Origin of the sequence: Roseateles sp. 22389 (genome assembly GCF_052044995.1) — a bacterium.
GTDB lineage: Bacteria > Pseudomonadota > Gammaproteobacteria > Burkholderiales > Burkholderiaceae_C > Roseateles.
This window is the reverse complement of sequence record NZ_JBQEOF010000014.1, coordinates 45,519-103,189: the sequence shown is the minus strand read 5'-3', so window position 1 is coordinate 103,189 and position 57,671 is coordinate 45,519. Positions and strand designations below refer to the sequence as shown.

Genomic DNA, 57,671 nt, shown 5'->3' with positions numbered 1-57,671 from the left:
CTCCAGCGGCGGCGCGTCGAGCAGCAGGTTGGCGACCAGCCACGGCGCGTAGCGCATGCCGCGCGCGGCCTCGGTCAGCGCGGCCGGCGGCTGCTCCACCAGCCGCGCGGCGATGAACAGCGGCATCGCCATCACGACCTGGTCGGCCTCCCACCGCTCCGCGTGTCGCGCCGCCTCGTTCCAGGCCAGCACCTGCACGCCGTGCCGTTCCTCGCGCACGCGCAGCGCGGTCCGGCCGCCGTGGAAGGCCTCGGCCAGCGGCGCGGCCAGGCGCTCCGACAACCAGCCGTTGCCTTGCGGCCAAGTCAGCACGGCCTCGCGCTCCTCGCCGCTCATGAAGCCATGGCGGCTGCCGAAGTAATGCAGGCCGGCCCAGGCCGACACCTGCGTGGCGTCCGCGCCGTAGTCGTCGCGGCAGCAGTAGTCGAGGTACCAGCGCAGCGGCGCCGCGGTCAGCTGGTGTTCGTCGAGCCACGTGGCGAAGGTCCTGGCATCCAGCGACTGGTGCGCCGCGGTCCAGGCGTGATGCGTACTGGGCATCGCGAAGCCGACCTCGCGCCGCGCCTGCTCGACCAGCTCGCCGAAGCGGCGGTACTGCGCCTGGACCTCGGGCGACTCCGCGGGTGGCAGCAGGCCGTCGACCCATTGGTCCCGCCACCACAGCCGCTCCTGCGGGCTGTGGCACAGCCAGCGCTCCTCATAGACCCAGCGGCCATGTTCCTCGCGCGCGAGGCCCAGATCCTCCAGCAGCGCCCGCACCTCGACGGCCTCGGGCCCGGGCGTGGGCAGGTAGTGCGCGCCGAGCGGGCAGCGCAGGCCCTCGCCGAGCGCCGGCCCGGCGGCGATGCGGTGGCCGCGGCTGTTGCCGCCGGGGACGTCCTCCACGTCCAGCAGCGCGACGTCGACACCGCGCAGTCGCAGCCGCCGCGCGCAGGCCAGGCCGGCGATGCCGGCGCCCAGCACCAGCACCTGCGCGCGCCGGGGCGGCGCGGTGGCGGTCGACCAGTCGGGCAGGGCGCCGCGCAGCCGATGACCGCGCTCCCAGTTCGCGCCGGTCCAGCCGCCGGGCAGCCCGGCCAGCCGCTCGGCCAGGCGGTCGGCGACGGGGCGCGCATCGCGCCCGCAGGCGGACAGCATCGGCAGCAGCGCGGCCGCCGTCGCGCGCACGAGCAGGTCGCGCCGCTTCAATGCAGCTTGCCCCATTCGCGTTCGAACTCGTGGACCAGCACCTGGTTGGACAGCCGGTTCACCTCCAGGCCCGAAGGGCGCGCCATGTCCGGCGGGAAGCTCATCAGCGCGGGCAGGCTCTCCAGGCTCAGGAAGCGCAGGCCCGGCGGCAGTTGCCGGGGCATGGACCAGGGCCGGCGGCTCGCCAGCACATAGCCCCATTCGCCAAAGCTCGGCACATGCGCGTGGTAGGGCGTCGCCGTCAGGCCCACCGACTCCACCGTGGTCACCACGGTCCAGTAGGCGCGCGGCGCCACCAGCGGCGAGGTCGCCTGGATCACCGCGTAGCCGGAGGCCGCCAGGTGCTGGTCCACCAACCTGTAGAAGCTGGCCGTGTACAGCTTGCCCAGCGCGAAATTGCTGGGGTCGGGGAAGTCGATGACGATGACGTCGAAGCTCGCCTGCGAGGCCTCGAGCCAGCCGAAGGCGTCGGCGTTGACGATCTCCAGCTTGGGGCTGCGCAGCGCGTCCTGGTTGAGCTGGCGCAGCAGCGGCATCGTCGAGAACAGCGTGGTCATGTGCGGGTCCAGTTCGACCAGCGTGACGTGCTCGACGCTCGGGTAGCGCAGGATCTCGCGCACCGCCATGCCGTCGCCGCCGCCCAGCACCAGCACGCGGCGGGGCGCGCCCTGCGCGGCCATCGCGGGATGGACCAGGGCCTCGTGATAGCGGTACTCGTCGCGCGAGTGGAACTGCAGGTTGCCGTTGAGGAACAGCCGCGTGCCGCCGGCGCCCTGCGTCACGACGATGCGCTGGTAGCTGCTGCTTTCCTTGAACACGATCTGCTCGCCGTAGAAGCGGTCCTCGGCCCAGGTGCTGAGGCGGTCGGCGCCGGCCATCGCGGCGGCCAGCAGCGCGATGGCCACGGCGCAGGTCAGCGCATGGGAGCGCCAGGCTCGCAGCTCGGCGCGGAACAGCCACAGCGCCCACACCGCCACGGCGACGTTGAGCAGCCCGAAGAACAGGCCGGTGCGCACCAGGCCCAGCTGCGGCACCAGCAGCAGTGGGAAGGCGACGGCCACCAGCAGCGCGCCGAGGTAGTCGAAAGTCAGCACCTGCGAGACCAGTTCCTTGAGCGCGTAGCGCTGGCGGAAGTGGCGCTTGAGGATGCGCATGACCAGCGGGATCTCCAGCCCGACCAGCGTGCCCACCAGCAGCACCAGGCCGTAGAGCAGCACGCGGAAGGCCAGCGCCTGCGAGGGCGGCAGCAGGCTGTGCACGGTGAACAGCGCCGCCGGCATCAGGCCGCCGATGACGCCCACCAGCAGCTCCAGGCGCAGGAAGTGCGCGACCAGCTGGCGGTCGATGTAGCGCGACAGCCAGGAGCCCAGGCCCATCGCGAAGAGGTAGGCGCCGATGATGGTGGAGAACTGCAGCACCGAGTCGCCGAGCAGGTAGCTGGCGAGCGCACCGGCGGCGAGCTCGTAGACCAGCCCGCAGGCGGCGATGACGAAGACGCTGGCCAGCAGCAGGACCTCGGCCATCGAGGCGCGGGCGCGCGTGCTGCCGGGGAACTCGGTGTCGCCGGCGGCGTCCGACGGGGACGCCGCGTCGGCGGTGGGGTCTTGGGACATGGGGCGCGAGGCTATCACGCGCCCGAGGTTCGCCCGGCCCCGGCTCCGGCCCGGGCATGGAGTGCCGGCCGGCGGGTTCCGCAGGGCCCGCGGGCTCAGGCGGCGGGAGGGATCTCGAAGAGATCGCGCCTCTCGCCATCGGGGAAGGCGCGTCGCTCGACCAGGCGTCCGCCCAGACGGGCCACCAGGGCGCGGGCGGGGTGGTTGTCGTCGCGCATGTAGGTCTGCACCGAAGGCCACTGCCAGACGCGATGGGCGTGGGCGACGACCAGCCGGGAAGCTTCCAGCGCGAGTCCTTGTCCACGCGCCTCGGGCAGCAACCACCAGGTGAGCTCGACCGGCCATCCCGGCCCCTGCCAGAAACCGCACATGCCGAGCACCGCGTCCTCGTCGCGGCGGCGGATCGCCCAGACGCCGAAGCCCTGCAGCGTCCAGACGCCGATGTCGAAGGCCAGCCGCGACCAGATGGCCGCCGGCGCCAGCGGGCCGCCATAGGCGCCCGACGCGTCGGCATCGGCATAGAAGCGCCGGTAGGCGTCCTCGCAGCGGCGGTCCGGGGGCGACAGGACCAGGCGTTCCGATTCGAGGGTGGGAATGTGCATCGTGAGTTTTCTCTTGGCGCTCCGTGGCCGCCGGCGCTCGGGACGGGACAGGGGCGGAAGCGGGGGAAGAAGAGGGCGGAAATGGACGGCGAACGGAGGCGAAAGGGTAACGCCCGTCGTGGATCGACCTACACGAGGTTCATCCGGTGCTGGATGGCGCGCCGATCGAGACGCCCGTACAACGGCGATACGGACCCGCCGGCCTGGATCGCCATGCCCGGGGCTCCGCCCCAAAGGACTCCCATGCTCAAGCGACGCACGATTGGAACGACTTCCCCGGCCCGGCTGCGCCGCTGGCTGGTGGCGGGCAACCTGGCGTTGGCGCTGACCCTGAGCGCGGCCGCCTGGCTGAGCCTGCGCAATGCCCGGGAAGGCGACGAAAGCGCGGCGCAGCTGACCGCGGAGAACCTGGCCGCGAGCATGAGCGGCGAGGTCGCCGCCGAGCTGCGCCTGATCGACAACGCGCTGGCCACGATGGCCGAGCGTTATGCGAAGACGGCGCACGCCGCCGACCGGACCCGCGTCCTGGCGCAGATGCTCGACGAGCAGCGCGAACTGCTCAGGCACGTCAGCGCCCTGCGGGTGGCGGATGCGACGGGCGAGGTGCTGGTCCACGGCGAGGCGCCGTCGGCGACGCCGATCCGCCTGGGCGACCGCAGCTACTTCGACCGGGCGCGCGCCCGCGACGCCACCGTCGTGTCCGAGCCGCTGCGCTGCCGCGTCACCGGCGAGTGGTGCATCGTGGCCGCCCGTCGCCTGATCAACGCGGACGGCCAGTTCGACGGCATCGTGCTGACCGAGCTGACCTCGGCTCACTTCGCCCAGCTCTTCTCCGGCATGGAGCTCGGCCGCTCGGGCGCGATGGCGATGCGCACGAACGACAGCTTCCTGCTGGTCGCGCGCCACTCCGTGTCCGAGCCCGGCTCGGTCAAGGGCCTGGGCGAGGCCATCGTCTCCGACGCCCTGCGCGTCAACCTCAAGCGCAATCCGGACCGCGGCTGGTACGTGACGCCCACCGCGCTGGATCGCGTCGAGCGCATCACCGCCTACCGCCGCGTGCCGGGCTACGCGTTCACGATGTACGCCGGCCTGAGCACCGGGGAGTACCTCGGCGCCTGGTACCGGCAATGCGCGGAACTCGCCGGGCTGGTCGCGCTGATGGTGGGCCTGATCGGCGGCGTCTCGGTGCAGCTCTACCGCGGGCAGAAGCGCGAGCACGACGGCCGGCTGGCCGCCGACCGCACCGCCCGCGAGCAGGCGCTGATGCTCGAGAACGACCTGATCGGCATGGCGCGGCTGAGGGACCGCGTGGTGCTCTGGGACAACCGGGCGCTGGGCCGGATCCTGGGGTATGCGCCCGGCGAGCTGCGCGGCCAGTCGATGCGCGAGCTCTACCTGGACGAGGCCACCTTCGACCACATCGGCCGGGTCGGCTACGCGGCGCTGCGGGCCGGCGGCCGCTTCCGCACGCAGGTGCAGATGCGCCGCAAGGACGGCACGCCGCTGTGGATCGACCTGAGCGGCAGCCTGGTCTCCGAGGACGAGAGCCTGTGGATGCTGGTCGACATCGACGCGCTCAAGCAGAGCGAGGAGAAGGCCTACGGCATGGCCTTCCGCGATGCGCTGACCGGGCTGCCGAACCGGCGGCTCTTCGAGGAGAAGCTGGTGGACGCCCAGGCCGCCGCGCTGCGGGCGGACCGGGGACTGGCGGTCTGCTACCTCGACCTGGACGGCTTCAAGCCGGTCAACGACCGCCATGGCCACGAGGCCGGCGACGAGGTGCTCCGGCAGGTGGCCGAGCGGCTGCAGCAGACGCTGCGCGCCAACGACATCGTGGCCCGCCTGGGCGGCGACGAGTTCGCGATCGTGCTGCCCGCCAGCGGCGACGCGGCCGGCGCGCGCGCGGTGCTGCAGCGTTGCCTGGCGGAGATCGAGCGGCCGATCGCGATCGGCGACGGACACCGGGTGACCATCAGCGCCAGCATCGGCGTCGTGCTGGCGCTCGGCACCTGCGACACGGCGACGGTGATGCGCGGCGCGGACGAGGCGATGTATGCCGCCAAGCGCGCCGGCAAGGGCCGTCTCCATTTCGGCGTGGCCGCAGGGCCGGCGGGCGGGCCGCCGCGCGGCGCGTCGGCATCAGCGCCGGCGCCGGCCGCCCGCGCGCTGTGGGTGGCATAGCGTCCCGTCGACGCGTGACGCGTCAACGCGCCTTCGCGCTGGTCGAGCTCATCGTGAACATCACCCACTCCGGCCGCACGTTGATGCGGATCGGGTAGATGCTCACGCCCAGGCCGCTGGTGATGTAGACCGGCTGCCGGCCGACGTCGACCCAGCCCCGCGTCTTGTCCTTCGGCCACCCGTGGGGCGCGACGACGGAGCCGTAGAACGGCACGCGCACCTGACCCCCATGCGTGTGGGCCGCGACCGTGAGGCCGGGAAGCGCCGGCAGGTCGAGCGCGCTGGCCGGGTCGTGCATCAGGACCAGGGCCTGCGCGCCGCGCGGCAGGCCGCGCACGGCGCGACGCGGGTCGCTGTGTCCGGACATGCGGTCGCCGATGCCCACCACCCACACCGCCGTACCCGGCAGCGGCACGGCCTCGTTGAGCAGCACCCGGATGCCGACGGCGCGCAGCGCGCGCGTGAAGCGCGGGCCGTCGGTCCACCAGTCGTGGTTGCCGAGCACCGCGTACACGCCATGCCGGGCGCGTAGCCGTCCGAGGATCGCGGCGATCTGCTCGGGCGTGGTGCCGTCCTCGCCGCGGCCATGGATGAAGTCGCCGGGCAGCAGCACGACGTCCGGCGCCGCGGCATTGATCGCGTCGACCACCGCCTGGGCGCGCGCCATCGTCATGACGTGGCGGAACTCGTGGGCGATGTGCCAGTCCGAGGCGACGGCGACCTTCAGTCCCGGAGGGCCTTGCCAATCGGGCACCGCGACCTGGACTTCCCGGGCGGCCACCCAGCGGGGTTCGATCAACAGGCCCCAGGCGGCCAGCAGCGCGGCGGCGAGAAGCAGGGACAGCAGCAAGGTCACGAACTGACGCAGCGCGGACAACAGCATCGAGGGGCTTGGGAGCGGCGGACGGTGGCGAGTATGCGGTGCAAACGACGGAAAGAATCGCAACGCGTCGCAACGCGTGGAACGTCCGCAGGCCCCGCGGCGGACGCCGGCGCGCCTGGGCGTGCCCGTGCGGAAGGTCACCCCTTTGGCGGCGCCGTCGCGCTGGCGTGCCGGCCGCTGGTGACTTTCGTCGCTTTACCCCCTCGGGGGGCGCTGCCTCTAATGCAGGCCCCACCGAGCACCGCGCGACATGACCGCTTCCCTCCGGCTTGAATCCCCCTTGCCCGACGGCACCTTCCGCGTGCACGAGTGCCACGCCACCGAGGCCTTGAGCGAGCTCGGCGAGATCCAGCTCCGCCTGCTCAGCGAGCGGCTGGACATCGCCGCCGGCGACCTGCTCGGCAAGCCGGTGGCCGTCGTCATCGCGCTGCGCGATGCGGCGCCACGCCGGCTGAGCGGGCATGTCGCGCGCTTCGCGCAGGGCGGCTTCGAGGGCCGCCACGCCGTCTACGAAATGACGCTCAGGCCCTGGCCGTGGCTGCTCACGCGCACCGCGGACTGCCGCATCTTCCAGGACATGAGCGTGCCCGACATCGTGGCCGCGGTGTTCCAGGACCATGCGGCGGCGCGCTTCGAGTTCAAGCTGATGCGGCCGTACCGCCCCTGGACCTATTGCGTGCAGTACCGCGAGACGGACTTCAACTTCGTCGCGCGGCTGCTGGAGCACGAAGGCATCTACTGGCACGTCGAGCACGACGAGCGCGGCCACAAGCTGGTGCTCTGCGACGCGGCCAGCGCGCACGACAGCGCGCCGGGGTGCGAGTCGCTGCCGTTCTACGGCAACGTGGAGCAGGCGCCGCCGCTGCTGGAGCACATCGGCCGCTGGACCAGCGAGCAGCGCATGCAGCCCGGCAAGGTCGTCCTCACCGACTACGACTTCGAGCGGCCCTCGACCTCGCTGCTGACCGAGCAGTCGCGGGCCCATGCGCACGACCTGGCCGACGGCGAGATCTTCGACTTCCCGGGCGGCTACCTGCAGTCCGCCGACGGCGCGCAGTACGCGGAAGACCGCCTGGACGAACTGCACAGCGCCTTCAGCCTGCTCGCGGGCAGCACCAATGCGCAGGGCGTGTGCGTCGGCCGGCTGCTGGCGATGACGCGGCATCCGCGCGATGACCAGAACGGCCAGTACCTGATCACGTCGACCCGCCTGATCGTCCGGCAGGCAGCGAGCGAATCGGGCAGTGGCGACACCGACCTGCGCTGCGAGTTCGCCGCGATCCCGGCGGCGCAGCAGTTCCGGCCGGCGCGCCGCACGCCCAAGCCGATCGTGCCGGGGCCGCAGACCGCCACCGTGACCGGGCCGGGCGGCGAGGAGATCCACACCGATGCCTATGGCCGGGTGAAGGTGCAGTTCCACTGGGACCGGCGCGGCCGCCGCGACGAGCGCAGCTCGTGCTGGATCCGCGTGTCGCAGCCCTGGGCCGGCAAGGGCTGGGGCGGCGTCTCCATCCCGCGCATCGGGCAGGAGGTCGTCGTCGACTTCCTCGAGGGCGACCCGGACCAGCCGCTCATCGTCGGCCGCCTCTACAACGCCGAGCAGATGCCGCCCTACAGCCTGCCCGAGGGCGCGGTGGTCAGCGGCATCAAGTCCAGGACGCACAAGGGCGCCGGCTACAACGAGCTGTCGATGAACGACACCGCCGGGCAGGAGCAGATGACCCTGCATGCGCAGTACGACATGTCCACAACGGTGCTGCACGACCAGACCAACACGGTCAACAACAACCGCACGACGACCGTGTCGGTCAACGACACCCTGACCGTCAATGCCGACCGCACGATGAGCGTGGTGGGCAAGCTGGCCGAGACGGTGAACGCCGGCCACGAGATGACGGTCACCGCAGGCGGCTACACCCAGACGATCACCGGCGTGACCGCGCGCACCGTGCATGGCGATGTCACCAACACCGTCAACGGCAAGCGCGAGAACACCGTCAACGGCCAGTTCGTCGAGACCGTCACCGCGGGCGAGGAAAAGACGGTGAGCGCGGGCAAGCGCCTGACCGTGACCGGCGGCTACACGCAGTCGGTCACCGGCGGCTACAGCCAGGCCGTCACCGGCCCGCTCGCGGTCCAGGCGAGCGGCCCGCTGACGCAGGGCGCCACCGAGACCATGGCCCTGCATGCGACCGGCGCGGGCAGCTACACCTCGGCCAGCGCGCTGACCCTGGGCGTGGGCTCGTCGACCGTCGTCATCGACGGCGGCAGCATCACGATCAGCGCCGGCGGCTCCGTCATCAAGGTCGACGCCAGTGGCGTGTCGGTCAACGGGACGGAAATCTCCCTGAACTGCTGAAGAAAGGATGGCCATGGCCATCAATCCGGTGCAGCGCCGGCTCGCCGAGTTGCTGCAGCACTGGCAGGCGTTCGTCGACCAGCCCGACAAGCGCCTGCTGCTGTGGCAGGTGCCGGACGGCGGCAGGCGCCTGCTCGACGCCTTCCTCGAGATGCAGCGGCATGCGCCCGCGGGCGACGCCACCGGCAGCGTCGGCGGCGACACCTTCGTCGTCTTCGATGCGCCGTTCGAGCAGTCCATCGCCTATTCGCGCGCGCTCAAGGAAGCGCTGGCCGGCCAGTACGCCGCGAGCCACGACGAGTTGCGCCAGGCCGGGCAGACGCCGGATTGGCGCTTCGAACCGGACGAGGTCCCCGACACCGCCGCGGCCTTCATGCGCGCGCTGGCCGCGCTGGCCGGGCATCACCCGGTGTTCGGGCAGCTCGTCGCCGTGCTCTCGCCCGCGAGCGTGACCGACGACGAGGCCTGGGCCGCCTGGGTGACCCGCGCGCTCGACGCCGGCGAGCCCGATGGCGTGCGCCTCCTGGTGCCCGATGCCGATGGCGCGCCGCGCCTGGAGCGGCTGGCGCGTGAGGATCGTCCCGAGGTGCTGGTGCAGCCGCTGGCGCTCGATGCCTGGGCGGTGGCGCAGGAGACCTTCGCGCAGGAGCCCGCGGTGGGGCCGGGCGGCGTGTTCCGCAGCCTGCTCACGGGACTGTTCGCGCTCGCGGAGAAGGGCTCCGCCGACCAGGTGCAGCTCAAGGCACGGGATGCGCTGGCCTTCGCGCGCCAGCAGGGTTGGCCCGACCAGGAGGTGGCGGTGCGGCTGCTCACCGCCGGCGTGATGCTCAAGGAGCGGCGCTGCGACGAGGCCGTCAACCATTACCGCCATGCGCGCTCTGCCGCCGAAGCCGCTCGCGAGGCGGGGCATCCGGCGGGCGGTCAGCTGGTGCTGCAGTCCTGGTTCGGCGAGGCCGCGGCGCTGATCGCGGCCGGCGAGCCGCGCGCGGCGGTGCCGTGCTACCAGGCCGCCGAGCAACTGGCCGCCGCGCTGCCCAATCCCTTGATGCGCCTGGAGGCGCTGCGCATGGGCAGCTTCTGCCTGGCGCGTGCCGGCGATGCTGACGCGGCGCTGGCCTTCGGGCGTCCGGCGCTGGCCGTCGGCGAGGGGCTGCGGCCCGCCTCGCGACCGATGACGACGCTGCCGCTGCATTGCTTCGAGCTGCTGCGGCTCGTCGATCCGGAGCGCGCCGGCCGCATCGAGGCGATCCGGCGCGACCTCGACCGCGAGCAGCTGAGCCGGCGAGGGCGTCTGGACCAGCAGGCCGCGGCGCTGGAGTCGTCCGCCGACGTGGCCGAGTTGCGCCGGGTCGAGCGCGAGCACCTCGACGAGGAGCAGGCGCTGCAGCATGCGGCGCAGGCGAGGGCGGACGGCGAGGCGGCTGGCGGCAGCGCCGCCTTCCTCGAGCTGTTCGAACAGGCACGAGGCCTGTTCGGTCCATCCTGGCCGATCGCGATGCCAGGCGCCATCGGCCCCGCCGCGGCGCCGTCGACCGCCCAAGGACCCGCCGCATGAATCTCTCCGCCAAGCACGGTGACCCGCAGCTGGGCATCGACATCCATCTGTGCACCACGCCGGCCGGCCCGGTGCCGCTGCCCACGCCGCATCTGTCGGTGGTGTTCGATCCCTTCGACTACCTGCCTTTCATCGGCGCGACCGTCAAGGTGATGGGCATGAAGCGCGCGACGGCCGGCACCTCGGCGATCGTGGTGCACATCCCGCCCGGCTTCCCGTTCGCGCCGATGATTCCGGACAAGGACGACGAGCTGTTCATGGGCAGCGCCACCGTGGTGGCCGACGGCGATCCGCTGTCCTACCTCGCGCTGCCGGTGCTGGGCTGCCAGATCGCGGGCATGCCCAGCCCGCCGCGGCCGAAGAAGAAAAAGCTCAAGCTGCCCAACCTGCTGCCCACCAGCTTCAACCTGGCGATCCCCAACACGGTGAAGGTGGGCGGCGCGCCGACGATCTCGATGGCCGGCATGATCGCGCGCGGCGCCTTCGCGGGCCTGGGCAAGCTGGCCAAGTCGCGGCTCGGCAAGGCGATGGGCGCGGGCTTCAAGAAGTTCCGGCAGAAGCTCTTCAAGAACATGGACCCCGGCTTCCTGAAGTGCAAGGTGCTGCGCGCGGAGCCGGTGAACATCCTGACCGGCGAGGTCAGTGTCGAGCAGGTGGACTTCAGCCTGCCCTGGCGTGTCCCGATGGACTGGGTGCGCAATTACGCCTCGGGGCGCGAGCGGGTGGGGGCGTGCGGCGTCGGCTGGGAGAGTCCGGCCGATGCGCGGCTGGAGATCGATGCGGCCGACGGCAGCGTGGTGTTCTTCCATCCGGATGCCGGGCCGGCACTCTTCCCCGCGCTGCCGGCCGCGCAGGGCGACGCGGCGGCGGTGCTGGAGCTGATGGATGGCGCGCGGCTCAGCGACCACGGTGACGAGTGGCGGGTGCGCACCAAGGGCGATCTGACCTATCACTTCCCGAAGTCGCTGACGGTCCCCGTGACCGGGCAGCTGCGGGAAGTGCCGCTGGGCCGCGTCAGCGACCTGTGCGGCAACTGGCTGCTCTACGAATGGGTGGAGGGCCGGCTGAGCGCGATCCGCGAATCGGGCGGACGACATCTGCTGGTCGAGTACGCCGGGCGCTTCATCCGGTCGCTCTCGCTGTACGTGGCCGAGGCCGAGTTCAGCCACACCTTCGTCAGCTACGAGCACGATGCGCAGGGCTGCCTGACGGCGGTCCGCGATGAACTGGACCACCCCTACCGATTCGCCTACGACGGCCGCCACATGGTGCGGCACACCAACCGGACGGGACTGTCCTTCCATTACGAGTACGACAAGCGCGGCGAAGGCGGCGAGGAGTGGCAGGTCGTGCGCGCGTGGGGCGACGGCGGGCTGTACGACTACCAATTCGCTTACTGGCCCGCGATCCGCGAGGTGCGGATCACCGATTCGCTGGGGCATGTGTCCACGGTCCAGTGCGACGAGCACGGCCTGCCGATCCTGGAGATCGACCCGCTGGGCGGTCGCACGATCTTCGAGTACGACGAGGTCGGACGCACGACGGCGGTGGTGGACGCGGCGAATCACCGGACCGAATACGCCTATGACGAGCGCGGCAACCTGCTGAAGCTCACGCGGCCGGACGGCAGCGCGATGTCGATCGAGGTCGACGCGCGCGACAAGCCGGTGGCGATCACCGATCCCAACGGCGCGAGCTGGCGTCAGCGATGGGATGAGCGCGGGCTGCTGGCCGAGCAGACGAGCCCGCTCGGCGCGGTGACCGTCTACGAATACAGCGGAGACGGACTGCTGCTGAGCGTGACGGACGCGCTCAAGGCCACGACGCGGTTGGGCTACAACACCGATGGCTATCTGACCAGCGTGACGAACGCGCTGGGACATGTGACGCGGTTTGAGCGAGACCTGCTGGGGAATGCGCTTGGCCGGCTGGATGCCTTGGGCCGTGGAACTCGCTACACCTACGACCGGAAGAGTCGGCTCATCGAGGCCGTCATGCCGGCCGGCGGTCGTGTCCGTTGCGTCTATGACGCTCAGGACAACTTGACGCATTACGAAGACGAGCGCGGCGTCCGGACGCGCTTCGAGTATTTCGGGCAAGGGCTCGTGGCCAAGCGCCACCAGAGCGATGGGCATGTGGTGGAGTACCACTACGACACCGAAGAGCAGATCGTCGGTGTGAGCAACCAGCGCGGCGAGATGTATGAGCTCAGGCGCGATGCGCTCGGGCGCGTGGTCGAGGAGGTCGACTACTGGGGCCAAGCGACGCGATACGTCTTCGACCTCACGGGGCATCTGAAGCAGAGCATCGACCCGCTGGGTCGGGCCATCGACTACACGACCGATCAACTCGGACGCATCCGGCGCAAGCGCTTCGAGCATCCCTTCGATGCGGGACGGCAATTCGAGGAGACCTTCGACTTCGACGCGAACGGCAATCTCATCGGCTGCGCGAACGAGCACGTGAAGGTGGAGCGGACGCTCGACGTCGAAGGCCGCTTGCTGGAGGAAAAGCAGGGCGACCTTGTCATCAGGAACTCGTTCGACGCGCTGGGTCGGCGCCTCCGTCGTCAGACCAGCACCGGCAACACCATTGCCTACGAGTACGACGCGCTCGGACAACCGACCTCGATCCGCATCAACGACGAACCGCCGATCACGATCGAGCGCGACGAAACCGGGCAGGTGGTGAAGGAGACATTGGCACCAGGTCTCGAGCGGCAGTACCACTACGACGCGGAAGGCCGGCTGACGGGGCAGGGCGTGCGGCGGGAGGCCGATTGGTTGTTCAGCACGCAGTACGCCTATGACTCCGCAGGCAACCTCACCCACCGCAAGGACAGCCAACATGGGCTCGATCAGTTCCGCTATGACCCGCTGGGGCAGGTCGTCGAGCACATTGATCCGCAGGGGAAGCTCCAGAAGTTCTTCCATGATCCGGCGGGGGACCGCCTGAGCACTGGTGTGAAGCAAGGCGATGGTCTGTGGCGACGCGAAGGCTGGTGCGAGGGAGTGCATTACGGCTTCGATGCCGCGGGGAACCTGGCGGAACGGCGCAACGAACGCCCACTCGATGACACCGGCGAGTCGACGACGCTTTCGCTGGAATGGGATGCGAATCAGCGGCTGGTTCGGAGCCGCGTGAGGCTCGTCACCAATGAATGCCAGACGGTCAGGGAAACCCTGTACGGCTATGACCCCCTGGGGCGGCGCATTTTCAAGCGAACTGGAGACAGTTCCACGCGATTTGGGTGGGATCGCGATGCGCTGGTGCTTGAGAATACCGACAATCCATCACAGGACTTGGCGCAGCGCGAGTATCTCTACTATCCCCGCACATTTGTACCGCTGGCTCTGATAGACAGTCGAAACAGCTACCGCTATAACACCGACCCCAACGGTTTTCCGACTCGGCTCATCGCCGACGACGGGGAGGTCGTATGGTCGGCGCAATATGATGTGTGGGGGCGAGTCCATGTCGCTATTGACAAAGTTGCGAATCCCATCCGCTTGCAAGGGCAGCAAGAGGACGAAGAGACAGGCCTCCACTACAACCGTTACCGCTATTTCGATCCCTTGGCTGGTATTTTCATCAGTCAAGACCCGATCGGTCTTACAGGGGGGCTCGGTTGCTATCAGTATGGGCCGAATGTTTTCACTTGGGTCGACCCGCTGGGGCTCGACCGGCACGAACTGGAAGCCTGGATAGAAAGAAATGGCGAAGAGGTGCCGGGTACTCGTGCGACCGTGCAAAGCGGAGGGCTCACCAAGGAAGAAGCGGGACGCTATGGCTTGAATTCACACACTGAACCAAAGTATCTTCGTGAAGTCAGTGGTGATCTTCAACGAGGTGATGTGGTGCATATGAAGGGGATTCTCGATCCGTGCAGTCCGGGTTGTCGTCCGCTGTTGCGCGATGTTGTGCATCAGGAAGGGGTGTCCGTGCGCTACGTCGCGTCCGATACTGGCCGAACGTGGGTGTTTCGTCCAGCCGTGGTGGGCGAATTCCCCCGGGCTTCAGCAGACGTTGTTCTAGAGGTGATAGAGGGCGATGGAAAGACCGTCCGGCGATACTATCAGTCCGCCACCGGGGTCTGGAAATCCAAACGCGTCAAAGGCGGGGGATGTGGATGATTTTGTATTGGAGTGAGAGATGATTGTCGAACCTCTTCAGCTGACGGTGTCGGCCGCGTTTGCGGGCCTGAATGCCGGCTCGGCTATTTCTGCGGATCAGATTGATGCGGCGGAGAAACGCCTCGGCTTGGCGTTGCCGGAGGCTTTGAAAGACTACTACTTGGTCGCAGGCGGCTACCCAGAAATGATGGAGAAGGATTTCCATCTGTTTTCGCCGGAAAAATTGCGCATCGAAGGCGACTACCTGGTGTTTTGCGAGGAGTCGCAGGGTGGCGCAGTGTGGGGTATCCACCGCAATAACCTTTTGACCTTGCCCAATCCCAGAGTCGAAGGGAGGGCCGGCAACGCCCAGAAGTGGTTCAGTGAGTCGTCCAAGCTGTCAGCCTTTTTGCTTGGGATAGGGGCATGGCAGGCCTTGTTGTCTCAGGAAGAAACGGCTCGGTGCGAACTGCCGGAGAAGCAACTGAAGAAGATTGAAGCGCAATTTGATTACATTGGTGAGCGTAGCTTGCGCTTGGGCGGGCATCGCGTGGGCTTGATATATCGGGACGCTGCGGCGCCGCTGATTGCTGCATATCTGTTCAATTCAGAGATGCTGTATGTAGGTACGCCAGAAGAAGGTCTGATTGAGCGTATTGAGGAGCTTTCCGGACTGGACTTTGAATGGCTGTAGTGGCGTTTCGGGAACGCTGAGCCATGATTCAGATTCGCGATGACTTCGTGCGTGCCGTGCAGTCGGTAATGGAGCGGCTCAAGACCGACCCGAGTGGTGCGATTGACAATGAAGGCATTCGCACTGCATTGCTGCGGCAGGCGTCAAGCACACCCGACAACATTGCATGCTCGGAACATGTCGAGTATTCGGTCTCTCCAGAAAAGAGACTGGAACTCAAGCGGACCTTCGGATTGAAGATCGTAGGGAAAGACGCACTCCTCTCCGACATTGCCTACGACCTGGAGTGCGAGGAGGTCGTGGACCTTCTGGCGGCACGTCGCCCCGAACTTTCGCGTGAGGAGATCGAAGCAGCGTTGCGCGTGAGCACACTACTGCTCTCGGGGCTCGAGATCCAGATGGTGAGTCAGGACCCCGTTCCGATTGCGGGAGAAGGCCAGACGACGATGCTGGGTGACGCCGGCAAATTTGCCATGGAGATCAGCCCGCTTGATCCGAGTCATCGATCGATGCGCGTCGTGAACACTTATGTCGGCGGGCGGAACATCAGCGAAACCGACAACACGGTCTACCTGCCGCAGTTCGTGACCTCGCTGCGCAGAGCGGCCGAGGCGCTGAAACGCAAGATGGATTACGCGAGTTTCGAGCCGCTGTTCCTCCATCATCACTGGATGAGGCCTATCGACAGCTCGTGGCGGACCAAAGCGAGGTGTTCAGCGCATGTCGTGTCCTGGACTTCGGCGCGACTACCGACGGCTGGCTCAGCTTTCTGATTCCGTATCGGGGCCGGCTTCATCTGGTCACGCGGTCAATCGATCCGGACGAGACGGATGCATTGCCGCTGGTCAAGGTGGAGGTGACCGCCTACGACGTCGTTCGCGTGCTGGAGTTGACGATTGAGATGCTGGAGAGCGCTTGATCCAGGTCGCGCCGATGGCAAATGCGCAAGATGTCTTCCAGTCGGACATCGCGGCTGCTAGAACTGGCTGGCGGTGCGCGAGGCAGGCGCGACCAGCGCCTCGGTCATGTAGGCCACGAGGTCGTCCGCTCTGACGGGACTCGCAAAAGCGGCATCGAAGTCGGTCAGCAGCATCACCTGCGCTGCTGCCTGCGTTCGAACCAGGCAGACGAACTTCGTCGTGTGGTCGCAGGCTTCGGTGCCCAGCAGAACGCCGCGGAGGCTTCTCAAGCGCGACACGCCGAACTGGTCATCCACCATGACGACCTTCGGTTCGAGCACCGATGCGATCGGCACTGCGCTCTCGAGCGTTGGAGCGGTGGCCACCTCACAGCCGTGGCGCTGCAGGTGAAGCGAAAGACGAGTCGCGGCGTCGACGTTGGCGTCGACGATAAGAATGCGGTGGCCCACAAGGGTCATGATCAGCCTTGACGCTGACAGCCCTTTACCGATAAGCAAAGCCAGAAGCAGCGGGGGGCAGTGTGCTTGTCCGCGAATGCCCGCATCAGTCGCACATCCAGGAATGCGGCGTAGTGGCTTTGCCTACGCGCTGCTCTGACGCACCGGTATCCACTCGGCCAAGCTCAACGGCCTTGATCTCTACGCCTAACTGCGCGATGTGCTCGAGCGGTTGCCAACGCAGCCGTCCAGTCAGATCGAACAGCTTCTGCATCATCGTTGGCAAAGGGCATAACCGGCTATCCTCCCTGGCCAAAGGGGCAAGAAGGGCATGGCAACACCGGAGCTGATCGCGTCTTGGGGGCGCACTGAAGAATTCCTACTGCAGGCGCGGGCGGCTCTGTCCCCCGATGTAACGACGCGATTTGCTACCCAGATCGAAATCTTCACTGAGTTCATATCGCACAACGAGTTGGGCCTCGCGTTCGATGTCCTCCTGGATTTGGTCGATGAATCGGAGTGCGCCACCGTCGAGGTGCTTCAGCCCCTGCTCATGGCCGCGGAGAACATGAACCTCACGGACACGCGAGATGCTCTCGCGATGCAACTCGCAACGCTCGCTGACTGAGTTGTCTGCATCAAGGCGAGTTGCCGGCTGCTTACCCCTCGGCCAAGCTCAATGGGATACCTGCACGACGTGCTTGAACGGCTGCCAACGCAGCCGGGTCAACGAGCTGCTACCGCATTGATGGATGCCAGCGGCGGACGCTCGATGATTGCCTCCAGCCCCTGCCTCAAACCCGGAATCACTTCGCCGCGAGCAGGTGGACGTATTCATTGGCGACCTGCAGCTCGTACAAGCGTCAGCCTCCGTCTTCAGCGAACTGCAACTGGGACGCCGGGTCTTCCGTGAACGTTACGCGAATGAGATCGCCAGAACCCACCGAGCACGGAAGGCGCTAGGCCATTCCCAGCGAGCACGTTCACCGCACCGTTGAACTGGCCTGCCCAGAGGGACTCGAACCCCCGACCTGCCGCTTAGAAGGCGGCTGCTCTATCCAGTTGAGCTATGGGCAGACGGAAATCGGTAGACCGATCGATGCCTTTGTCCAGAACGGACTTCGGGCCCCGGGAGGGCGTTCCCACGCCTCCGAAGGGCCCGAATTGTGCCATGCGAACCGCCGTTAACGACGGCCGGGGAACGGTTCGAAGTCGATCCATGGTCGATCGACTGTCGACAAGCTGAAGATCAGATCAGCACGTTCACGATCGCGTTGCCGATGCCCATCAGCGCCGCGCCCGAGATCAGCCCCGCGCAGATCGGCTCGCAGCCGTCCACCCAGCGCTTCCAGCCCGACGTGCCCGGCGTCTTGTGGACCTTGGCCATCACGAAGAAGATCATCGCGCCGACCCACATCGCGAAGGTCGACTCCGGCGGCAGCACCACGCCCAGGCCGATCGCCACCGACGACAGCGGGAACTTGCCCTTCGTCGCCATCTTGATCAGCTCGATCACCACCGCGCACACCGCCGCGATCGCCATCGTGATCAGCGCCGACGCCGGCAGGCTGTGCAGCCCGTTGGCGATGATCTCCGCCACGCCGCGCCATTGCACCGCCGCCGGCATCGAGAACTGCTCGGAAATGATGGTCGACGTCGAACGCAGGCCCTCGGCGTTCTTCGGCACGAACAGCAGGAAGAACAGCGGCACGCAGAACAGCACCCCCGCCACCACGCCGATCACGTGACCGATCGCCTGGTGACGCGGCTTGCCGCCCAGCATGTAGCCCGGCTTGATGTCGCTCAGCAGGTTCGCCGCGTTCGACGAGATCTCCGAGGTCATGCCCGCCGGGATCAGGTTGGACGCCGGATTGGTCCGGTCGATCGCGCCCATCGTGAACTGCGTGATCTTGGACAGCGCGCCCGTCGGCGTCCACGAGGTCAGCGCCATCGAGTTCGTGCAGATCACCGTCAGCACCAGGATCAGCGGCAGCGAGATCAGCGCCATGCCCACCGGCACGCCGAAGAACAGGTGCGCGATGTAGGCCGTCAGCACGCCCATCACCGGCACGCCGACGAAGGAGATCCACAGCGGCACCTCGATGTCCTTGAGCAGGTCGCTGCCGCCGCCCGCCTGGCCCGGCTTGCGACGGAAGGACTTGAACACCGCCACGAACAGGTCGGGCTTGGCCAGCAGCGTCGTCAGCGAGCCCGCGACCATCATCGCCACGCCCCACCACATCGACCACTGGTTGACGATCTCCGCCCGCGAGATCGGGATCGGCGCGCCATTGGGCGCCACGCGCTGCACGATGTCGCCGGCCTGGATCATGATCGGCGCCAGCACCACGAAGTTCACGAACGCGCCCAGCAGGCAGCTCGTCGCCACCGCGATGCCCATCAGCCCGCCCACGCCCAGCATGGCTGCGTCCAGCGTCAGGCGCAGGCCCAGCGCGCGGATGTCGGTGCCCAGGATCTTCGGGATCCAGATCTCGGCCTTGGCCGCCATGCCGTAGTAGTACTGGTCCAGCCGCTCATGGAAGGTCCAGGGCTCGGTCATGCCGGCCCACTTGTCCATGCGCAGGAGCTTGAACTGCAGCAGCTTCATCCAGCCGTCGCTGATCAGCGCCTGGTAGATCGCGGCGCCCGCCGCCACCTTGGCCAGCAGCTTGGCCTTGTACATGCCTTCGCCGCCCTCGCCGGTGTAGAGCGAGTCCAGCACCACGCCGCAGGCGCGACCCTCGGGGAAGGGGAGCTGGTCCTCGTTGATGAAGCGCCGCTTCATCGGGAACGCCACCAGCACGCCCAGCACCGCGATGACGATCATCCAGATCATCATCTGCCACCACGGCACGATGTGGTCGACGAACAGCATGTACGCCGCCAGCGACGAGAACAGCGGCGAGACCACGTAGCCCGCGGCCGTGGCGATCGACTGGGTGCAGTTGTTCTCCAGGATCGTGTAGTCCTTGGCCCAGCCCAGCGACGCGAAGATGCGGAACATCGCGAAGGCCAGGATCACCGAGGTCAGCCCCACGCCGACGCTGATACCGGTCTTGCCGCCGATGTACAGCGAGGTCGCGGCCAGGATGCCGCCCAGCATGAAGCCGGTGAAGCCCGAACGCAGCGAGAGCTGCGCCATGTCGCCGCGAAAGACGTTCTTGAACCACCACTCGTCCTTCTGCGCGCGCGACCAGGTCTGCACCTGCTCGTCGGTCAAATGCTGTAGCGCCATGCTGTGCTCGATCCTCTTCCGGGGTTGCCCGTTGCCGCGCCCGGCTCCAGGCTCGTGACCAGGAAGGACGCTCTTTTGAAACAAAAAAACAGCGCGCATTGTCCCTGCCTGACATCGCGCTGACACGAGCCCTCGCATGGGGTTTCCCCTGATCGCCACCCGCCTATCGCCCTGACGGGTGGGGTGTCGCGCCGAGGCTGCGAACCCCGTGTCCGTCGGCGCGCACGACGCCCGCGCCACGCCGAGTTCTTCACGCCCGGACCGCGCGCCGATCGGACGAGCCCCCGCATTCCGGTGCTGTCGCCGCACGAAAGTGCGTTCAGCGCCTAGCATCCCCACTTCCTCCTTGCTGCATCTGGAGCCGCTGTTGACGCTGATGTGGGTTCTGCTGGGCGTCCTGCTGGGCGTGGCCCTGACCTTGTTCCTGCTGATGGCGGTCCAGGGAAAGTTCGGCCGCGCGTCCGGTGCCCGGCGTCGGGACCGGCTCACCGGGCTGCTGCCGGCGCGCCGCTTCGAGGACGAGTTCGCCGCGCTGCTGGACGCGCTGCAGCGCCGCGGTGGCGAGGGCAGTCTGCTCTACATCGGCTTGGACGGCTTCCGGTTGATCAACGAAGAGCACGGCAAGGACCACGGCGACCACCTGCTGGTGCGCACCGCCGAGCGGCTGCGGCAGCTCGCCGGAAAGCGGTCCCTCGTCGGGCGGCTCGCGGGGGATGAATTCGCGCTGTGGAGCGAGGTCCCGGCGTCGCAGACCGACACCCTGGTGCGGCAGGTGCTGGAGGCGCTGGGCGAGCCGGTCCTGGTCGGCGCGACACCGCTGACGGTGAGCCTGTCGGTGGGCGTGGCGATGTCGCCCGAGCATGGCCACTCGATCCGGCTGATCCGCCGCGCGCAGACGGCGATGCGCTCGGTCAAGCGCCTGGGCGGCAACGGCCACGCCTTCTTCGACGCGGTCCAGGAGGAGGAGCTGCGCGAGGAGCTCACGATGGCGCGCGAGCTGCGGGAGTCGATCAAGAACCGGGAGCTGGAGCTGGTCTACCAGCCGAAGATGGATGCGCGCACGCTGCAGGTGACCGGCGTGGAAGCGCTGCTGCGCTGGCGGCATTCGACGCTCGGCATGGTCAGCCCGTCGCGTTTCATCCCGATCGCGGAGCGCTACGGCCTGATCGATCCGATCGGCGACTGGGTGGCCGACACCGCGCTGACGCAGGCGGCGCGCTGGCGCGAGATGGGCCTGCGCATGCGTGTCGCGATCAACGTGTCGGGCTACCAGATGCGCTCGGACGAATTCATCGGGCGCCTCGAGAAAGGCTTGCGGCGCCATCGCCTGCGGCCCGAGCGCTTCACCTGCGAGATCACCGAATCGGTCGCGATGGAGCACGCCACGGTCACCGGCCGCGCGTTCAAGCGCCTGGGCGCGCTGGGCGTCCATGTGTCGATCGACGACTTCGGCACCGGCTACTCGAGCCTGGCCGCGCTGCGCCAGCTGCCGGCGCAGGAGCTGAAGATCGATCGGGCCTTCGTGGCCGATGTCGCCACCAGCGTCCAGGCGCAGGCCATCGTGCGCGCGGTCATCGAGATGGCCCGCGTGCTGCACCTGAAGGTCGTGGCCGAGGGCGTGGAGACGGCGGCGCAGCGCGACCAGCTCGTGGCCATGGGCTGCGACGAGCTGCAGGGCTACCTGTTCGCGAAGCCGATGACGGCGCTCGCGATCGAGGTGCTGGCGGCCGAGCCGGACAAGTCGACGGAGGGGCGCGCGGAGGGCTTCCGGCCGTCGATCTTCGTGGAGACCGCGGCGGTGCCGCTGGATGCGAGGCGCTGATTCAGAGCGCCAGAGCGCCAGAGCGCGGCCGCGCGTCGCCACTCTGAAAAAACAAAGAGCCGCGAGGATTGCTCCTTGCGGCTCTTCTGAAGAAATGGTCGGGGCGGCGGGATTCGAACTCGCGACCCTCTGCTCCCAAAGCAGATGCGCTACCAGACTGCGCTACGCCCCGACGAAGCCGCAGATTGTAGCCTGGAAATTCGCCTGCCCGGGAACTCGCGACCCGCTGCTCCCAAAGCAGGAGGTCGCGGGCCTCAGCGCGACAGCTTCTGGGCGATCTCCCAGCCCAGCTCCGCCATCGGTCTGGCGCCTGCCGCGGCCTCGCGGGCCTGCGCGCTCGAGGCGGTGCCGTCCTCCACCCGCTTGGCGATGCCCTGCAGGATGGCGCAGATGCGGAACAGGTTGTAGGCCAGGTAGAAGTTCCAGTCCTTCATCACCAGCTGCGGATCGGCACGGCCGGTGCGCTCGCAATAGCGGCGCACGTAGTCCAGTTCGCCCGGGATGCCCAGCGGCGCCAGGTCCACGCCGCCCAGCCCGCGCGCGGCGCCGGTCTTGCGGATGTGCCAGGACATGCAGTGGTAGCTGAAGTCCGCCAGCGGGTGGCCCAGCGTCGACAGCTCCCAGTCCAGCACCGCCAGCACGCGGGGCTCGGTCGGATGGAAGACGAGGTTGTCCAGCCGGTAGTCGCCATGCACGATCGAGACCTCGCGCTCGTCGCGCGCCGAGTCGGGGATGTGCGCGGGCAGCCAGTCGATCAGGCGGTCCATCGCCTCGTTCGGGCCGGTGATCGTGGCCTGGTACTGCTTGCTCCAGCGGCCGATCTGGCGCTCGAAGTAGTTGCCCGGCTTGCCGTAGCCCTCCAGGCCCAGCGCGCGGAAGTCGACGCGATGCAGCGCCGCGATGACCCGGTTCATCTCCTCGTAGATCGCGGCGCGTTCCGCGTTCGACGCACCGGGCAGCGTCTGGTCCCACAGCACCCGGCCCTGCACGAAGGCCATGACGTAGAAGGCGCGGCCGATGACGGACTCGTCCTCGCACAGCGCCAGCATTTGCGGCACCGGCACGTCGGTGCCGGCCAGTGCCCGCATCACGGTGAATTCGCGCTCGATCGCGTGCGCGGAGGGCAGCAGCTTCGCCACCGGCGCGGGCTTGGCCCGCATCACGTAGCTGCCGCCGGGCGTGATCAACTGGTAGGTGGGGTTGGACTGGCCGCCCTTGAACTGCTCGATCGTCAGCGGGCCGGTGAAGCCGGGAATCTCGCGCGCCAGCCAGGCGGCGAGCGCCTGGGCGTCGATCGGATGCGTCGGGGCGCGGGTGCCGGTGAATGCGTCGTCCACAAGGTCTCCTGGAGTTGTCGTGAGATGCGAAACACACGCTCCGGGGACCGGGGGATCGGTCGCCGGGCGCTCAGCGGTTGGCGATGGCCAACAGCTTCTCCTTGCTCAATACCACCAGCCGCGTCGGCTCGACGCGCACCGCGCCTTCGCGCTCGAAGCCCTTGAGCTCCTGGTTCACGCGCTGGCGCGACGCGCCCAGCAACTGCGCGAGGTCTTCCTGCGCCAGCTGCAGGCCGATGCGGACCTCCTCGCCCTGCGACACGCCGTAGCTGCGCGCCAGCAGCAGGATCTGCTTGGCCAGCCGCGAGGCCAGGGGTCGGGTGTTGAGGTCCTCGACCTGGTCGAACATCAGCCGCAGCCGCCGGCAGTTCAGGCGCAGCAGCGCCTCGTACAGCTCGGTGTGGCGTTGCAGCAGGTCCTTGAAGTCGGGCTTGCGGATCACCAGCAGCGTGGTCTCGCCATGGGCGCTGGCGTCGTGCGTGCGGGGCAGGCCGTCGAAGAGGGCGATGTCGCCGAACCAGATGCCGGGCTCGACATAGGTCAGCGTCACCTGCTTGCCTGACAGCGACACCGAACTGACGCGCACCGCGCCCTTGGCCACGCCGATCCATTCCTCGGCCGGTTCGCCGCGCACCGACATCAGCGCGCCGTCGGCGAGGCGACGCACGGTGGCGCGCGCCAGAATGTCGCTGCGCAACGGCAGTGACAGCTTGGAGAACCACGGCCCCGACTCGATGTTGTTGCGTTCGGAAATTGTAAGAACCGAGCTGTTCATGCTTTGTCGCTGGCGTGACAGGCCAGCCGTCTCCTGAAAGATGCGGACGGGCCGCGTGTGTCGCGACCTCATCCGGCCTATTGTGAGGGACCCGCGGCGCGCCCCATGGCGCCGCGCCGATGCGCGCATGATGCGCGGGCGATGCGCGTCGCGGGCGAAGGAGGGGCGCTTTTCCGGGTTTGTCCCGGGGAGCGCCGTGCTAGAGTGAAACGCACTCCAACAGCAATGACAGCGGGCATGGATCGAGATCATCACGACCCGCGCGGCGTGTTGCCGTCGCATAGCGTTCTCGTGCTGGCCATCCTCGTGATGTCGGCGCCCGCGTGGAGTCTCGGCGTGGGCCGACCGCAGGCGGCCTCGTCGCTGGGGCAGCCCTTGAACCTGCTGTTCCCCGTCCAGCTCAATCCCGGTGAGAGCCTCACGCCCGACTGCGTGCGCGCCGAGGTCAGCGCGGGCGAGAACCCGTTGTCCGCCTCGGGCCTGCACTGGCAGATCGAGGGCGACCCCGGACGTCCCACCGGCGTGCGGCTGCGCAGCGTTCAGCGCATTGACGAGCCCATCGTCTCGGTGCAGCTGAGCGTGGGCTGCAGCGCGCGGCTCACGCGCCAGTACACCGCCTTCATCGATCCGCCCGGCCTGAATGCCGAACCGATGGCCGACACCGGCGCGACGACCGTGCCGCTGGTGTCGCCGGCGCTGCAGGCGCAGCGGGAAGGGCAGCCCGCCCGCGTGACCGAGGCGCCCCGTGTCTCGGTGCCGGTCAGTGCGGGCGAACCGGCATTGGCCGCGGCCGCGACGCCCAGGCCCTCCGCGGCCGAGCGCCCGCGCCGCGCCGCGCGTCGCGTCGCGCAGGCAAGTCCTGGCCCCGAGCGCGACGGTCGCGCCGCGGCGCCGGCCGCCGTTCGCCGCGAGGATCGCGCGACACGGCCGTCCACGCCCCGATTGAGCCTCGAACCCGCCGAGGCCTTGCAGTCGCCCGCGCCCGCGCTGCTGGCGGCCGAGGCCGCCGCCAGCGCGGCCAGCGCCGCCGAGGAGGCCCGTCAGCAGGTGCTGGCGATGCAGAAGCAGATCGCCGACCTGCAGGCGGAGCAGAAGCGCACGCTCGCCGCGATGAACACGCTGCGCCAGGACCTGCAGGCCGCGCGCGAGCGGGCCGCCGAGACGGGTGGATCGTCCTCGACCTGGGTGCTGGGGCTGAGCCTGCTGAGCCTGGCACTGGCCGCGAGCAGCCTGCTGCTGTGGCGCAGCAACCGCATGCAGCGGCGCGAGGCGGAACAGCACTGGCTGACCGATTCGCGTCAGGACGCCGAGGCGGAGATGCGAGGCGTCGCGACGGTGCCGCCGCCGATGCCCACGGGGCCGTCGCCTTTCACGCCGACCGATCCGCACAGTTCGCCGGCCCCGTTGATGTCGCACCTGTCGACCGACGGGCCGCCCGCCTCGTCGGCGCCAACGACGATCCCGATGCCGCTCACCGCCGTCGAGGAACCGACCCGGCCCGGCCCGCTGACGCCGCCACCGGCGCGCGCCTCGACGCGGGCGCCGACCACCGCCGCCGACGACGCGCTGGAGGCGCTGGCCGCGCTCGAGGCCATGGAGGCGGTCGAGCCGCTGAGCCTGCAGTTCGATCGCGACGACACGCGGCCGGCGCCGTTCACCTCCGACCTGGGCGGCGTCGGCAACCTGGTGACCGTCGAGGAATTGATCGACCTGGAGCAGCAGGTCGATTTCTTCATGGTCCTGGGCCAGGATGACGCGGCCATCGAGCTGCTGTCCTCGCGCCTGAACCAGCGCGACGCGGCCAGCGGCCTGCCCTTCCTCAAGCTGATGGAGCTCTACCAGCGCCGCGGCGACCGCGAGGCCTTCGATCGCGTCGGTGCGCGTTTCGCGGAGCAGTTCCATGCCCGCGCGCCGTCGTGGAGCGACGACCTGAACGAGGGCGAGGGGCTGGAGGCCCATGACGAACTGATCGATCGGCTCGAGGCCGCCTGGGCCGACGCCGAGGGCAGCATGAGCCTGCTGCAGGACCTGCTGTCCAAGCATCAGGAGTACAGCGGCGACCTGGGCCTGCCGGCCTACCGCGACCTGCTGCTGCTGTACGCCGTGGCCCGGGACCGCGCGGAGCACGAGGTCGACGGGCAGTCAATCGATGTCGTGCTGCCGCTGGATGCGACGGCGCACGCGGACCAGATGGCGACCATGGTCTGGCAGTCGCCACCGCCGCCGCCGGGCGTGCCGGCCCCGCGGTCGGTGCTCACGCAGTCGGTCGACCTGGACCTGTCTCTGGTGGACGACGAGCCGCCGAGAGACGCCAAGGGCCGCTGACGCGCGTTGCGGGCCGCCAGCGGCCGGCCCGGCCTCAGATCCGCTTCAGGCGGTCGAGCGCGAGGTCCAGCGTCTCGTCCTTCTTCGCGAAGCAGAAGCGGATGACCTTCGCGTCGCTGCCGCCGCCGTAGAAGGCCGACAGCGGAATCGCCGCGACGCCGATCTCGCGGGTCAGCCACTGGCACATCGCCATGTCGTCGAGCGCGGCCAGCTCGGGCCGCAGGCCGCCGTAGTCCACGCACTGGAAATAGCTGCCCGGGCAGGGGCGCAGGGCGAAGCCCGAGTCCGCCAGTCCGGCGCGGAAGCGGTCGCGCTTGCGCTGGTAGAAGTCGCTCAGGCCGAGGTAGGGCGCCGGATCGCGCATGTAGGCGGCGATGCCGTGCTGCATCGCCGAATTGACGGTGAACACGTTGTACTGGTGCACCTTGCGGAACTCCGCCGTGAGCGCTGCCGGCGCCGCCACGTAACCGACCTTCCAGCCGGTCACGTGGTAGGTCTTGCCGAAGCTGGAGACGACGAGGCTGCGCGCCGCCAGCTCCGGCAGGCGCGACACGCTCTGGTGCGTGTGGCCGTCGTAAACCATGTGCTCGTAGACCTCGTCGCTGATCACCAGCACCTCGGTGCCGTCGAGCAACTCGGCCAGCTGCCGCAGTTCGTCCGCGCTCCAGACTGCGCCGCTGGGGTTGTGCGGGCTGTTGATCATGATCGCCCGCGTGCGCGGCGTGAGCGCGGCGCGCAGCCGGTCGAAGTCGGGGCGGAAGGTCTGCGGGTCCAGCGGCACCGCCACCCGCACGCCGCCCGCCAGCGCGATGTTGGGCGCATAGCTGTCGTAGGCGGGCTCCAGCACGATCACCTCGTCGCCGGGATGCACCACCGCCAGCAGCGCCGTCAGGATCGCCTGCGTCGCGCCGGCGGTGACGGTGATCTCGCTGTCCGGGTCATACGCATGGCCGTAGAGCGTCTGGATCTTGGCGGCGATCGCCTGGCGCAGCGCCGGCACGCCGGGCATCGGCGGGTACTGGTTGTGGCCGGCGCGCATCGCGGCGTCGACGGCGTCCAGCAAGGCCGGATCGCCGTCGAAGTCGGGGAAGCCCTGGCCCAGGTTGACGGCCTGGTGCTGCTGCGCCAGCGCCGACATGACGCTGAAGACCGTCACCCCCAGTTGGGGCAGGCGGCTCGCGGGAACGGGGGTGTGAACACGCATGGTGGGATCGATGAAGGGGCGGGTCGGAAGCGGGGGAGGCGCTGGACGTGGCCGTGATCGGATCGGGAAGGCGTCGGGTGGGCGCTTGTTGCGCGTCAGAGGTCGTAGTCGCTGGCCTCGCCGCTCATCGCGCGCTGCAGCAGCGTGCGGTTGAGCCGGTCGGACAGCAGCTCGGCGAAGCTGTAGACGTAGTTGCGCAGGTAGGCGCCGCGCTTGAAGGCGATGCGCGCGACGTTCTGGCCCAGCAGGTGGCCCAGCGGCCGCGACACCAGCTCGCCGCCGGGCGGGTCCTCGCGCACCGCCATCTCGGCGACGATGCCGATGCCCAGTCCCAGCCGGACGTAGGTCTTGATGACGTCCGAGTCGATTGCCTCGAGCACGATGTTGGGCGTCAGATGCCGCTGCGCGAAGGCCCGGTCGATGCGGGTGCGGCCGGTGAAGCTGGGGTGGTAGGACACCAACGGCTGCTGGGCGAGCTGCTCCAGGTCGATGCGCTCGACCTGCGCGAGCGGATGCTCCGCGCGCATCACCAGCACGTGCTGCCATTCGTAGGCGGGCAGGGTGACGAGCTCCTCGAACTGCGACAGCGACTCGGTGGCCAGGCCGACGTCGGCGGTCTCGTCGATCAGCATCCGGGCGACCTGGTCCGGGCTGCCCTGGTGCAGGCCGATGTTGACCTGCGGGAACTGCCGGCGCAGCTGGGTGACGGGCCCCGGCAGCACATAGCGGGCCTGGGTGTGGGTGGTGGCGATCGAGAGCGTGCCGACGTCCTGCTTGGAGTACTCCTCGCCGATGCGCTTGAGGTTGCCGACCTCGCGCATGATGATCTCGATCGACTTCAGCACCTGGCGCCCCGGCTCGGTGATGCTGCGCAGGCGCTTGCCATGGCGCGAGAAGATGTCGACGCCGAGCTCCTCCTCGAGCTCCAGGATCGCCTTGGAGACGCCTGGCTGCGAGGTGTAGAGCGCCTTGGCCGTCTCGGTCAGGTTGAGGTTGCGGCGCGCGGCCTCTTGGACGAAGCGGAACTGGTGCAGGTTCATGGCGTGGTCATCGCAGGCGTCAGGCCTGGGGCAGCACGGTCGGGGTGGAAGGGTCGAGCGGATCGGCGGGCAGGGTGACGCCGGAGATGAGGTCCAGCGTCGCGCCCGCCATCGCGCGGATGACGGAGGCCTGTTCGCCGATCGCGTCGTGCAGCACGAACAGCACCCGCGGATGCGTCGCGCGCAGCGACTCGACCAGCGGCGGCACGTCCCGCCGCACATGGCCGCTGGCGCCCAGGAACATCGGCACGATCTGGATGCGGCTGCATCCGCGCGCGGCCAGGGCGCCGGCGGCGGTGGCGATGTCCGGGGCCATCAGCTCCAGGTAGGCCAGTGCGATCGGCAGGTCCGGCCGCCGCGTCTGCAGCTCGGCGGCGATGGCCTGGAACGGGGCGGCCCAGGCCGGATCCCGGGCGCCGTGGGCGAAGAGCAGCAGACCGTCCATCAGCAGTCCTCCGTCGGTTGAAGCGGCCGGGTCGCGGCCGGGGGAAGGGGCCGGCGGGTGCCGGACCGGCGGGCGGCGCTCCCGCCCTTCATCGATAGCGCACCAGCCAGTAGAACGCCGCCATCGAGATGCCCAGGTAGAGCAGGCTGGGCGCGGACGCCACCAGCCAGGGCGTCCAGTCGCGCAGCAGCCCGAGGTGGCCGGTGATCGCGTTCAGCACCACGAAGCTGATGCCCAGCATGATGCCGCCGAAGACCTTGACGCTGATGCCGCCCGAGCGGAAGTGCAGGTAGGCGAAGGGCAGCGCCAGCGCCACCATCACCATGCAGGCGAACGGATAGAAGGCCTTGCGCCAGAACTGGATCTCCGGCTGCGCCGAGGACTGCTCCTGCGAGGACAGGTGGCGCGTGTAGCGGTAGAGCTCCAGCGTCGACATGTTCCAGGTCGGCTGCACCGCCGCGGACACCACGCCCGCCGGCAGCTGGCTCTGCCAGTCGAAACGCGGCAGCAGGACCTCGTGGATGGCGGGGTTCTCGGACAGCTTGTCCTGCGGCGCCGCGGGGTCCCTGGGCTGCGGCGCGTTGGCCGCCGGCTGGCTCAGCGGAGTCGCCACGCGCGACCACTGCGTCAGCCGCACCTCGTTCATCTGCCAGCGGCCGGTGGCGTCGACGGTGGCGCTCTTGGCGGTCAGCCGGGTCGCCATCGCGCCCTTGCTGTCGAACTCGAAGACCAACACGTCCTCCATCGTCCCGTTCGAGCGGGCCCGCCCGACATGCACCGCGTAGCTGAAGTCGCCGATGCGGTCCTTCATCCACGCGCCCTGCGCGTTCGTGACGCCGCCGCTGGCGGTGGACTTGAGCAGCTGCGCCTGGCGGTCCGCCCAAGGGTTGACGAAGTCGCCCACCACGAAGGCCAGCACCGCGAAGGCCAGCGCCATCACGCTCAGCAGGCCCAGCGCGCGCTGCGGCCCCAGGCCGCCGGTGCGCAGGATGGTGAATTCGCTGGACTGCGCCAGCCGCGCCATGCTGAAGATGGTGCCGATCAGCACCGCGATCGGCATCAGTTCGTAGAAGCGGCCCGGCAGCTTCAGCACGCTGGACCACACCGCCAGCCCCAGCCCCAGGCCCAGGCGCTGGAAGCGGTCCAGGTCGTCGATGAAGTCCAGGAAGAAGAACAGCGCCAGGAACCCGGCCATGACCAGGGTGAAGGAGCTGAGGATGTCGCGGTACAGCAGCCGCCGCACGGTTCTCATGTGGGCACTCCCGGCGTGGACGAGGACATCGAGGCCGGCGCGATGACCACGCCCGCCGGGACCGGGCCCAGCACGGTCTCGGCATAGGCCGGGTTCTCCGGCGGCGCCGGCAGCACGCCGCTGCGCGGGGCGCCCAGGCGCGCGCCCTGTTCGCGCCAGAGCAGCAGCAGCATGGTCACGACGAAGGCGCCGCCATGCAGCGCCAGCATCGCGGGCCCCAGCTTCATCTTGTTGCCCACCACCCAGGTCTGGGTCAGGTTGATCAGGTTGAAGTAGACGATGAAGGCCAGCAGCGCGAACAGCAGGTTCCAGTTGCTGGCGCGTCGCGGGTTGGTCGCCGAGATGCCGATGCCCAGCAGCACCAGGTTGACGCAGCCCAGGATCATGCCGAAGCGCCAGGCCAGCTCGCCGTCGTTCTGCGGCGAGCGGTCGACCAGCAGGTCCAGCGTCGGCCGAGTCTTCGGCGCGCGCTTGCCGTCGGCGCGCATCACCTCGTCGTCGACCACCACCTGGTATTGCTGGAAGCGCGCGACCGACTTGTCGCCGTTGCGCAGGTCCACGTCGTTGCGCTGGCCGTGCTCCAGCACGAGGACGCGCTGGTTGTTCTTGTATTGCAGCGCACCGCGCGCCGAGGTCGTCACCGACTCCAGGTGCTCGGTGTTGTTCATGATGAAGACGTTGCGCGCGGCGGCCTCGTCGGCCGGGTCGCGCTCAATGAAGAACACCCGCGAGCCGTCGTTGGAGCTCTGGAACTGGCCCGGCGCGACCCGGGACAGGTCGCTGCGCTGCTCGAACTGCTCGCGCAGCTGGGCGCTGTTCTCGTTGCTCCACGGCCAGACGATGGTCATCAAGACCGTCACCACCACCAGCACCGGCGAAGCCATCGTCAGCACCGGCCGCACGAAGCGCGTCAGGCCCAGGCCGCTGGCGAACCAGATGGTCATCTCCGATTCCTTGTACATGCGCCCCAGCGACATGACGACGGCGACGAACAGCGACAGGCTCAGCATCACCGGCAGCTGGGCCAGGGCCAGGTAGCCCAGCGACAGCAGCACATGCTGCGGTGCCACCGTGCCCTTGGCCGCCATGCCGAGGGAGCGCACCAGCAGCATCGTCACGACGATGGTCAGGATGACCACGAAGGCCAATCCGAAACTGCGAGCGAGTTCTTTGCGTACTGATGAATCGAATAACATCCGGGCACTTTATCTACTTCTCGGTATTATGGACTTTCGCTCTCAGCTCGCGTCCCTCGACGCCCTGTCGTCGCACGGCGCCGACGCCCTGGTGCTGATCGTCGCCGGCGACAGCCTGCCGGCGTCGCTCGACAAGACCGTCTCCGCCCTGATCAAGGACGCCATCAAGCTCGGCGACTTCGAGCTGAAGGCGGGTCAGGTCTTGTCCCTGGTCCGTCCCGCCGGCCTGAAAGCCCCGCGCCTGATCGTCGCCGCCAGCGGTTCGACGCTCAAGGCGGCGCGTTCCGCGCTGACCGCGGCGCTGGGCCAGCTCAAGGGCAAGGGCGCGACCGGCGCCTCGGTGGCCTACGCCGGCTTCGGCGCCGAGCTGACCGAGTCCCTGGCCGAGCAGACCGTGCTGGCCGCCCAGGACGCCGTCTATGTCTACCGCGAAACCAAGCCCAGCGCGCCCGCCGCGTCCAAGCTGACGAAGATCGCCCTGCTGCACGGCAAGGACGAGGCCAAGGCGGTCAAGGCCGGCCTGACGCGCGGCCAGGCCATCGGCGCCGGCATCGCGGTGGCGCGTGAATGCGCCAACCTGCCGCCCAACGTCGCCACGCCGGCCTACCTGGCGGACCAGACCAAGGCGCTGGCCAAGAGCCACGGCATCAAGGTCGAGGTGCTGGACCAGAAGGGCATCGAGAAGCTGGGCATGGGCTCCTTCCTGTCGGTGGCCAAGGGCTCCGACGTGCCGCCGCGCTTCATCGTCGCCCGGTACGAAGGCGCCGCCAGAACGCAGGCGCCCATCGTGCTGGTGGGCAAGGGCATCACCTTCGACTCGGGCGGCATCTCGCTGAAGCCGGGCGCCGGCATGGACGAGATGAAGTTCGACATGGGCGGCGCCGCCTCCGTGCTGGGCACGCTGCGCGCGGTGGCCGAGCTCAAGCCCAAGATCAACCTGGTCGTGCTGATCGCCGCCTGCGAGAACATGCCCAGCGGCCGCGCGGTCAAGCCGGGCGACGTGGTGACCTCGATGTCGGGCCAGACCATCGAGATCCTGAACACCGACGCCGAAGGTCGCCTGATCCTGTGCGACGCGCTGACCTATGCCGAGCGCTTCAAGCCCGCGGCCGTCGTCGACGTCGCGACGCTGACCGGCGCCTGCGTGATCGCGCTGGGCGGCGTGCGCTCCGGCATGTACGCGAGCGACGACGAACTGGCGGCCGCGCTGTCGGCCGCCGGCGAGACGGCGCTGGATCCGTGCTGGCGCCTGCCGCTGGACGACGACTACGCCGACGGCCTGAAGACCAACTTCGCCGACGTCGCCAACGTCGCCGGCCGCGAGGGCGGTTCCATCACGGCGGCGAAGTTCCTGCAGCGCTTCGCGTCCAAGTACCGCTGGGGCCACCTGGACATCGCCGGCACCGCCTGGAAGGGCGGCGGCGCCAAGGGCGCCACCGGCCGTCCGGTCGGCCTGCTGACGCACTTCGTGCTGTCGCAGGTCCGCTGAGCGCGCGCCGCGTTCCTCGAAAGCTGACAAGGGAAGGGCGGGTCCGGTGACGGAGGTCAACTTCTATACCGGCGTGCCCGACCGACAGGTCTACGCCTGCCGCCTGCTGCGCAAGACGCAGGCGGCCGGGCTGACTGTCGGGGTCTGGGGACCGATGCGGCTGCTCGAGCGACTCGACCAGACGCTCTGGACCTTCGATCCCGGCGAGTTCCTGCCCCACCTGCTGCTGCGCGGCGACACGCCGGAGCTGCTGCGCGAGCGCACCCCCATCCTGCTCTCGGACCAGCTCGACGCGCTGGCCGGGTGCCGGGTGCTGCTGAATTTCGAGCCGGGCGTGCCGCCGGGGCTCGAGCGCTTCGAGCGCGTGCTGGAGCTGGTCTCCACCGATGCCGAACAGGTCGCCGCGGGACGCGCGCGATTCAAGGCCTACAAGGCCCTCGGCCTGACGCTGAATCATCACGTGATGTCGGCTTGAACGCCGACGTCGATCACCACGAATGTTCACCGCGAGCGATCGCGCCGCGGTGGTGCCGCCGCGCGCGGGCGTGGTGCCGCGATGCCCATGGACAGGGCGCTGGCGGGGCTTGTCGGGCGTCGGGTGGGCGGAATTCCGCACTCTTCGCGCAGGGGCTGTGTGCGCCTTCGCACTCCTGTGAAAACCATCCGGGTTTGCCCCGGTGACAGGGGCGCGACAACGCCTGCGCCGTGACCGCGTTCACAGCATTTTCACTATGGAAACGGCTCCGCCTTTCGGGGTATGGTCGCTCGCGTTGAGAACTCAACGTCATTCCACATATCCCGAGTCGGAGGTTCCTAGATGCAATCCAAGCTGAATGTGATCGTGGGCGCAATCGCCATTGCCGCGAGCGGCGCCGCGATGGCGCAGGATGCGGTGGTCAAGATCGGCCACGTGGGTCCGACCAGCGGCGCGATCGCGCACCTGGGCAAGGACAACGAACTGGGCGCCAAGATGGCCATCGACGAGCTGAACGCCAAGGGCGTGACGATCGGCGGCAAGAAGGTCAAGTTCGAACTGCTGGCCGAAGACGACGCCGGCGATCCCAAGCAAGGCACCGCCGCCGCCCAGAAGCTGGTGGACTCCAAGGTCAACGGCGTGGTCGGCCACCTGAACTCGGGCACGACCATCCCCGCGTCCAAGATCTACAGCGACGCCGGCATCCCGCAGATCTCGCCGTCGGCGACCAACCCCAAGTACACCCGCAACGGCTACAAGACCGCGTTCCGCGTCGTGGCTGACGACGTGCACCTGGGCGGCACGCTGGGCAAGTACGCGGTGACGCAGCTCAAGGGCAAGTCCATCGCCGTCATCGACGACCGCACCGCTTACGGCCAGGGCGTCGCCGACGAATTCGAGAAGGGCGTCAAGGCCGCCGGCGGCAAGGTCGTCGGCCGTGAATTCACCAACGACAAGGCCACGGACTTCACCGCCATCCTGACCTCCCTGAAGGGCAAGAAGCCCGACGTCGTCTTCTTCGGCGGCATGGACGCCGTGGCCGGCCCGATGCTGCGCCAGATGAAGCAGCTGGGCATCGAAGCCAAGTTCATGGGCGGCGACGGCATCTGCACGGCCGAGCTGCCCAAGCTGTCCGCCGGCACCATCGGCGACAGCCAGGTCGTCTGCGCGGAAGCGGGCGGCGTGGAAGGCGAATCGAAGAAGTCGCTGGACGCCTTCAAGACCAAGTTCAAGGACAAGTACAAGGTCGACGTCCAGATTTACGCCCCGTACGTCTATGACGCGGTCAACGTGATGGTCGACGCCATGGTCAAGGCCAAGTCCGCCGACCCCAAGGTCTACCTGCCCGTGCTGGCCAAGACCTCGGACTACAAGGGTGTGACCGGCACGATCGCCTTCGACGCCAAGGGCGACATCAAGAACGGCGCGCTGACTCTGTACACCTACAAGGGTGGCAACCGCGAGCAGATCGCCGTCGTGCGCTGATCCACGACCTTCGCCGCGCGGTCCTCGCGACCGCGCCGGCCAGCGAAACGCCCACTTCGGTGGGCGTTTTTTTTCGTCCGTGGCCATGCGACATGGGGCTGTCCCCTGATCGAGGGATCACCCCCTCACTCGCGTGCATTCCCGCACGAGAGCCCCTCAAAGCATTCAGTCAGGGGGTTTGCGCCTCCGAGGCGCTACCGACAATGGCCTCCGTCAGCGTGCCGAGGGATCGATTCGGGGATCCGGCGGCGGTCGACGGGAGACGGGTTCAACCGGGTCGGATTGCAAGGCGGAGGCCCCTGCAAACAGGGGGCTTTCAAGCCTGGGGGGCGCAGGCATGATGCCCCCCGCAGCGAACAGGGTCCTCCTCTGGAGGAGGTGTTCGCGACGAGCGGTCCAGAGAGGTTCACCCGGGTCGGCGACAGCGTCCCAAGAGGATGCCGTGACCAGCTTTGGGGACGGGCATGATTCGAATTTTTAACCACTACCTCCATCGTCGTACCCTGATCCAGGTGCTGTTCGACCTGGGCCTGATCGTCGCGGCGGTGTTCGCGGTCGCGCTGAGCCACGGCAGCGGCGAGCACATGATGAGCTTCGCGGCGTCCTATGGCCTGTCACTGGCCGGCGGCATGTTCGTCATCAACTCCGCGTCCGGCCTCTACTCCCAATCCCACAAGCGCTCGCTGACGCAGTCCTGCGCTCGCGCGCTGTTCGCGCTGCTGATCGGCCTGCCACTGGCCTACGGCCTGTTCAGCCTGATCCCCGCCACCGTCTCCCACCGCGACCTGCTGACCACGACCGCCATGCTGGCCGTCGCGCTGGTGATGGTGCACCGCGTCTACGCGGCGCATTCCGGTGTGCAGGGCGCGGGCCGGACCAAGATCCTGATCTTCGGCAGCGGCCACGCCGCGGTGGCCGTCAGCGAGAGCCTGCGCGCCGCCGATCCGCATGCGCAGATCGTCGGTTTCCTGCCGGGCCCCAACGAGATCGATCCGCAGGTGCCCGCCCACCAGCTGCTGGCCGCCGGCGAAACCCTGACCGACGCCGCGATGCGCCTGGGCGTGGACGAGATCGTCGTGGCGCTGTCCGAGCGCCGCGGCGGCTCCATGCCGCTGCGCCAGCTGCTGGACTGCAAGCTCTACGGCATCCGCGTCGTGGACCTGGCCACCTACTTCGAGAAGACGCTGGCGCAGATCAAGATCAGCCACGTCCACGCCGGCTGGCTGATCTTCGGCGACGGCTTCAACCAGGGCGTGCTGCGCAGCGCCGTCAAGCGCGCCTTCGACTTGGTGTCCTCGCTGGTGCTGCTGGTGGCGACGGCGCCGATCATGGCGGTCACCGCGCTGCTCATCAAGCTGGAATCGCCCGGCAGCATCTTCTACACGCAGGAGCGCGTGGGCCTGAACGGCGCCACCTTCAAGGTGATCAAGTTCCGCAGCATGCGCAACGACGCCGAGAAGGACGGCCGCCCCCAGTGGGCGACCAAGAACGATGCCCGCGTGACCCGCGTCGGCAACTTCATCCGCAAGGTCCGCATCGACGAACTGCCGCAGCTGATCAACGTGCTGCGCGGCCAGATGAGCATGGTGGGCCCGCGTCCCGAGCGGCCCTTCTTCGTCGACGAGCTGGTCGCGCAGATCCCGTACTACGCGGTGCGCCACAGCGTGAAGCCGGGCGTGACCGGCTGGGCGCAGGTGCGCTACGAATACGGCTCCACCATCGAGGACTCGCTGGAGAAGCTCCAGTACGACCTGTACTACGTCAAGAACCACACGCTGTTCCTCGATCTGCTGATCATGCTGGAGACGGTGGCGGTGGTCCTGACGGGCCGGGGGGCGCGCTGAGCGCGACGGCGGAGCGACCCGCTCCCGGCGTCCCGTTCCCGCGCCCGCCTCGGAACGCGGCCCGCGCGCCGGGACCCTGATCCATGTGGGCAGACACCCTGAACCTCGGCACCGCGTCCGGGATCGTCGCGGTATTGGCGCACCTGGCCCTGGCGGTCGTGGTGCTGCCGCAGTTCGGCCAGCACCGGCGCCGCGCGCTGCGGCTCGAGGCCGCGCTGCTGCTCAGCGCCGTCTGGGCGGGGCTGGACGCGGCGGTCGAGCAGGGCTGGCTCGGGTCCCACCAGTGGCCCGCGCTGGTGCTGCTGCCCATCTGCGACGCGCTGCGCTACGGCGCGTGGTTCTCCTTCATCCTGGCGCTGATCGAATCGCGCGGTGACGACGGCCAGGCGCGCAGCGCCGGCGTCGCGCGGCCGCTGCAGTGGCTGGCCTGGGCGGGCGTGGCGGCTGCGGTCGCGCTGCCGCTGTGGCGCTACTGGGGCGACGCGCCGCTGGCCCAGATGCAGCGTCCGATGACGATGGCCTGGCTGGGCCTGGGCGTCTTCGGCCTGGTGCTGCTCGAGCAGATGCTGCGTAACATCCACAGCGACGCGCGCTGGAATGCCAAGCCGGTCTGCCTGGGCCTGGGCGCGGTCTTCGCGTTCGACGTGTTCGTGTTCTCGCAGGCCTCGCTGTTCCAGCAGTTCGACGGCGACGCGCTGAGCGTGCGCGCCGCCGTGCACAGCCTGGCCGTGCCGCTGCTGTGGCTGGCCAGCCGGCGCCACAAGAAGTGGCTGGACAAGCTCCATGTCTCGCGCACCGCGGCCTTCCATTCGGCCACGCTGCTGATCGTGGGCGTCTACCTGCTGGGTGTCTCGGGCATCGGCTACTACGTGCGCTACACCGGCGGCGAATGGGGCCGCGCGCTGCAGCAGGTGCTGCTGGCCGTGGGCGTGCTGGCGCTGCTGACGATGGGCCTGTCGGGCTCGCTGCGCGCCAAGCTGCGCGTCTACATCAGCAAGCATTTCTTCAGCTACCGCTACGACTACCGCCAGGAGTGGCTGCGCTTCACCGCGATGCTGTCGGCCAGCGCCTCGCCGGCGGAGCTGGGCGAGTCGGTGATCCGCGGGCTGGCCCACCTGGTCGAGAGCCCCTCGGGCGCGCTGTGGCTGCGCCGCGCGCCCGCGGCCGGCGCCGACGGCGAGTACCAGCAGGCCGCGCGCTGGAACCTCAACGACGACCGCCAGCCGCTGGCCGCCGACGCCGCGCTGCTGCACCTGCTGCAGGAGCGCGCCTGGATCGTCGACCTGGACGAATGGCGTCGCGACCCCGGCGCCTACGAGCACGCGCCGCTGCCGGCCGCGCTGGCCGGCGATGCGCGCCACTGGCTGCTGGTGCCGCTGATCAACGCGGGCACGCTGACCGGCTGGGTCATCCTGGGGCAGCCGCGCACGCGGCTGGAGCTGAACTGGGAAGTGCGCGACCTGCTGCGCACCGCCGCCCAGCAGGCCGCCAGCTACCTGGCGCAGATGCAGGCGGCCGAGGCGCTGCTGGAGGCGCGCAAGTTCGAGGCCTTCAACCGCATGTCGGCCTTCGTCGTGCACGACCTCAAGAACATCGTCACGCAGCTGTCGCTGATGATGAAGAACGCCAAGCGGCTGCGCGACAACCCGGAGTTCCAGCAGGACATGCTGGACACGGTGGAGAACTCGCTGGACAAGATGCGCCAGCTGATGCTGCAGCTGCGCGAGGGCGACAAGCCGCATCACGGCAGCGCCGGCGGCGTGGCGCTGACGGCGATCGCGCGGCGTCTGGCCGCGGCGGCGGTCGGCAAGGGCCGCGGCCTGGAACTGGAACTGCGCGACGAGGTCAGCGCGCGCGGCCATGAGGAACGGATCGAGCGCGTGCTCGGCCACGTGGTGCAGAACGCGCTGGACGCGACGCCGATCGACGGCCGCGTCACGCTGCGGCTGCAGCGCGTGGGCAGCCACGCGCAGGTGGAAGTGGAAGATACTGGCTGCGGCATGTCGCAGGAGTTCATCGATCAACGGCTGTTCAAGCCGTTCCAGACGACGAAGGCGGCGGGCATGGGCATCGGCGCCTACGAGAGCTACCAGTACCTGCAGGAACTAGGGGGGAAGATCAACGTGGAAAGCGCGCCCGGACGAGGCACCAAGGTCACCATCTTGCTGCCGCTGTTTTTCGCCCAGTCGGGCAGCGACGCCGGCCTGGTGGAGGCGCGATGAGCCCCGCCGCAGCGCCGTTCGCCGGCCCCGCCGCGTCCCTCCCGCAAGGCCCCGCGCGGCGGAGGGAGCGAGCATGAGCGCCCAGCCCCCTTCGCTGCTCATCGTCGAGGACGACCTCGCGCTGCAGAAGCAGCTCAAGTGGTCGATGGACCGCTTCGAGTCGGTCACGGCCGACGACGTCGCCAGCGCCGTGCTGCAGTTCCGCCGCCACAAGCCGCCGGTGGTCACGATGGACCTGGGCCTGCCGCCGGACCAGGACTCGACCTCCGAGGGCTTCCGCCTGCTCGAGAAGCTGATCGAGCTGGAGCCCGGCACCAAGGTCATCGTGCTCACCGGCCAGAACGACCAGAGCAACGCGCTGCGGGCCATCCGCATGGGCGCCTACGACTTCCTGACCAAGCCGGTCGATCCCGACGTGCTGGTGCTGACCGTCGAGCGCGCGATGCGCCTGCACGAGCTGCAGCAGGAGAACCAGCGCCTGCTGACGCAGCAGGACGGCGAGCCCACCGGCCGGCTGCTGACGCGCGACCCGCAGATGCAGCGCATCTGCCGCACTGTCGAGCGCGTGGCCGGCAGTGACGCCACCGTGCTGCTGCTGGGCGAGAGCGGCACCGGCAAGGAGGTGCTCGCGCAATCGCTGCACGACGCCTCCAAGCGCAAGGGCCGCTTCGTCGCGATCAACTGCGCGGCCATCCCCGAGGCGCTGCTCGAGAGCGAGCTGTTCGGCTACGAGCGCGGCGCCTTCACCGGCGCGACCAAGACCACCGTCGGCAAGATCGAGACCGCGCATGGCGGCACGCTGATGCTGGACGAGATCGGCGACCTGCCGATGCCGCTGCAGGCCAAGCTGCTGCGTTTCCTGCAGGAGCGCAGCATCGAGCGGCTGGGCGGGCGCCAGGAGATCGCGGTGGACGTGCGCATCGTCGGCGCGACGCACCAGGACCTGAAGGCCAAGATCGCGCAGGGCCTGTTCCGCGAGGACCTGTTCTACCGCCTGGCCGAGATCGTCGTCGACATCCCGCCGCTGCGCGACCGCGTCGGCGACGCGGTGCTGCTCAGCCATGCCTTCCTGCGCCGCTTCTCGTCGGAGCAGCGCCGGCCCATCCTGCGCCTGGCCGACGACGCGATCCGCGCCGTCGAGGGCCACCGCTGGCCGGGCAACGTGCGCGAGCTGCAGAACGTCATGAAGCGCGCGTCCATCATGGCCGACGGCGACCGCATCACCGCCGACGACCTCAACCTGCCGCTGCCCGCCGGCGGCGAGGCCGCCGCCGAGGAGCCCGAACTCGACCTGCGCGCCGTGCGCGAGCGCGCCGAGCGCCAGGCCGTGGTGGCCGCGCTGGCCCGCACCGACGGCAACATCGCCAAGGCCGCCGACCTGCTGGGGGTCAGCCGGCCGACCCTGTACGACCTGATGTCCCGTCTCGGCGTGAAAGCATGAAGCCATGAAGGCATGAAGGCCTGAGCACCGCACCGATCCTCCGACACCCACCGACAGCGAAAGAGACACGCATGTCCCGCAAGCCCGCGCACCGCCCACCGACCGCTTCCATCCCTGGCTCCTCCCGCATCGCGCAGGCCGGCCTGCCGCGGGCCCTGCAGCGCGGCGCGACCGCGCTGGCGCTGGGTTCGGCGCTGCTGCTGTCGGCCTGCCTCGGCGAATCCGCGCAGGACCTGGTGAATTCCGCGAAGACGCACCTGGAGAAGAAGGACCACAAGGCCGCGATCATCCAGCTCAAGAACGCGCTGCAGAAGGACGGGTCGCTGGCCGAGGCCCGCTACCTGCTGGCCAAGGCGCTGCTGGACAGCGGCGACGTCGCCGGCGCCGCGATCGAGGCGGAGAAGGCGCGCGCGCAGGGCTTCGGCGGCGACGCGCTGACCGCGCTCCAGGCCCGGCTGCTGCTGATGCAGGGCAAGGTCGACGAACTGATCGGCCAGTACGGCAGCCGCCACCTGCAGACCGCCGCCGACGAGGCCGACCTGCAGACCACGCTGGTCGGCGCCTACGTCGCCCGCCAGAAGCTGGCCGAGGCCCGCAAGGCCGCCGACGCCGCCGTGCGCGCGGCGCCCGACAGCGTGGCGGTGCGGCTGGTCAACGTGCGGCTGCTCACCAGCGAGGGCAAGCTGCCCGAGGCGCGCGAGGAGGTCGAGCGCGTGCTGGCCAAGTCGCCGCAGGCGGCCGAGGCCTGGCAGCTCAAGGGCGAGCTGCAGGTGCTGGCCGACGCGCCGGCGGCCGAATCGATCGCCAGCTTCCGCAAGGCGCTGGAGTTCGACAAGAAGCTGGTCGGCGCCCATGCCGGCCTGATCAACCAGCTGATGCGCACCGGCGACAAGGCCGCGGCCAAGGACGCCGTCGCCGCGATGAAGGCGGCCGCGCCGCAGCATGCGCAGACCTTCTACTACGCGGCCGTCTTCGCGATGGACGCGGGCCAGGTGAAGGAGGCGACCGCGCTGGCTCAGGCGCTGCTGAAGGTCGCGCCGAACAACGAGCGCGCGCTGTTCCTGGCCGGTCGCGTCGCGCAGGCCAACGGCGACCTGCGCCAGGCCGAGGCGAACTACGGCAAGCTGATCCAGGCCTCGCCCGAGGCGCAGTCGGCCCGCGTCGCGCTGGCCCAGCTGCAGCTGCGCGGCGGCGACGCCGAGCAGGCGATGACGACGCTGCAACCGGCGCTCGACGGCAAGGCGCCGTCGGCCGAGGTGCTGGCGCTGGCCGCCGAGATCCGCCTCAAGCAGGGGCAGGGCGCCGAGGCCGAGCGCTTCCTCGCCCGCGCCGCGGAGGTCAATCCGAACGACGTGCGCAGCCGTGTCGGCCTGGCGCTGGGCCAGATCCAGAAGGGCCAGGAGGCTGCCGGCGTGGCCGCGCTGCGCAAGCTCTCGGCCGAGGACAAGGGCACCTCCGCCGACATCGCGCTGATCAGCGTGCTGGCGCGCAAGAAGGACTACGAGGCCGCGACGCAGGCGATCGCCGCGCTGGAGAAGAAGGATCCCAAGTCCTCGACCGCGCCCGAGCTGCGCGGCCGCATGGCGCTGCTGCGCGGCGACCGCGCCGGCGCGCGCGCCGCCTTCGACGAGGCGGTCCGGCGCGAGCCCACCTCGATGACCGCGGCCAACAGCCTGTCCACCATGGACCTGCAGGACCGCAAGGCCGAGGACGCCGTCAAGCGCTACGAGGTGGTGCTCAAGGCCGATCCGAAGAACCTGCGCGCCGAGATGGCCACCATGGGGCTGAAGCTGGCGCACAAGCTGGTCGAGAAGGACGTGGCGATCAAGCGCCTGACCGAACTCGCCCGGCAGCATCCGGACGACCCGACGCCGCGCCAGGCGGCGGTGGGCCTGCTGATGGAGCAGAAGGACTTCAAGACCGCGCTGTCGCTGGCGCAGGAAGGCGTCACCGCCAGCCCGGACAACCCCGCGCTGATCGACCTGCTGGGCCAGGTGCAGGCCGCCACCGGCGACCGCCAGCAGGCCATCAGCAGCTTCAACAAGGTCGCGACGCTGCAGCCGCGCTCGCCGCTGGGACCGCTGCGCCTGGCCGACCTGCACCTGCTGGCCGGTGACAAGGAGGCCGCGGCCGCGGCGCTCAAGCGGGCCCAGGCGATCGGGCCCGGCGACGGCGAGCTGGCGCGCAAGGTGGTCGAGAAGGCCCTGCAGATGGGCCGCCCGGACCTGGCGCTCGTCGCGGTGAAGGGCCTGCAGCAGGCGCAGCCCAAGTTCGGCCTGGGCTGGAAGCTCGAAGGCGACGTGGCGCGCAGCCGGCGCGATTTCCCCGCCGCGGTGACCGCCTACCGCAAGGCCGACCAGCTGGCCGCCGAGGCCGGCGCCACCACCGCCAACACCGAGCTGGCGATCGTGCTGCACAGCACGCTGATCGAGTCCGGCCGCAAGGACGAGGCCGAGCGTTACGCCGCCGCCTACCTGGCCAAGTACAAGATCGACGAGCTGTTCCAGTACCACCTGGGCGACGTGGCGCTCAACAGCGGCCGCTATCCCGAGGCGGAGCAGCGCTACCAGGCGGTGCTGGCCGCCAATCCGATGAACGCGGCGGCGGCCAACAACATCGCCTGGCTGCGCCTGCGGGCCGGCAAGGCGGACGAGGGCTTGAAATTTGCCGAGCAAGCGAACAAGCTCCGCCCCAACGTGCCGCCTTACATGGACACGCTGGCGGAGGCCCTCGCCGCCAAGGGCCAGAACGCCAAGGCCGTCGAGGTGCAGAAGGAAGCCGTGAAGCAGGCACCGTCGGTGCCCGCGTACCGCCTGCGCCTGGCGCAGCTGTACGTGGCCGGCGGCAACAAGGGCGATGCCGAGGCGGAACTCAAGCGCCTGGCGGACCTGGGACCGAATTTCGAGCAACAAGCCGAGGTGCGAAAGCTGCAGGCCGCGATCCGCTGAGGCGGTCGACCACGAGGTCGGACGCCCGCGCGGGCCGAGAGGTGGCGGAGACACCGCACCCGGGGAGGGGACGGTCATGAGCCAGATTCGACGATCCAGTCTTCGCAAGCGGTTCCACCAGGGGCTGCGGCGGATCTTCTCCTCGCTGCCGAAGCCGATGCGCTTCGCAATCTACCGCCGCATGGTGGATTGCGACCCGTCGCCCTCGGAGCGCCTGGAGCTCAAGGTGGCGGACACGCAGGAGGAACTCGACGCCTGCTTCCGCATCCTGCACGACGCCTACGTCGGCAGCGGCTTCATGAAACCCGACCCGAGCGGTCTGCGCGTGACGGTCTATCACGCGCTGCCGACCACGACGACGCTGTGCGCCAAGTACGACGGCGTGGTGGTGGGCACCATCTCGATGGTGCGCGAGGGCGTGTTCGGCTTCCCGCTGCAGTCGGTCTTCGACCTGGAGGGCGTGCGGGCCAAGGGCGGCAAGATCGCCGAGATCTCGGCCCTGGCGGTGGCGCCGGCCTTCCGCAAGACCGGCGGCGCGATCCTGTTCCCGCTGATGAAATTCATGCACCAGTACTGCACCGAGTACTTCGATACCCGGCACCTGGTGATCGCAGTGAACCCCGACAAGATCGAGCTGTACGAGGCGCTGCTGTTCTTCCGGCGGCTCAAGGAGCAGACGGTGGCGGAATACGACTTCGCCAACGGCGCGCCGGCGGTCGGGGCGACGCTGGACCTGCACGAGGCCGATGCGCTGTTCGAGCGCCATTACCGCGGCCGCAAGCCGGTGAAGAACCTGCACCACTACTTCTTCCGCCACCGGCTGCCCAACATCCGCTTGCCCGAGCGCCGCTTCCACACCACCAACGACCCGGTCATGACGCCGGCGCTGCTGGACCATTTCTTCAACCGCGTGGTGCCGGTGTTTCCGCAGATGGACGACCGCAAGAAGGCGCTGCTGTGGTCGGTGTACCGCGAGGACGCGCAGTTCCGCGCGGTGCTGCCGATGCTCAGCGGCGGCGGGCAGGACCTGGGCCGCTCGCTGCGGCAGTACCCGCGCTACTCGATCCGCTGCCCCGGCCACCTGGACATCCGCGCGGCCAACGACAGCGAGATGGGCCATTTCGACCTCGACGTGATCGAGGTCTCGGCCCACGGCTTCCAGGCCGAGTGCGACCATGAACTCCCGCTGCAGGTGGACGGCACGGTCGAGATCGAGCTGGGCCACAGCGAGACGGCCCAGGTGACCTGCCGCGCCGTGCGCCGCAAGGACACGGACCAGGGCAGCTTCTACGGCTTCCGCATCGACGAACCCGACCGCCACTGGCGCAGCTTCGTCTCCACGCTGGAGATGGGCATCACCTCGAAGGACCTTGCCGCATGACCCGCAGTACCGACCGGATCCCCTCGACGACGCTCCCGGACGCGGCCGATGCCGCGCGGGCTCCCGGACGCGCCCGCGTCGTGGCGCGCCGCGAGCTGCTGGCCTGGGGCGCGGGCGGCGCGCTCGGCGCCTGGGGCCTGGCCGGCACGGGCGTGGCCCGGGCGCAGGAGATGTCCAACACCCTGCCGGACCTGATCGACCGCAGTCGCCAGGCGGTGGTGGCGGTGGGCACCTTCGCGGCGACGGACAACCCGCGCTTCGGCTTCCGCGGCACCGGCTTCGCGGTGGGCGACGGGCGCCGCATCGTCACCTGCGCGCATGTGGTCCCGAACCCGGTCGAGAAGGACCTGATGATCACCGTGCCGGCGGCCGGCAATGCGTCGGGGCAGCCGCAGCTGCGGGCGGTGAAGCTGCTGCGCCGCGACGCGGCGCGCGACCTGGCGATCCTGGAGCTGGCCGACGACAAGGGCGCGCTGGTGGACGTGCTGTCGCTGGCGGAGGTCGATGGCGACCGGCCGGTGGTCCGGGAGGGCGCGGCGGTGGCGCTGATGGGGTATCCGATCGGCACCGCGCTGGGCGTGACGATGGCGACGCACCGCGGCAGCATCGCCGCGATCACCCGGGCCGCGCTGCCGGCGCCCAGTTCCAATGCGCTGTCCGAGCGCGCGGTGCGCCAGCTGAGGGAAGGCGCGCTGGAGTTCCTGCAGCTGGATGCCACCGCCTATCCGGGCAACAGCGGCGGGCCGCTGCTGGACATCCGCACCGGCAAGGTGGTGGGTATCGTCAACATGGTGGCCCTCAAGGGCACCCGCGAATCGGCGCTCAGCGCGCCCAGCGGCATCAGCTACGCGGTGCCGGTGAAGTACGTCTGGCCGTTGCTGGACAAGTGAGGCCTCAGCCGGCGTGGCCGGCCGGCGCCGCCATGCCCGGTTGCGGCGCGGGCTCTCGCAGCAGCAGGGCCAGCAGCCCGCCCGTGGCCGCGAAGACCGCGCCGACCGCGAAGGCGACGCGGTAACCGCCCGCCAGCGCCGTCGGCAGCGCGGCGCCCAGCGCGCCGAGTTCGGCCGTCTTCCACGCCGCCAGGCTGGCCAGTACCGCCAGCCCCAGCGAACCGCCCATCATGAAGGACGTGTTCACCATGCCCGAGGCCAGGCCCGATTCGCTCGGCGCGACCTCGCTCATCGCCGCCAGCAGCACCGGGTTGAACGCCACCCCGGCGCCCAGGCCCAGCAGCAGCATGCCGGGCAGCACGTCCAGCCAGAAGCCGCCGTCCGCCGGCGCCCGCGCGAACAGCGCCAGCCCCAGCGCCGCCAGCAGCAGCCCGCCGCACAGCGGCTTGCGCAGGCCCAGCTTCATCACCAGCTTCGCCGACAGGCCGACCGAGAAGGCCGCCATGATCAGGTTGGCCGGCAGGAAACCCAGGCCCACGTGCATCGCGTCGTAGCCCAGCACCAGCTGCATGTACAGCGCCGACAGGAAGAACCACGCGAACATCGCCGCCGCCCAGAGCACGCCGATCACGTTGGACACCGCCACCGAGCGCAGCCGGAACAGCGACAGCGGCATCAGCGGATGCGCCACCCTCGTCTCCAGCACCAGGAAGGCCGCCATCAGCACCGCCGCTACGCCCAGCAGGCCCAGCGTGCGGGGCGAGGTCCAGCCGGCCTCGTTGCCGTTGACGACGGCGTAGACCGCCAGCATCAGCGACAGCGTCACGGTCACGGCGCCGGCCCAGTCCAGGGTCTCGTCGGGCGCCGTCGGGCCGGCGCGCTCGATCAGCCACAGGCACAGGCCGATCACGACCGCGCCGATCGGCAGGTTCACCAGGAAGATCCAATGCCAGCTCAGCGTGCTGGTCAGCAGGCCGCCCAGCAGCACGCCGATGCTGCCGCCGCCGGCGCAGACGAAGCCGTAGACACCCATGGCCTTGGCCCGCTCCGCGGGCTCGGTGAACATGTTCATGATCAGCGACAGCGAGATCGCCGACACCACCGCCCCGCCCAGCCCCTGGACCGCGCGCGCCGCGATCAGCAGCCCCTGGGTGTGCGCCAAGCCACAGGCGGCCGACGCGGCGGTGAACAGCGCCAGCCCCGCCAGGAACATGCGCCGGTGGCCGTACAGGTCGCCCAGCCGGCCCCCGAGCAGCATGAAGCCGCCGAAGGTCAGCATGTAGGCGTTGACCACCCAGACCAGCGAGGTCTCGGTGAAGTGCAGGTCGGCGCGGATCGAGGGCAGGGCGACATTCACGATGGTCGTGTCCAGCACGATCATCAGCACGCCCAGGCAGAGCACGCCCAGCGCCAGCCAGCGGCGCCGCTTCGGATCAAGGTGAGCAGTCATGGCGGATTCGCATCCATTCAGAGGGGGTGGCAGGACCCGTGACGGCTTCGTGAAGACAGACGGGGTTTCGCTTCACGACGATCGGGGCTGACGGATTTCTACATCCTCGCTGTCGGTCGATCGCCGACGCGCGCTGACGGCATTGCGGGACCCGGCGATGCGTCATCGGCGTCTGCCTCGGCGGCATCGACGGGCGGACCATGCGTCAGATCCAAAGGAGACCGCCATGAGCATCACCAAGCACGCCAAGGCCGCGAGGACCGAACCTACCAGCTTGTTCAAGACCGCGCTGTTGCTGTGCAGCCTCGCCATGACCATCGGCCTGCTGTTCAGCGCGGTGCAGGACGCCCGCGGCGCGGGCCTGGAGGACGACGGCGACGCCGGCTCGGCCCCGGCGTCGTTCACGGTCGGCGACGACGGCTGACGCGTCGCCGCCGGCGGGTCAGCACTCGACGATGTTGACCGCCAGGCCGCCGCGCGCGGTTTCCTTGTACTTGGTCATCATGTCGGCGCCGGTCTCCCGCATGGTCTTGATGACCTTGTCCAGGCTGACGTGGTGGGTGCCGTCGCCGCGCAGCGCCATGCGCGCCGCGTTGATGGCCTTGACCGAGGCGATCGCGTTGCGCTCGATGCAGGGGATCTGCACCAAGCCGCCGACCGGGTCGCAGGTCAGGCCCAGGTGGTGCTCCATGCCGATCTCGGCCGCGTTCTCGGCCTGGGCCGGCGTGCCGCCCATCACCGCGCACAGCGCGCCGGCGGCCATCGAGCAGGCCACGCCCACCTCGCCCTGGCAGCCGACCTCGGCGCCCGAGATCGAGGCGTTCTCCTTGTAGAGGATGCCGATCGCCGCGGCCGTCAGCAGGAAGTCGACGATGCCGTCTTCATTGGCGCCATGCACGAAGCGGGCGTAGTAGTGCAGCACCGCCGGCACGATGCCGGCCGCGCCGTTGGTCGGCGCCGTCACGACGCGGCCGCCGGCGGCGTTCTCCTCGTTGACCGCCAGCGCGTACAGGTTGACCCAGTCCATCACCTGCAGCGGATCGCGCAGCGCGGCCTCGGGATGCGCGACCAGATCGCGGTACAGCGCCGCCGAGCGCCGCTTCACCTTGAAGCCGCCGGGCAGGATGCCCTCGGTGCGGCAGCCGCGCTGCACGCATTCCTGCATCACGCGCCAGATCTTCAGCAGGCCCGCGCGCGTCTCCTCGTCGGGACGCCAGTGGCGCTCGTTGCGGCGCATGATCTCGGCGATCGAGCAGCCTTCCTGTTCGGTCAGCGCGAGCAGCTCGGCGCCGGTCTTGAACGGGTAGGGCAGCACCGTGGTGTCGGGCGCGATCTGCTTCTGCTTGGCGCCGTCGGCCAGGACTTCCTCGGTGACGACGAAGCCGCCGCCGACGGAGTAGTAGACGCGGTTCTGCAGCTCGTTGCCTTCGGCGTCGAAGGCGATGCAGCGCATGCCGTTGGCGTGCAGCGGCAGGCTCTGGCGCCGGTACATGACGAGGTCGCGGGCCTCGTCGAAGGCGACGACATGGTCGCCGCCCAGCGCGATGCGCTTGTCGTTGCGGATCGCGTCGAGGATGCCGGGGATGCTTTCGATGTCGACCGTGTCCGGCTCATGGCCGGCCAGGCCCAGCAGCACGGCCTTGTCCGAGCCGTGGCCCTTGCCGGTCGCGCCCAGCGAGCCGTACAGCCCGGTGGCCACGCGCACCGTGCGGTCGAGCACGCCCTCATGCCGCAGGCGCTGCACGAACATGCGCGCGGCGCGCATCGGCCCCACGGTGTGCGAGCTCGACGGCCCGATGCCGATCTTGAACAGGTCGAAAACGGAAACTGCCATGGCGGACCTCGTGGGTATTCCCTTGCGGGTATGCGCCGTCCGATCCTGCGCGCTCGTGACGCGCCGACCGTGCGGCCTTGAAAGAAGCTAGGCCAAAAAGAAGGCCGCGTCAGCGGCCTCCTTGATTCACCCTGATCACTCGTCAGCGTAGGCCGAGAGCGGAGGGCACGAGCAGACGAGATTGCGGTCGCCGTAGACGTTGTCGACACGGCCCACCGGCGACCAGTACTTGACGTGACGCAGCGCCGGGACCGGATAGGCCGCGTCGTCGCGGCTGTAGCCATGCGTCCACTCGGTCTTGAGCAGGCTCTCGGCGGTGTGCGGCGCGTTGAGCAGCGGGTTGTCCGTCTTGGACCAGGCGCCGGACTCGACCTTCGCGATCTCCTCGCGGATCTGGATCATCGCGGCGATGAAACGGTCCAGCTCGAACTTCGACTCGCTCTCGGTCGGCTCGACCATCAGCGTGCCGGCGACCGGGAAGGACAGCGTCGGCGCATGAAAACCGTAGTCGATCAGGCGCTTGGCGACGTCCTCGGCGGAGATGCCGGAGCTGTCCTTGAGCGGGCGCAGGTCCAGGATGCACTCGTGGGCCACGCCGCCGCCCTTGACGCCGTCGATGTTGCCGCTGAAGTGGATGTCGTAGTGGTCCGACAGGCGCGCGGCCACGTAGTTGGCCGACAGGATCGCGGTCTCGGTCGCGGCCTTCAGGCCGACTTCGCCCATCATGCGGATGTACATCCACGAGATCGGCAGCACCGCCGCGTTGCCCAGCGGCGCGGCGGAGACGGCGCCGATGGCGGTCTTCTCGCCCAGGCCGGCCGAGCGGTGCGCCGGCAGGAAGGGCACGAGGTCCTCGACCACGCAGACCGGGCCGACGCCCGGGCCGCCGCCACCGTGAGGGATGCAGAAGGTCTTGTGCAGGTTCAGGTGGGACACGTCGCCGCCGAACTGGCCCGGCGCCGCGATGCCGACCAGCGCGTTCATGTTGGCGCCGTCCACGTAGACGCGGCCGCCGTGTTCGTGCACCAGCGCGCAGATCTCCTTGACGTGGGTGTCGAAGACACCGTAGGTCGAGGGGTAGGTGATCATGATCGCGGCCAGGTTGGCGCTGTGCTGCTCGCACTTGGCCTTCAGGTCGGCCAGGTCGATGTTGCCTTCCTTGTCGCACTTGGTGACCACGACCTGCATGCCCACCATCTGCGCCGAGGCCGGGTTGGTGCCGTGCGCCGACTCGGGAATCAGGCAGATCTTGCGATGCGCGTCGCCACGCGACTCATGCCAGGCCTTGATGATCAGCAGGCCGGCGTACTCGCCCTGCGAGCCGGCGTTGGGCTGCAGCGAGACGCCCGCGTAGCCGGTGGCCTGGCACAGCCAGGACGTGAGCTGCTGGTCCAGCTGGGCGTAGCCCTGCAGCTGGCTCTGCGGCGCGAAGGGGTGCACCTGCGCGAACTCGGGCCAGGTGATGGGGATCATCTCGCTGGTCGCGTTGAGCTTCATCGTGCACGAGCCCAGCGGGATCATGCTGCGGTCCAGCGCCAGGTCCTTGTCGGACAGCAGGCGGATGTAGCGCAGCATCTCCGTCTCGGAGTGGTGGATGTTGAAGATCGGATGCGTCAGGTAGGCGCTGGTGCGCGCGAGCGCGGCCGGCACCAGCGTGGTCGGCGCCCCGGCCGCGGCGAAGGCGTCCGGCACCGGCTTGCCCTCGGCGAAGACGGTCAGCAGCGCCTGCACGTCGGCGCGGGTGGTGGTCTCGTCCAGCGTCAGGCTGATGCTGTCCTCGCTCGCGCGGCGCAGGTTCATGCCGGCGGCGACGGCGGCGGCCAGCACCGGGCCGGTGTGCGCGCCGGTCTTCACGTGCAGCGTGTCGAAGGCGGTCTCGTGGGCCAGCGTCAGGTCCAGCGACTTCAGGCCCTGCGCCAGCACGGCGGTGTAGGCGGCCACGCGCTGCGCGATGCGCTTGAGGCCCTGCGGCCCGTGATAGACGGCGTACATGCTGGCCACGACGGCCGGCAGCACCTGCGCCGTGCAGATGTTGGAGGTGGCCTTCTCGCGGCGGATGTGCTGCTCGCGCGTCTGCAGCGACAGGCGGTAGGCGGGCTTGCCGTGCGCGTCGACCGACACGCCGACCAGGCGACCCGGCAGCGAGCGCTTGAACTCGTCGCGGCAGGCCATGTAGGCGGCGTGCGGGCCGCCGGCGCCCATCGGCATACCGAAGCGCTGGGTGGTGCCGACGGCGATGTCGGCGCCTTGCTCGCCGGGCGCGGCGATCAGCGTCAGCGCCAGCAGGTCGGCCGCGGCCACCAGCAGGCCGCCGTGCGCGTGGACCGCATCGGCGATCGCCTGCAGCGGGCGCACCACGCCGGTCACGCCGGGGTACTGGACCAGCGCGCCGAAGCATTCGGCCTTGCCGGCGTCCTCGGCGGGGCCGACCTGGACGGTGATGCCCAGCGGCTCGGCGCGGGTGCGCACGACTTCCAGCGTCTGCGGCAGCACGTCATCGGCGACGAAGAAGGTCTGGCTCTTGCTCTTGCCCATGCGCGCGGCCAGCGTCATCGCCTCGGCGGCGGCGGTGGCTTCGTCCAGCATCGAGGCGTTGGCGATGGCCAGGCCGGTCAGGTCGCAGACCATGGTCTGGAAGTTGACCAGCGCCTCCATGCGGCCTTGCGAGATCTCGGCCTGGTAGGGCGTGTAGGCGGTGTACCAGGCGGGGTTCTCGAGGATGTTGCGCAGGATGACGCCCGGGGTCAGGGTGCCGTGGTAACCCTGGCCGATGAAGGACTTGAGGATCTGGTTCTTGCCCGCGATGGCCTTGAGCTCGGCCAGCGCCTGCGCTTCGGTCACGGCGTCCGGCAGGTCCATCTTCGCGGCGCGCTTGATGGCGGCCGGCACGATCGCGTCGATCAGCGCGGCGCGCGAGGCGCTGCCGATGGCCGACAGCATCAGCGCTTCGTCGTGCGCGTCGGGACCGATGTGGCGGGCGTGGAACTCGACGGCGTTCTCGAGTTCGGCGAAGGAGGGCAGGGCGGACATGGCGGGGCGATCCTGGAGGGAGAACTCCCTCTCCCGCTGGCGGGAGAGGGCAGGGGTGAGGGCGAGGGCTTAGGAGTTCTTCACCAGCTCGTCGTAGGCCGTGGTGTCCATCAGCCCGTCGAGTTCCGCCGGGTTGGACAGCTTGACCTTGAAGAACCAGCCCGACTTCAGCGGGTCGGTGTTGGCCAGCGACGGGTCGGCGCGCAGCGCCTCGTTGACCTCGACGATCTCGCCCGAGACCGGGGCGTAGACGTCGGCGGCGGCCTTGACCGACTCGACCACGCCGGCCACTTCCTTGGCGGCGAAGGACTTGCCGACGTCCGGCAGGTCCACGAACACGACGTCGCCCAGCGCGTCCTGCGCGTGGACCGTGATGCCCACGGTGGCGATGCCGTCGGTGGTGTCGACCCACTCGTGGTCGGGCGTGTACTTGATGCTCATGGAGAGGCTCCGTGCAATCGGATGGTTGGAACGGGAATCCCGAGGACGACTCGCGTCGGCTCGAGGGAACGGGGGACGAGGTGACCCAGGATCGCGGATCAGCCGCGGAAGTATCCGTTGGGCGTGAACGGCGTGGAAGAGACCGTCATCGGGGTGCGCTTGCCGCGGACTTCGGCGAAGAGCTCGGTGCCCAGCGCGGCGCACGGCGTCTGCACATAGGCCAGCGCCACCGGCTTGCCGACCGTCGGGCCCAGCGTGCCGCTGGTGACGACGCCGATCTCCTGGCCGTCGGCATTGACGAGCTTGGCGCCTTCGCGCACCGGCATGCGTTCGGAGCTCACCAGGCCCACGCGCTTGCGCGCGGCGCCTTCGGCGAACTGGCGGTCGATCACGGCCGCGCCCGGATACCCGCCGGCGCGGGCGCCGCCGGCGCGGCGCACCTTCTGGATCGCCCAGGTCAGGGAGGCCTCGACCGGCGTGGTCGTCGTGTCGATGTCGTGCCCGTACAGGCACAGGCCGGCTTCCAGGCGCAGCGAGTCGCGCGCGCCCAGGCCGATGGGCATCACCTCGGGCTGGGCCAGCAGCTTGCGGGCCAGCTCGACGCTGCGGTCGGCGGCGACGGAGATCTCGTAGCCGTCCTCGCCGGTGTAGCCCGAGCGGGTCACGAAGGTGGGGATGCCGTCCAGGTCGAAGAAGCCGCCGGTCATGAAGACCAGCTCGGCGACGCCCGGGTTCAGGCGCGACAGCGCGGTCACCGCCTGCGGGCCCTGCAGCGCGAGCAGCGCCTGGTCGGGCAGCGGACGCACCTCGCAGCGGCCCGACAGGTGCTTCTGCATATGAGCGATGTCCTGGTCGCGGCAGCCGGCGTTGACGACCACGAACAGGCCGTCGGTGCGGCGCGCCACCATCAGGTCGTCGAGGATGCCGCCGTCGTCGGCGGTGAAGAGCGCGTAGCGCTGCTTGAACATCCCGAGGTCGACGATGTCGACCGGCACCAGGGTCTCGAGCGCGGCAGCGGCGTCGTCGCCCACCAGCAGCACCTGGCCCATGTGGGAGACGTCGAACAGGCCGGCCTTGGCGCGGGTGTGCTTGTGCTCAGCCATCACGCCGGCGGGGTACTGGACCGGCATGTCGTAGCCGGCGAAGGGCACCATCTTGGCGCCCAGTTCCAGGTGCAGCGCGTGCAGGGGGGTCTTGTGCAGGGGCGTGTTCAGGTTCTGATCGGCGGACATGTCTCGCTCCGAGGGCATTCGTCATGACCACCCGACTGTGAACCGATCACGTCCGGGTGGGGGAGATGCCCTCGCTGTCCGCTTTACCTGAGAGATTGGCCGCCGGTGGTTGACCGGTGGCTTGCCCCTTCGGTGGACGGGCTCGACCGGTGGTCCGCCCCGCCTCTCTCCAGTGAGGACGCCCGATGTCTCGGGCGTTTCGTCAGTCCTTTTGCCTGAGCGTTCGCAGCGTGGGATCGCCAGTGCCACTGCGCCTTCGGCGGCCCCCGCGAGGGGGCTCTCTCCTGACAGGCGCGCATTGTAGTCATGGAAATGACCCGGTCCAGCCGGACGTGCACAATCGCGCCCATGCGACTCCTGCTGGTGGAAGACGACCTCATGATCGGCGAGCAGCTGCTCGGGCTGCTGCGCGCCGAAGGTTATGCCGTGGACTGGGTGCGCGACGGCGAGATCGCCGACACCGCGCTGCAATCCCAGACCTACGACCTGGTGCTGCTCGACCTGGGCCTGCCCAAGCGCGACGGCATGAGCGTGCTGCAGGCCCTGCGCGGGCGCAAGCAGACGGTGCCGGTGCTCATCGCCACCGCGCGCGACGCCACCGCGCAGCGGGTGGCCGGGCTCGATGCCGGGGCGGACGACTACGTGCTCAAGCCCTTCGAGCTCGACGAGCTGCTGGCCCGCATCCGCGCGCTGCTGCGCCGCGCCGCCGGCCGCGCCGAGCCGGTCTACGAGCACATGGGCGTGAGCATCAACCCCGCCACGCGCGAGGTCACCGCCAACGGCCATCCGGTGACGCTGTCGCAGCGCGAATGGGCGGTGCTGGAGCCGCTGCTGGCGCGCCCCGGCATGGTCCTGTCGCGCCAGCAGCTCGAGGAGAAGCTGTACGGCTGGAAGGACGAGATCAGCAGCAACGCCGTCGAGGTCTACATCCACGGCCTGCGCAAGAAGCTGGGCGCCGAGCTGATCCAGAACGTCCGCGGCGTCGGCTACCGCGTGCCCAAGGAATGAACGCGGGCCTGGAGCCCGACGCGCCGCGGCGCGGCCGGTTCGCGTTGCTGCCGCGCTCGCTGCGCTACCGGCTGCTGCTGTTCCTGCTGGGCGCGATGCTGACCAGCGCGCTGATCCAGGGCATGAGCGCCTACCGCAACGCGCTGATGGAGACCGACGAGATCTTCGACTACCAGATGCAGCAGGTGGCGCTGTCGCTGCGCGCGGGCATGGGCACCGGCCTGCCGCTGCCGCTGGGGGAGGAGCAGAGCATCGACCTGATCGTGCAGGTCTGGGGCCTGGACGGCACGCCGCTGTACCGCTCGGCCGGCCCGGACTGGCTGCCGCAGCGCGCGGTGCTGGGCTTCTCGAATGTCGCGCTGCGCGGCAAGCGCTATCGGGTCTTCGCGGTGCAGGGGCGTTTCCAGGTCGTGCAGGTCGCGCAGGACATCGCGGTGCGCCAGCGCATGGCGGGGCAGCTCGCGTGGCGCACGGTGCTGCCGACGGCGCTGATGCTGCCGATGCTGGCGCTGGTCGTGTGGTGGGTGGTCTCGCATTCGCTGGCGCCGCTGGAGCGGGTGCGCCAGCAGCTGTCGCGCCGCGCGGCGCAGGACCTGGCGCCGGTCGACGACGAGGACCTCCCCGCCGAGATCCAGCCGCTGGTCACCGAACTCAACGGCCTGCTGGACCGCGTGCGGCAGGCCTTCGAGCAGCAGCAGCACTTCGTGGCCGACGCGGCGCATGAGCTGCGCTCGCCGCTGGCGGCGCTGAAGCTGCAGCTGCAGTCGCTGCGGCGCGCGCCGGACGACGCCGCCCGCGCGCAGGCGCTGGAGAAGCTCGGGCAGGGCATCGACCGTGCGTCCCATCTGATCGAGCAGCTGCTCGCGCTGGCGCGGCAGGACAGTGCCAGGGCGCAGGCGCCGTCGCAGCCGATTGCGCTGGATGCGCTGTGCCGCGACGGCGTGATCGACGCGGCGACGCTCGCGCAGGCCCGTGGCATCGACCTGGGCATGGAGCGCTGCGATGCGGTGCTGGTGGACGGCCACCGCGAGGCACTGACCATGCTGCTGCGCAACCTGCTGGACAACGGCATCAAGTACGGGCGCAGCCGCGTCGACCTGAGCCTGGAGCGCAGCGGCGGACAGGCGCTGCTGGTGGTCGAGGACGACGGGCCCGGCATCCCCGACGCCGAGCGCGGCCGGGTCTTCGACCGCTTCTACCGTTCCGAGGCGCAGGCCCAGCAGGCCCCGGGCAGCGGCCTGGGCCTGGCGCTGGTGCGCAGCATCGCCGACGACCACGGCGCCAGCCTGCGCCTGGGGCACAGCACCGCGCTGGGCGGCCTGCGCGTGGAGCTGGCGATGCCGCTCTCGCGCGCCACGCCGGCCGTGGCGCCGTCCTTGCCGCCGACCTTGCCGCCCGCAGTGCCGCCGGCGCTGCCCCACGCCTGAAAGGGCACGCGCCATCGCCGCTTCACGGCGGGGCCACGGCGATTAAGAGCGACCTAAGCGAAGCTCCTCACACTTCGAACCATCGAATCGGCGCAAGGCCTCCGGGCCGACCGCCGGCAGCGAATCTGGAGGTTCAGATGGCTCAACAAGTGGAGAAGATGATTCCGGTGAAGAAGCTCGTGTGGGCGCTGGCCGCGGCTGGCGTGTTGGGTGCCGCGGGCGGTGCGCTGGCGATGCGCAACGCCAAGGTGACCCCGGTCTCGGACTCGGCGGCGACCACGCCGGCGCAAGCCGGTGAGGCGCAGGTCGCCGCGGTGACGACGCCGCTGGCCAACGCGGCCGCGCCGGCCGCGAACTTCACGCCGCCGCCGGCGGGCATGCCCGACTTCGCGCAGATCGCCGCGGCGCAAGGGCCGGCGGTGGTCAACATCAGCGTGTCCGGCACGGTGAAGACGCGTGCCGCGCGCGTGCCGCAGATCGATCCGGACGATCCGTTCTACGAGTTCTTCCGTCGCTTCGGCGTGCCCGGCATGCCCGGTGGCCCGAATGGCGGCGGCGAGGGCGGCAGCCGCGAGATCCGCGGCCAGGGCTCGGGCTTCATCGTCAGCGCCGACGGCGTGATCCTGACCAACGCCCACGTCGTGCAGGACGCGCAGGAAGTGGTGGTCAAGCTCACCGACCGCCGCGAGTTCCGCGCCAAGGTGCTGGGCAGCGACAAGTCGACCGACGTCGCGGTGCTCAAGATCGAGGCCAAGAACCTGCCGACGGTGCACCTGGGCGCGACCCGCGACCTGCGCGTCGGCGAATGGGTGCTGGCGATCGGCTCGCCCTTCGGTTTCGAGAACAGCGTCAGCGCCGGCGTGATCAGCGCCAAGGGGCGCTCGCTGGGCCCGGACGAGAGCCGCGTGCCCTTCCTGCAGACCGACGTCGCGATCAACCCCGGCAATTCCGGCGGCCCGCTGTTCAATGCGCGCGGCGAGGTGGTCGGCATCAACTCGCAGATCTACAGCGCGTCGGGTGGCTACCAGGGCCTGTCCTTCGCCATTCCGGTCGAGGTGGCCAACAAGGTCCGCCAGCAGATCGAGAAGGGCGGCAAGGTGCAGCACGCCAAGCTGGGCGTGATGGTGCAGGAGGTCAACCAGGGCTTCGCCGATTCCTTCAAGCTGGACCGTCCCGAGGGCGCGCTGGTCGCCAACGTCGAGGAGAACGGCCCCGCCGCCAAGGCCGGCCTGCGCTCGGGCGACGTGATCCTGGGCTTCAAGGGCCAGCGCATCGTCTCCAGCGGTGACCTGCCGGCGCTCGTGGACCAGTCGCTGCCCGGCGACAAGGTCGACATCGAAGTCTGGCGCAACGGCAAGCGCGAGACCATCACCGCCACGCTCGGCGACGCGAACGAGAAGGGCGCGAAGCTGGCCAAGGCCGGCGGCGACGCCGATGGCGACCACGCCAAGCTCGGCCTGGCGCTGCGTCCGCTGCAGCCCGAGGAGCGCCGCCAGCTCGGCACCCGCGACGGCCTGCTGATCCAGGAAGTGGGCGAGGGCAGCGCCGCGGCGCGTGCCGGCGTCCGTCCGGGCGACGTGCTGCTGGCCGTCAACGGCACGCCGGTGCAGTCGGTCGAGCAGGTCCGCGGCGCGGTCAAGGGCGCGGAGAAGTCGGTCGCGCTGCTGGTGCAGCGCGGCGCCGACAAGATCTTCGTGCCGGTGCGCATCGGCTGATGACCTGAACCGTTCTCCCAACCAACCGCTGCCTGTGGCGGTTGCTCCGTGGGGCCCGCGCGTGGTGGCGCGGGCCCCTTTTTTTCGGCGGCCTCGCGCTGGCATCATGCGCGGCATGTCCTCGTCCCGATCGACCCCATCCGCACCACGCCCCCCCGAAGCCTCGCCCGGTGAGCCGGCCCTG

Annotated in this window: 41 protein-coding genes, 2 tRNA genes, 1 pseudogene and 2 riboswitches (2 of these 46 cut by a window edge); of the genes and pseudogenes, 24 read left to right on the top strand and 20 right to left on the bottom strand. The window is 69.5% G+C overall.

The window, feature by feature from the left end; all coding sequences use genetic code 11:
- From ACTJKJ_RS18995 to ACTJKJ_RS18985, 3 genes are all read right to left on the bottom strand, one after another.
- Positions 1–1,203: the 5' portion of an FAD-dependent oxidoreductase gene (locus ACTJKJ_RS18995; protein ID WP_440821377.1), read on the bottom strand. It extends 444 nt beyond the left edge of the window; the window shows 1,203 of its 1,647 coding nt (coding positions 1–1,203); its start codon is at positions 1,201–1,203; the stop codon falls past the left edge of the window.
- Entirely contained in the window at positions 1,185–2,801 is a 1,617-nt protein-coding gene (locus ACTJKJ_RS18990; RefSeq protein ID WP_440821376.1) for a polyamine aminopropyltransferase, read from the bottom strand. The genes ACTJKJ_RS18995 and ACTJKJ_RS18990 overlap by 19 nt, the downstream gene beginning before the upstream one ends.
- 95 nt (positions 2,802–2,896) lie before the next feature.
- Complete coding sequence (locus ACTJKJ_RS18985; RefSeq protein ID WP_440821375.1) at positions 2,897–3,403, bottom strand: GNAT family N-acetyltransferase; 507 nt, start codon at positions 3,401–3,403, stop codon at positions 2,897–2,899.
- A 243-nt stretch (positions 3,404–3,646) separates the two neighbouring features.
- Here ACTJKJ_RS18985 and ACTJKJ_RS18980 point away from each other — a divergent pair, with 243 nt between their 5' ends.
- Positions 3,647–5,584: a diguanylate cyclase domain-containing protein gene (locus tag ACTJKJ_RS18980; RefSeq protein ID WP_440821374.1), complete on the top strand. Its 1,938-nt coding sequence runs from the start codon at positions 3,647–3,649 to the stop codon at positions 5,582–5,584.
- Positions 5,585–5,606: 22 nt separating this feature from the next.
- Here the strand turns inward: ACTJKJ_RS18980 and ACTJKJ_RS18975 are convergent, their stop codons facing one another.
- The gene (locus tag ACTJKJ_RS18975) at positions 5,607–6,467 is read right to left on the bottom strand and encodes a metallophosphoesterase (protein ID WP_440821373.1); all 861 of its coding nucleotides are present in this window, start codon (positions 6,465–6,467) and stop codon (positions 5,607–5,609) included.
- Between the two features lie 250 nt (positions 6,468–6,717).
- Here ACTJKJ_RS18975 and ACTJKJ_RS18970 point away from each other — a divergent pair, with 250 nt between their 5' ends.
- Genes ACTJKJ_RS18970 through ACTJKJ_RS18950 form a run of 5 tightly spaced genes read left to right on the top strand, consistent with a single transcriptional unit; the run spans position 6,718 to position 15,960 of the window.
- Entirely contained in the window at positions 6,718–8,826 is a 2,109-nt protein-coding gene (locus tag ACTJKJ_RS18970) for a type VI secretion system Vgr family protein (protein WP_440821372.1), read from the top strand.
- 13 nt (positions 8,827–8,839) lie between these two features.
- Positions 8,840–10,381 carry a hypothetical protein gene (locus ACTJKJ_RS18965; protein ID WP_440821371.1) on the top strand — a complete coding sequence of 514 codons (1,542 nt, stop codon included), beginning with the start codon at positions 8,840–8,842 and terminating at the stop codon, positions 10,379–10,381.
- Complete coding sequence (locus tag ACTJKJ_RS18960; RefSeq protein WP_440821370.1) at positions 10,378–14,514, top strand: RHS repeat-associated core domain-containing protein; 4,137 nt, start codon at positions 10,378–10,380, stop codon at positions 14,512–14,514. The genes ACTJKJ_RS18965 and ACTJKJ_RS18960 overlap by 4 nt, the downstream gene beginning before the upstream one ends.
- Positions 14,515–14,533: 19 nt before the next feature.
- Positions 14,534–15,187 (top strand): SMI1/KNR4 family protein, encoded by a 654-nt coding sequence (locus ACTJKJ_RS18955; RefSeq protein ID WP_440821369.1) that lies wholly within the window; start codon positions 14,534–14,536, stop codon positions 15,185–15,187.
- Between the two features lie 23 nt (positions 15,188–15,210).
- Positions 15,211–15,960 (top strand): hypothetical protein, encoded by a 750-nt coding sequence (locus ACTJKJ_RS18950; protein ID WP_440821368.1) that lies wholly within the window; start codon positions 15,211–15,213, stop codon positions 15,958–15,960.
- Between the two features lie 203 nt (positions 15,961–16,163).
- On the opposite strand, the gene ACTJKJ_RS18945 is transcribed toward ACTJKJ_RS18950, so the two are convergent.
- Positions 16,164–16,565 (bottom strand): hypothetical protein, encoded by a 402-nt coding sequence (locus ACTJKJ_RS18945; RefSeq protein WP_440821367.1) that lies wholly within the window; start codon positions 16,563–16,565, stop codon positions 16,164–16,166.
- Positions 16,566–16,713: 148 nt separating this feature from the next.
- Between ACTJKJ_RS18945 and ACTJKJ_RS18940 the strand changes: the two are divergent.
- A pseudogene (locus ACTJKJ_RS18940) lies at positions 16,714–16,839 on the top strand (transposase domain-containing protein); the annotation flags it as partial.
- Positions 16,840–16,875: 36 nt separating this feature from the next.
- Positions 16,876–17,172, top strand: coding sequence for a hypothetical protein (locus ACTJKJ_RS18935; RefSeq protein WP_343608019.1), 297 nt, complete (start codon positions 16,876–16,878; stop codon positions 17,170–17,172).
- Positions 17,173–17,544: 372 nt separating this feature from the next.
- Here the strand turns inward: ACTJKJ_RS18935 and ACTJKJ_RS18930 are convergent.
- Together ACTJKJ_RS18930 and ACTJKJ_RS18925 are read right to left on the bottom strand one after the other, a co-directional pair.
- Positions 17,545–17,621: transfer RNA gene (locus ACTJKJ_RS18930), tRNA-Arg, on the bottom strand.
- Between the two features lie 172 nt (positions 17,622–17,793).
- A complete protein-coding gene (locus ACTJKJ_RS18925) occupies positions 17,794–19,779 on the bottom strand; it encodes an OPT family oligopeptide transporter (RefSeq protein ID WP_440821366.1) in 1,986 nt (661 codons plus the stop codon).
- A gap of 376 nt (positions 19,780–20,155) precedes the next feature.
- On the opposite strand from ACTJKJ_RS18925, the gene ACTJKJ_RS18920 reads away from it, so the two are divergent.
- Entirely contained in the window at positions 20,156–21,601 is a 1,446-nt protein-coding gene (locus ACTJKJ_RS18920; RefSeq protein WP_440821407.1) for a putative bifunctional diguanylate cyclase/phosphodiesterase, read from the top strand.
- Positions 21,602–21,696: 95 nt separating this feature from the next.
- Here ACTJKJ_RS18920 and ACTJKJ_RS18915 read toward each other — a convergent pair.
- The 3 genes from ACTJKJ_RS18915 to ACTJKJ_RS18905 form a co-directional block, all read right to left on the bottom strand.
- Positions 21,697–21,773, bottom strand: a tRNA-Pro gene (locus ACTJKJ_RS18915).
- An 82-nt stretch (positions 21,774–21,855) separates the two neighbouring features.
- Positions 21,856–22,938, bottom strand: a complete 1,083-nt coding sequence (locus ACTJKJ_RS18910; protein ID WP_440821365.1) for a phosphotransferase — start codon at positions 22,936–22,938, stop codon at positions 21,856–21,858.
- A gap of 70 nt (positions 22,939–23,008) precedes the next feature.
- A complete protein-coding gene (locus ACTJKJ_RS18905; RefSeq protein ID WP_091723982.1) occupies positions 23,009–23,713 on the bottom strand; it encodes a Crp/Fnr family transcriptional regulator in 705 nt (234 codons plus the stop codon).
- 237 nt (positions 23,714–23,950) lie between these two features.
- Between ACTJKJ_RS18905 and ACTJKJ_RS18900 the strand changes: the two genes are divergently transcribed.
- Positions 23,951–26,038: a type IV pilus assembly protein FimV gene (locus ACTJKJ_RS18900; protein ID WP_440821364.1), complete on the top strand. Its 2,088-nt coding sequence runs from the start codon at positions 23,951–23,953 to the stop codon at positions 26,036–26,038.
- Between the two features lie 34 nt (positions 26,039–26,072).
- Here the strand turns inward: ACTJKJ_RS18900 and ACTJKJ_RS18895 are convergent, their stop codons facing one another.
- From ACTJKJ_RS18895 to lptF, 5 genes are all read right to left on the bottom strand, one after another.
- Positions 26,073–27,242: a pyridoxal phosphate-dependent aminotransferase gene (locus ACTJKJ_RS18895; protein WP_440821363.1), complete on the bottom strand. Its 1,170-nt coding sequence runs from the start codon at positions 27,240–27,242 to the stop codon at positions 26,073–26,075.
- 95 nt (positions 27,243–27,337) lie between these two features.
- A complete protein-coding gene (locus tag ACTJKJ_RS18890) occupies positions 27,338–28,282 on the bottom strand; it encodes a CysB family HTH-type transcriptional regulator (RefSeq protein ID WP_091723991.1) in 945 nt (314 codons plus the stop codon).
- Positions 28,283–28,301: 19 nt separating this feature from the next.
- The gene (locus ACTJKJ_RS18885) at positions 28,302–28,727 is read right to left on the bottom strand and encodes a sirohydrochlorin chelatase (protein ID WP_091723994.1); all 426 of its coding nucleotides are present in this window, start codon (positions 28,725–28,727) and stop codon (positions 28,302–28,304) included.
- A gap of 88 nt (positions 28,728–28,815) precedes the next feature.
- Complete coding sequence (lptG, locus tag ACTJKJ_RS18880) at positions 28,816–29,979, bottom strand: LPS export ABC transporter permease LptG (RefSeq protein WP_440821362.1); 1,164 nt, start codon at positions 29,977–29,979, stop codon at positions 28,816–28,818.
- Positions 29,976–31,175: an LPS export ABC transporter permease LptF gene (lptF, locus tag ACTJKJ_RS18875; protein ID WP_091723999.1), complete on the bottom strand. Its 1,200-nt coding sequence runs from the start codon at positions 31,173–31,175 to the stop codon at positions 29,976–29,978. Before lptF ends, lptG begins: the two co-directional genes overlap by 4 nt.
- Positions 31,176–31,203: 28 nt before the next feature.
- Between lptF and ACTJKJ_RS18870 the strand changes: the two genes are divergently transcribed.
- The 9 genes from ACTJKJ_RS18870 to ACTJKJ_RS18830 all read left to right on the top strand — a co-directional run bounded on the left by ACTJKJ_RS18870 (position 31,204) and on the right by ACTJKJ_RS18830 (position 45,350).
- Entirely contained in the window at positions 31,204–32,664 is a 1,461-nt protein-coding gene (locus ACTJKJ_RS18870; RefSeq protein WP_297389371.1) for a leucyl aminopeptidase, read from the top strand.
- Positions 32,665–32,710: 46 nt separating this feature from the next.
- The gene (locus ACTJKJ_RS18865) at positions 32,711–33,139 is read left to right on the top strand and encodes a DNA polymerase III subunit chi (RefSeq protein ID WP_440821361.1); all 429 of its coding nucleotides are present in this window, start codon (positions 32,711–32,713) and stop codon (positions 33,137–33,139) included.
- A gap of 342 nt (positions 33,140–33,481) precedes the next feature.
- Positions 33,482–34,624 carry a branched-chain amino acid ABC transporter substrate-binding protein gene (locus ACTJKJ_RS18860; RefSeq protein ID WP_440821360.1) on the top strand — a complete coding sequence of 381 codons (1,143 nt, stop codon included), beginning with the start codon at positions 33,482–33,484 and terminating at the stop codon, positions 34,622–34,624.
- A gap of 464 nt (positions 34,625–35,088) precedes the next feature.
- On the top strand, positions 35,089–36,468 hold the full coding sequence (locus ACTJKJ_RS18855; protein ID WP_297387660.1) for a TIGR03013 family XrtA/PEP-CTERM system glycosyltransferase: 1,380 nt from the start codon (positions 35,089–35,091) through the stop codon (positions 36,466–36,468).
- A gap of 83 nt (positions 36,469–36,551) precedes the next feature.
- Positions 36,552–38,690 carry an XrtA/PEP-CTERM system histidine kinase PrsK gene (gene prsK, locus ACTJKJ_RS18850; RefSeq protein ID WP_091724012.1) on the top strand — a complete coding sequence of 713 codons (2,139 nt, stop codon included), beginning with the start codon at positions 36,552–36,554 and terminating at the stop codon, positions 38,688–38,690.
- A 73-nt stretch (positions 38,691–38,763) separates the two neighbouring features.
- A complete protein-coding gene (gene prsR, locus ACTJKJ_RS18845) occupies positions 38,764–40,131 on the top strand; it encodes a PEP-CTERM-box response regulator transcription factor (protein WP_440821359.1) in 1,368 nt (455 codons plus the stop codon).
- Positions 40,132–40,202: 71 nt separating this feature from the next.
- Entirely contained in the window at positions 40,203–43,079 is a 2,877-nt protein-coding gene (prsT, locus tag ACTJKJ_RS18840; RefSeq protein WP_440821358.1) for an XrtA/PEP-CTERM system TPR-repeat protein PrsT, read from the top strand.
- Positions 43,080–43,155: 76 nt separating this feature from the next.
- Entirely contained in the window at positions 43,156–44,460 is a 1,305-nt protein-coding gene (locus tag ACTJKJ_RS18835) for a GNAT family N-acetyltransferase (protein ID WP_440821357.1), read from the top strand.
- Positions 44,457–45,350, top strand: a complete 894-nt coding sequence (locus tag ACTJKJ_RS18830; RefSeq protein WP_440821356.1) for a S1 family peptidase — start codon at positions 44,457–44,459, stop codon at positions 45,348–45,350. Before ACTJKJ_RS18835 ends, ACTJKJ_RS18830 begins: the two co-directional genes overlap by 4 nt.
- Before the next feature lie 4 nt (positions 45,351–45,354).
- Here the strand turns inward: ACTJKJ_RS18830 and ACTJKJ_RS18825 are convergent, their stop codons facing one another.
- Entirely contained in the window at positions 45,355–46,800 is a 1,446-nt protein-coding gene (locus tag ACTJKJ_RS18825; RefSeq protein WP_440821355.1) for a DHA2 family efflux MFS transporter permease subunit, read from the bottom strand.
- 226 nt (positions 46,801–47,026) lie between these two features.
- On the opposite strand from ACTJKJ_RS18825, the gene ACTJKJ_RS18820 reads away from it, so the two are divergent.
- Positions 47,027–47,224, top strand: coding sequence for a hypothetical protein (locus ACTJKJ_RS18820; protein WP_183478892.1), 198 nt, complete (start codon positions 47,027–47,029; stop codon positions 47,222–47,224).
- 18 nt (positions 47,225–47,242) lie between these two features.
- On the opposite strand, the gene ACTJKJ_RS18815 is transcribed toward ACTJKJ_RS18820, so the two are convergent.
- The 4 genes from ACTJKJ_RS18815 to gcvT form a co-directional block, all read right to left on the bottom strand.
- A complete protein-coding gene (locus ACTJKJ_RS18815; RefSeq protein WP_440821354.1) occupies positions 47,243–48,634 on the bottom strand; it encodes an L-serine ammonia-lyase in 1,392 nt (463 codons plus the stop codon).
- A gap of 135 nt (positions 48,635–48,769) precedes the next feature.
- Positions 48,770–51,664 carry an aminomethyl-transferring glycine dehydrogenase gene (gene gcvP, locus ACTJKJ_RS18810; RefSeq protein ID WP_440821353.1) on the bottom strand — a complete coding sequence of 965 codons (2,895 nt, stop codon included), beginning with the start codon at positions 51,662–51,664 and terminating at the stop codon, positions 48,770–48,772.
- 69 nt (positions 51,665–51,733) lie between these two features.
- A complete protein-coding gene (gene gcvH, locus ACTJKJ_RS18805; RefSeq protein ID WP_091724037.1) occupies positions 51,734–52,105 on the bottom strand; it encodes a glycine cleavage system protein GcvH in 372 nt (123 codons plus the stop codon).
- Positions 52,106–52,203: 98 nt separating this feature from the next.
- Positions 52,204–53,337, bottom strand: a complete 1,134-nt coding sequence (gene gcvT / locus ACTJKJ_RS18800; RefSeq protein ID WP_440821352.1) for a glycine cleavage system aminomethyltransferase GcvT — start codon at positions 53,335–53,337, stop codon at positions 52,204–52,206.
- Between the two features lie 64 nt (positions 53,338–53,401).
- A riboswitch (glycine riboswitch) is annotated at positions 53,402–53,520 on the bottom strand.
- Between the two features lie 10 nt (positions 53,521–53,530).
- Positions 53,531–53,634, bottom strand: a riboswitch (glycine riboswitch).
- A gap of 51 nt (positions 53,635–53,685) precedes the next feature.
- Here gcvT and ACTJKJ_RS18795 point away from each other — a divergent pair.
- From ACTJKJ_RS18795 to xerD, 4 genes are all read left to right on the top strand, one after another.
- A complete protein-coding gene (locus ACTJKJ_RS18795; protein WP_091724043.1) occupies positions 53,686–54,345 on the top strand; it encodes a response regulator in 660 nt (219 codons plus the stop codon).
- A complete protein-coding gene (locus ACTJKJ_RS18790) occupies positions 54,342–55,772 on the top strand; it encodes an ATP-binding protein (RefSeq protein WP_440821351.1) in 1,431 nt (476 codons plus the stop codon). The genes ACTJKJ_RS18795 and ACTJKJ_RS18790 overlap by 4 nt, the downstream gene beginning before the upstream one ends.
- Before the next feature lie 137 nt (positions 55,773–55,909).
- Positions 55,910–57,487, top strand: coding sequence for a DegQ family serine endoprotease (locus ACTJKJ_RS18785; protein WP_440821350.1), 1,578 nt, complete (start codon positions 55,910–55,912; stop codon positions 57,485–57,487).
- A 170-nt stretch (positions 57,488–57,657) separates the two neighbouring features.
- Positions 57,658–57,671, top strand: partial view of a site-specific tyrosine recombinase XerD gene (xerD, locus tag ACTJKJ_RS18780; protein ID WP_440821349.1) — the 5' end (the start) only. Its footprint extends 901 nt past the window's final position; the window shows 14 of its 915 coding nt (coding positions 1–14); it begins with the start codon at positions 57,658–57,660; its stop codon lies off the right edge, out of view.

Coding starts and splice junctions, on each gene's coding strand:
- ACTJKJ_RS18990 (WP_440821376.1), bottom strand. CDS start 2,801: ATGTCCCAAGACCCCACCGCCGACGCGGCGTCCCCGTCGGACGCCGCC.
- ACTJKJ_RS18985 (WP_440821375.1), bottom strand. CDS start 3,403: ATGCACATTCCCACCCTCGAATCGGAACGCCTGGTCCTGTCGCCCCCG.
- ACTJKJ_RS18980 (WP_440821374.1), top strand. CDS start 3,647: ATGCTCAAGCGACGCACGATTGGAACGACTTCCCCGGCCCGGCTGCGC.
- ACTJKJ_RS18975 (WP_440821373.1), bottom strand. CDS start 6,467: ATGCTGTTGTCCGCGCTGCGTCAGTTCGTGACCTTGCTGCTGTCCCTG.
- ACTJKJ_RS18970 (WP_440821372.1), top strand. CDS start 6,718: ATGACCGCTTCCCTCCGGCTTGAATCCCCCTTGCCCGACGGCACCTTC.
- ACTJKJ_RS18965 (WP_440821371.1), top strand. CDS start 8,840: ATGGCCATCAATCCGGTGCAGCGCCGGCTCGCCGAGTTGCTGCAGCAC.
- ACTJKJ_RS18960 (WP_440821370.1), top strand. CDS start 10,378: ATGAATCTCTCCGCCAAGCACGGTGACCCGCAGCTGGGCATCGACATC.
- ACTJKJ_RS18955 (WP_440821369.1), top strand. CDS start 14,534: ATGATTGTCGAACCTCTTCAGCTGACGGTGTCGGCCGCGTTTGCGGGC.
- ACTJKJ_RS18950 (WP_440821368.1), top strand. CDS start 15,211: ATGATTCAGATTCGCGATGACTTCGTGCGTGCCGTGCAGTCGGTAATG.
- ACTJKJ_RS18945 (WP_440821367.1), bottom strand. CDS start 16,565: ATGACCCTTGTGGGCCACCGCATTCTTATCGTCGACGCCAACGTCGAC.
- ACTJKJ_RS18935 (WP_343608019.1), top strand. CDS start 16,876: ATGGCAACACCGGAGCTGATCGCGTCTTGGGGGCGCACTGAAGAATTC.
- ACTJKJ_RS18925 (WP_440821366.1), bottom strand. CDS start 19,779: ATGGCGCTACAGCATTTGACCGACGAGCAGGTGCAGACCTGGTCGCGC.
- ACTJKJ_RS18920 (WP_440821407.1), top strand. CDS start 20,156: ATGTGGGTTCTGCTGGGCGTCCTGCTGGGCGTGGCCCTGACCTTGTTC.
- ACTJKJ_RS18905 (WP_091723982.1), bottom strand. CDS start 23,713: ATGAACAGCTCGGTTCTTACAATTTCCGAACGCAACAACATCGAGTCG.
- ACTJKJ_RS18900 (WP_440821364.1), top strand. CDS start 23,951: ATGGATCGAGATCATCACGACCCGCGCGGCGTGTTGCCGTCGCATAGC.
- ACTJKJ_RS18895 (WP_440821363.1), bottom strand. CDS start 27,242: ATGCGTGTTCACACCCCCGTTCCCGCGAGCCGCCTGCCCCAACTGGGG.
- ACTJKJ_RS18890 (WP_091723991.1), bottom strand. CDS start 28,282: ATGAACCTGCACCAGTTCCGCTTCGTCCAAGAGGCCGCGCGCCGCAAC.
- ACTJKJ_RS18885 (WP_091723994.1), bottom strand. CDS start 28,727: ATGGACGGTCTGCTGCTCTTCGCCCACGGCGCCCGGGATCCGGCCTGG.
- lptG (WP_440821362.1), bottom strand. CDS start 29,979: ATGAGAACCGTGCGGCGGCTGCTGTACCGCGACATCCTCAGCTCCTTC.
- lptF (WP_091723999.1), bottom strand. CDS start 31,175: ATGTTATTCGATTCATCAGTACGCAAAGAACTCGCTCGCAGTTTCGGA.
- ACTJKJ_RS18870 (WP_297389371.1), top strand. CDS start 31,204: ATGGACTTTCGCTCTCAGCTCGCGTCCCTCGACGCCCTGTCGTCGCAC.
- ACTJKJ_RS18860 (WP_440821360.1), top strand. CDS start 33,482: ATGCAATCCAAGCTGAATGTGATCGTGGGCGCAATCGCCATTGCCGCG.
- ACTJKJ_RS18855 (WP_297387660.1), top strand. CDS start 35,089: ATGATTCGAATTTTTAACCACTACCTCCATCGTCGTACCCTGATCCAG.
- prsK (WP_091724012.1), top strand. CDS start 36,552: ATGTGGGCAGACACCCTGAACCTCGGCACCGCGTCCGGGATCGTCGCG.
- prsR (WP_440821359.1), top strand. CDS start 38,764: ATGAGCGCCCAGCCCCCTTCGCTGCTCATCGTCGAGGACGACCTCGCG.
- prsT (WP_440821358.1), top strand. CDS start 40,203: ATGTCCCGCAAGCCCGCGCACCGCCCACCGACCGCTTCCATCCCTGGC.
- ACTJKJ_RS18835 (WP_440821357.1), top strand. CDS start 43,156: ATGAGCCAGATTCGACGATCCAGTCTTCGCAAGCGGTTCCACCAGGGG.
- ACTJKJ_RS18830 (WP_440821356.1), top strand. CDS start 44,457: ATGACCCGCAGTACCGACCGGATCCCCTCGACGACGCTCCCGGACGCG.
- ACTJKJ_RS18825 (WP_440821355.1), bottom strand. CDS start 46,800: ATGACTGCTCACCTTGATCCGAAGCGGCGCCGCTGGCTGGCGCTGGGC.
- ACTJKJ_RS18820 (WP_183478892.1), top strand. CDS start 47,027: ATGAGCATCACCAAGCACGCCAAGGCCGCGAGGACCGAACCTACCAGC.
- ACTJKJ_RS18815 (WP_440821354.1), bottom strand. CDS start 48,634: ATGGCAGTTTCCGTTTTCGACCTGTTCAAGATCGGCATCGGGCCGTCG.
- gcvP (WP_440821353.1), bottom strand. CDS start 51,664: ATGTCCGCCCTGCCCTCCTTCGCCGAACTCGAGAACGCCGTCGAGTTC.
- gcvH (WP_091724037.1), bottom strand. CDS start 52,105: ATGAGCATCAAGTACACGCCCGACCACGAGTGGGTCGACACCACCGAC.
- gcvT (WP_440821352.1), bottom strand. CDS start 53,337: ATGTCCGCCGATCAGAACCTGAACACGCCCCTGCACAAGACCCCCCTG.
- ACTJKJ_RS18795 (WP_091724043.1), top strand. CDS start 53,686: ATGCGACTCCTGCTGGTGGAAGACGACCTCATGATCGGCGAGCAGCTG.
- ACTJKJ_RS18790 (WP_440821351.1), top strand. CDS start 54,342: ATGAACGCGGGCCTGGAGCCCGACGCGCCGCGGCGCGGCCGGTTCGCG.
- ACTJKJ_RS18785 (WP_440821350.1), top strand. CDS start 55,910: ATGGCTCAACAAGTGGAGAAGATGATTCCGGTGAAGAAGCTCGTGTGG.